The following is a 41458-nucleotide window of genomic DNA, read 5'->3' on the forward strand; positions in this document are numbered from 1 at the left end:
GTGGCGGGGTCGGCCGGGCCGGTGGTCGCGGCGATCCTAGGGACGGACCCGCCGCCCCCCCCCCCCCGCCGGGCGGGGCCCGCCCCCGCACGGCGGCCGGGTGTGCGGCAGCGGCGGGCGGACGAGCACCGGCGGCAGCAGCGCCCCGGCCGGTTCCCGCTCGTGGGCGCGGCGGCACGCGGCGCTCAGTTCGCCACCCGCGTCGAGCAGATCGCCGAGCCGGTCGGCGAGCCGGGGCGCGGTGCGGCGGCTGCCGTGCTCCAGGCGGCTGACCGCGGTGTGGTCGTAGCCGACGGCGGCGCCGAGCTGGGCCTGGGTGAGGCCGGCTGCCCGCCGCAGGCGCCGCAGACCGGCGCCGAACTCCTGCCAGGACGCCGCCGACGGGTACGCGGCGGCGGAGGTGCGGCCGTCGTCCACGGGCAGTCCTCCCCCCACGGATCCCTCGCGGGGCCGACTCCTCCCCGGCCCTCCGGACACCAGGACGGTACTGGACGGCCCGGCCGCCGTCCATGACGTGGTATCGACCAATCGGTCTCAACCACTGCGGGAAACACGCAGCTTGACGGAGTTTGCCAACTGCCGTACTCCGCAGCCGAATCCGTTGACCAGGGCATGACGGCGTGTGAGGGTTCCGGCACCCGAGCGCGGACCCCGCAGGCCGTCCCCGACAACGGCCCGTGGCGCGGCGCCGCCGGCCACCGTCGGCGACACCGCACGTACCTGTGTCCGCGGTCGAGGACCCCCACCTTCGAGGAGCCTCGATGAACCGCAGATTGCTGACGGCCGGGACGACCCTGGCCGTCCTGGCCGGCCTGCTCACCGCCACCGCGGTGGGCCCGGCCGCCGCCCGTCCCGGGCCGGCGGCCGCCCCCGCCCCGCCGAACGCCCTGGCCGCCGCCGTATCCGCCGCCGACCGCGCGGCCGCGGCCGGCCTGGACACCCTCGCCAAGGGGCCCGGCGAGAGCTACGAGCGGCACGCCGTCACCCCCTGGCTCGGCGGCCTCTACTCCGTGGCGTACGAACGCAGTTACCGCGGACTGCCGGTGGTCGGCGGCGACGCCGAGGTGCTCGCCGACGGGCAGGGCCGGATCCGCGGCCAGCAGAACGCCGCACCCGGCGCGATCGGCGTGCCCACCACCACCCCCGCGGTGAGCGCCGCCGACGCCGAACGGACCGCCCGCACCCGGCTCGCCACCGTCGACGGCGCCGAACCGGCCCGCCTGGTCGTCAAGGTCACCGATGGCCGGGCCCGGCTCGCCTGGGAGTCCGTGCTCACCGGCCGGACGGCCACCGCCCCCAGCCGGCTGCACGTCTTCGTCGACGCCCGCACCGGCACCGTCCTGGACAGCCGGGACGACGTCCGCGCCGGCACTGCCAACAGCCGCTGGAACGGCCCCGCGCCCGTCACCATCAGCACCACCAACTCCGGTGGCTCGTACGCGCTGCGCGACCCGAACCGGCCCGGCCTCAGCTGCGCCGACTACGGCACCGGCCAGGTGTTCACCAAGTCCACCGACTCCTGGGGCACCGGCAGCCCGACCAGCAAGGAGACCGGCTGCGCCGACGTGATGTTCGCGGCGCAGAAGGAGTGGGACATGCTGCGGGACTGGCTGGGCCGCAACGGCCACAACGGCAACGGCGGCAGCTGGCCGGTCAAGGTCGGCCTGAGCGACGTCAACGCCTACTGGGACGGCTCGTCGATCTCGATCGGCCACAACCAGGCCAACGAGTGGATCGCCTCGATGGACGTGGTCGGCCACGAGTTCGGCCACGGCATTGACCAGTACACGCCCGGCGGCGCCAACAACGAGGCCGGCCTCGGCGAGGGCACCGGCGACATCATGGGCGCGCTCACCGAGGCGTACGCCAACGAACCCGCTCCGTACGACTCCCCGGACTACACCGTCGGCGAGACGATCAACCTGGTCGGCAGCGGGCCCATCCGGGTGATGTACAACCCCTCGCAGGTGGGCGGCAACCCCAACTGCTACTCGGCGTCGATCCCGAACACCGAGGAGCACGCGGCGGCCGGCCCGCTGAACCACTGGTTCTACCTGCTCGCCGAGGGGTCCAACCCCGGTGGCGGCAAGCCGTCCAGCCCGACCTGCAACAGCTCCTCCGTCACCGGCGTCGGCATCCGCGACGCCGGCCGGATCTTCTACGGCGGCATGCTGCTCAAGACCAGCGGCATGACCTACAAGCGGTACCGGACGGCGACCCTGACCGCCGCCAAGAACCTCGACCCGGGCTGCACCTTCTTCACCCGCACCAAGGCCGCCTGGGACGCCGTCAGCGTCCCGGCCCAGAGCGGCGACCCGACCTGCACGCCCTCCGGCACCAACGACTTCTCGCTCTCCGTCGGCCCGGCCTCCGGCAGCGTCCAGCCCGGCGGCTCCACCACGGCCGCGGTCGCCACCGCGGTGACCTCGGGCAGCGCGCAGACGGTGGGCCTCAGCGCCTCCGGCGCGCCGAGCGGCGTCACCGTCGGCTTCAACCCCTCCTCGGTGCAGGCGGGTTCCTCCGCCACCATGACCGTCTCGGCGGGTGCCTCCGCGCCGGCCGGGACGTACACCCTGACCGTCACCGGCACCGGCAGCGCCGTGCACACCGCGCAGTACACGCTCACCGTGGGCGGCGGCGGCAACCCCGGCGGCGGCGCACCCGACATCGACGTCGCCAAGGTGCAGGCCCACCTCGCCCAGCTGAACACCGTCGCCGACCAGAACGGCGGCAACCGCCGGGCCGGCAGCGCCGGACACGGCCAGTCCGTCGCCTACCTCAAGGGCAAGCTGCAGGCGGCGGGCTACACCGTCACCGAGCAGACCTGCACCAGCTGCAGCTACACCTCCAACAACCTGATCGCCGACTGGCCGGGCGGCCCCGCCGACCAGGTCACCATGTTCGGCGCCCACCTGGACAGCGTCGCCGCCGGGCCCGGCATCAACGACAACGGCTCCGGCTCCGCCGTCCTGCTGGAGAACGCCCTGGTGCTCGCCCAGCAGAACCCGACCCTCACCCGGCACGTCCGGTTCGCCTGGTGGACGGGCGAGGAGCAGGGCCTGCAGGGCTCCAACCACTACGTCTCCCAGCTGAGTTCGACCCAGCGTGCGGCGATCAAGGCGTACTACAACTTCGACATGGTCGGCTCGCCCAACGCCGGCTACTTCGTCAACAACCTCACCTCGGCCGCCGCCGCCCCACTGAAGGCGTACTGGGACTCGCTGGGGCTGCAGCCCGAGGAGAACACCGAGGGCCAGGGCCGCTCCGACGACTACTCCTTCCAGCAGGCCGGCATCCCCACCTCCGGCTACGCGGCCGGCGCCAGTGCGGTCAAGACGGCCGCCCAGGCGGCCAAGTGGGGCGGCACCGCGAACCGGGCGTACGACTCCTGCTACCACCAGTCCTGCGACACCACCGGCAACATCGGCGCCACCGCGCTCGACCGCAGCGCCGACGGCGTCGCCTCCGCACTGTGGAAGACCTCGGTCGGCGGGACGGTGCCCGGCGACGACTTCTCGCTCGCGGTGAACCCGGCGAGCGGCAGCGTGGAGGCCGGCGGCTCGACCACCGCGACCGTCGCCACCGCCGTCACCTCCGGCAGCGCCCGCACGGTCGCACTGACCGCCACCGGCCTGCCGAGCGGTGTCACGGTGAGCTTCAGCCCCTCGTCCGTGCAGTCCGGCGCCTCGGCGGTGATGACCGTCTCGGCGGCCGCCGGCACCGCGTCCGGAACGTACTCGATCACCGTCACCGGCAGCGGCCCGGCCACCCACAGCACCACCTACTCCCTGGTGGTCGGCAGCGGGCCCGGCACCGGCACCTGGGCGGCCGGCACCGTCTACCGGGCCGGCGACACCGTCACCTACGCCGGACTGAGCTACGTCTGCCTGCAGGGCCACCAGGCCCAGACCGGCTGGGAGCCGCCGATCGTCCCGGCGCTCTGGCAGCGCGTCTGAGAACCGGGACCGTGCCGCGGGACGCCGCCCGGCGCCCCGCGGCACGGCCGTCCACCGGGCGCCGGGGCGGGGGCCCCCCCCCCCCCCCCCGCCGCGCCCCCCGTCCACCGGGCGCCGCCCGGCACAGGCCTCCGGCGGGACACCGGAGCCGGGCGGTACGGCCCGGCGGACGGCCAGGGGGGGAGGGCGGCAGGGGACCCGGGGGTGCAGGGGCCCCTGCCGCCCGCACCTGTCACCGGCACCGCCACCACGCGGGGAACGCGCTGCGGGCGGCGGCCGTTGGACCGCCGGAGAGGGGTGTGGGTGAGGACACGTCAGAAGGACCGCGACGTCCCGGGGCCGCAGACGCCGTGGGACGAGATCGTGCCCGGCCTGTGGATGGGCGGGCACTACTGGACGGACACTGCGGGCGAATTGCAACTCGCCGTCGCCGGAGACGAGTTCGACCTGGTGGTGAGCCTGTACGCCGCGCCGGGCCACGGGCCGGCACCCGGCGTCGAGCACCTGGTGGCCGAGATCCCCGACGCCCCGCTGACCGCCGGTCAGCTCGCGGACGTCCAGCAGCTCGCCCGGGCCACCGCGTCGGCCGTCCGCGACGGCCGCACCGTCCTCGTCCGGTGCCACTCGGGCTACAACCGCTCCGGCCTCGTGGTCGCGCAGGCCCTCGTCGAGCTCGGGACGGAGCCCGCGGCGGCCGTCGAACTCGTCCGGCGGCAGCGCTCCCTGTGGGCCCTGCACAACCGCGTCTTCGAGGACTACCTCGCCGTGGGCCTGGACGTCGCCGCGCTGCTCACCGGCCTGGACACGCCGGCCTGACCGGCCCGGTCGGCCCGGCCGACGTGCTCCCGGCTCAGGCCGGGGCGTGCAGGGCCAGCGTCCAGGTGTGCACGGTGTGCCGCCGGTGGTCGGCGGGGTCGCGTTCGGCGACGATCGCGGTGAGGCGCTCGCCCTCGCGGCGCAGGGCGCTGATGTACCGGTGCCGGTCGTCCGCGGGGACGGCCGTCAGCTCGGCCAGCACCGTGTGCTCCAGCCCGCGGCCGACGGCCCGCACCACCCCGTCGTCGATCACCAGCACGGTGCCGTCCTCCAGCACCACCGGCCGCGGCACCGTCGGGTCGGTGAGCGCCGGGCCCGCCTCCACGACCCCGCCCGGGAGCAGCCGGACGACCCGGCTGCGGGTCGGGATGCGGCGGTCCTGCTCCACCACCCGGATCCCGCTTCCGGTGACGAAGTGCCCGTAGCTGCGCCAGGCGTCGACCTCGGTGCCGTCCCGGTCGTACTCCCAGGTGTCGAAGTGGCCGTAGCCCTCCAGGCCCAGGAAGAACCGGCCGCCGCGCAGCACCGCCCCGCGCTCGCCGCGGAGTTCGGCCACCGGCCGGCCGTCCGCCAGGTCGAGCAGCAGGGCCGGGCCGAGCATGCCCCACACGGTGTAGGCGAGCGAGTCCGTGGTGACGAGCACCCGCCCCTGCGAGACGTACGCCGCGTTGGGGCGGGCCTCGCAGCGGTGCACCCAGCGGGTCCGGCCGGTGTCGTCGGTGCAACGCACCTCGCCCTGCGTACCGTGGATGCTCAGCCCGTCCCGCCGGGCCAGCGGCCCGTCCGCGCGCGGCCCCGGGTCGTACGGCGGCCGGCCGACCGCCGCGACGTGGTCGAGGACGGTGGCGCGCCAAACTGCGGACTGTGCCTGCCCGCCGGCGCCGTTCTGCTCGGGTGTCGGCATGGCGGTGATGATAGGGCCTGTCCGGTCGAGGGGGCGGACCGTCGTCCGCCGTCGCGCTCAGGGCGCGGTGGGCGGGTGGCCGTGGTGCGCCGCGAGGCGGGACAGGGTCTCGCCGAGCGGTGCCGCCACCCGGACGGCCGCGAACTCGTCGCCCCGGGTGGGGCCCTGGTTGACGATGGCGACCGGCTTGCCGGTGCGGGCCGCGTGGCGGACGAACCGCAGCCCGGACAGGACGGTCAGCGAGGAGCCGAGGACGAGCAGCGCCCGCGCCGCGTCGACCAGGTCGTAGCACTGCTGGACGCGCGGCTTGGGGACGCCCTCGCCGAAGAAGACCACGTCCGGCTTGAGCACGCCGCCGCAGGCCGCGCACGGGGCGACGCGGAAGGCGTGCACCAGCTCGTCGGGCAGCTCGACGTCGCCGTCCGGGTTGATCCGTGAGCCGGTGTCCCGGAAGCCGGTGTTCAGCTCGGTCAGGCGGCGGTCCAGCTCCCGGCGGGTGCTCGTCCGGCGGCAGTCCAGGCAGACCACGCGGTCGAGGGCGCCGTGCAGTTCGACGGCGTCGACCGTGCCCGCCGCCCGGTGCAGCCCGTCTACGTTCTGCGTGATCACGCCCGTGACGTGGCCCGAGCGGCGCAGCTCCTCGACCGCGCGGTGGCCCGCATTGGGCAGCGCACCGGCGATGGTCCGCCAGCCGACGTGGCTGCGCGCCCAGTACCGCCGCCGGCCGTCCTCGCTCGCGGTGAACTCCTGGTACGTCATGGGCGTGCGCGGCCGGGCCCGCCCGGTCTCCCCGCGGTAGTCGGGGATGCCCGACTCGGTGGACAGCCCGGCGCCGCTGAGCACGGCCACCCCGCCGCCGGCGAGCAGCCGCCCGACCTCGCGCAGGCCGTCGGCCGTCGCCGGCCCACCGGCCGGCTGCGGCCCGTCCGCGGGCGGCTCGGACCCGCCGGCCGCCGTGTCCCCGGTCATCGGTCGGATGCGCATGCCCCCGAGGATAGATCGCCCGCCCGCGGACCGCGGCGGACCGGCCCGGGAGGGCCGCGGGCGGCGCGCCGGTGCGACGCTGGGGAGGTCGAGCTCCGGGTGGCCCGTGCCCTTCAGGAAGCGGACCCGGTCGACGCCCTGGTGGAGGTGGACGGTCAGACCGGCGAGGCGCTCCGGCCGGTCCTGCGCGGGCGTGCCGAGCCAGGAGCCGGTCGGTGGGTGGGAGACGTCGCCGCGGGCCGCGCCGTCGACCGTGACGTGGTGGGTGGCGGTGCCCGCGGTGCCGGCCCGGGCGGCGGGCATCAGCAGGGCGGGCGTGAGCGCGGCGGCGAGTGCGCAGAGGGGAGCGGGACGCCTCGGCGGCCTCCGGGCCGGGGGTGTGAGGGGGCATGCCGCACCTCGGGCGGGTCGCGTGGGGACGGGGGAGCGGCACCCGGCGGAACGGGAGGGCCTCCCGGGAAGACTGGGGGTGTGGAGGTGTCCGCGTCAATGCCATCAACGGCCCAATCTGGGAGCGCTCCCACGAAACTTTCGAAGTCACCCCACATGACCAGCACTGTTGGGAGCGCTCCCGAGAATCTCCCGTTGAACGTCTTCCCGGGCCCGGCCCGGTTCTCCTACCGTCGGGGGAGGCCCGCCGGCAGCCGCCCACCCCACCCCACCGCTCGGAGGACACCCATGACCTCGTTACTCCGCCGCCTGCGAACCGCGATCGGCGCCCTCGCGCTGCTGACCGCCGCGGCCGCGCTGCCGGTCGCCGCCGCACCGCCCGCCGGTGCCGCCACCCGGCTCTGCGACACCTTCGGCTCCGTCCGGATCGCGGGCGGCCGGTACATCGTCCAGAACAACAACTGGGGCGACAGCACCCAGCAGTGCCTGTCCGTCACCGACACCGGCTTCGGCATCTCGTCGGAGAGCCACAACAAGCCCACCAACGGCGCCCCGGCCTCCTACCCGTCGGTCTACGCCGGCTGCCACTACACCAACTGCACCACCGGCAGCGGACTCCCGCTCCAGGTCAGCGCCTTCGGCAACCCGCAGACCAGCGTCGGCTACCGGACGATCGGCAGCGGCGAGTGGGACGCCGCCTACGACATCTGGTTCGACTCCTCGCCGAACCCGTCCGGCCAGAACAACGGCGCCGAGCTGATGATCTGGGGCAACCACCGCGGCGCCCCGCAGCCCGCAGGCCAGAAGGTCGGCACCGCCAACCTCGCCGGCGCCGCCTGGGACGTCTGGGAGGGCCGGCTCATCAACGGCGGCATCGGCTGGAACGTCGTCTCCTACGTCCGCCAGCAGGGCACCGGCTCACTCTCGGTCAACATCAAGGACTTCACCGAGGACTCCGCCAACCGCGGCTACCTCAACCGCGCCTGGTACATGACCAGCGTCCAGTTCGGCTTCGAGCCGTGGGTCGGCGGCACCGGCCTCGCCGTGGACTCCTTCTCCTTCACCGCCAACGGCACCGGAGGCGGCGGGGGCACCGGAAGCACCCTGGTCGGCCAGGGCAGCGGCCGCTGCCTCGACGTCCAGGCCGCCGGGACGGCCGACGGCACGGCCGTCCAGCTCTACGACTGCAACGGCACCGGCGCCCAGGTCTGGCAGCGGGTCGGCAGCACCTTCGTGAACCCCAACTCCGGCAAGTGCCTGGACGTCGCCGGACAGGGCACCGCCAACGGCACCCAGGTCCGGCTGTGGACCTGCCTCGACAACGGCGCCCAGCAGTGGCAGGTCAACGCCAACGGCACCGTCGTGAACCCCAACTCCGGCAAGTGCCTCGACGCGGTCGGCCAGGGCGCCGCCAACGGCACCCGGATCCAGATCTGGGACTGCTACGCCGGCGGGACCCAGCCCAACCAGGTGTGGTCGCTGCGCTGACCGGCCGCGCGCCGTGCGACCGGGGCACCGGCCCGCCGCCCCCGCCCGGTGGCCCGGGCCGGGAACGCGTGGCCGAATCCGCCAGAGACCCGTCATTGCGGACACCGCCCGCACCCGGCGAGGATCGGGGCATGTCCCCACCGCACCGCGTGCTGGTCACCGCGTTCCCCGGCATCGAGATCCTCGACGCCGCAGGGCCGGCCGAGGTGTTCTCCGTCGCCACCCGCCTCCTCGGCGGCACCCGGCCCGGCTACCGGGTGGAGATCGCCGCAGCCGAACCCGGGCCGGTCACGACCTCCAGCGGCGTCCGCCTGCACGCCGACCTGACGCTCGACCGGGTCGGCGGCGGCATCGACACCCTGCTGGCCGCGCCGCCGTCGACACCGCCGACGGCCCGGCCGTCGCCCGGGTCGACGCCGCCGTCACCGACTGGCTGCGCGCCACCGCCGGCCGGGCCGCCCGGATCGGCGGCATCTGCGCCGGCGCACTGCTGCTCGCCGCGGCCGGCCTGCTGGCGGGCCGGCCGGCCACCACGCACTGGAACCTCGCCGCCGAACTCGCCGCCGAACACCCGGAGACCGAGGTCGACGCCGACCCGATCTTCGTCCGCTCCGGCCGCCTCTGGACCTGCGCCGGCATCACCGCCGGCATGGACCTCGCCCTCGCCATGGTCGCCGAGGACCACGGCCAGGCCCTCGCCCTCGCCACCGCCCGCACCATGGTGATGTACGTCAAACGCCCCGGCGGGCAGAGCCAGTTCAGCGTTCCGCTGTCCGCCCCGCCGCCGCCCGACGACCGGTTCGGCCCGCTGCTGCGGGTGATCGCCGAACAGCCCGCCGCCGACCTCTCCACCGAGGCGCTGGCCGCGCGGGCCGGGCTCAGCGTGCGGCACTTCTCCCGGCTGTTCGCCCGGCACACCGGCCGCACCCCCGCCGCCTACGTCGAGGGCACCCGGCTGGAACGGGCCCGCCGACTGCTGGAGGAGAGCGACCGCGCCCTCGCCGACGTCGCCCGGGCCAGCGGCCTGGGCTCCGTCGAGACCCTGCACCGGGCCTTCCGCCGCGGCCTCAACACCACCCCCGCGGACTACCGCCGCCGCTTCCGCTGACCGACTCCCCTCCTGCCCCCCGCGACCTCGTGTGGGGTCTCCTCGGCCTGCCCGCGCACGGCGCCGGCCGCCGCACCCTCCCCCTGGAGAACACCCGTGTCCCGTACCACCGTCACGCCGATCCCCGTGCTCGGCCGGCACGCCGTCAACGCCTACCTGCTCACCGGGCGGCGCCCGGTGCTCGTCGACGCCGGGATCCCCGGCAGCGGGGAACAGATCCGCCGGCACCTGGAGCGGCTCGGCGTCGACCCGGGCGACCTCGCAATGATCGTCATCACCCACGGCCACATCGACCACTTCGGCTCCGCGGCCGAACTCCACCGCCTCACCGGCGCGCCGATCGCCGCCCACGCGGCCGATCTCGGGCCCTACCGCACCGGGCGGGTCCGCGAACCCTACCTGCCCACCGGACCGATGGGCCGCCTGATGAGCCGCGGCCGCCGACTCCACGTCCGCGCCGAGCCCTTCGAGCCGCAGGTCCTGCTGCGCGGCGAGACCCCGCTGGACGAATTCGGCATCGCCGCGCGGGCGGTGCCCACCCCCGGCCACACCGCCGGCTCGGTCTCCGTGCTCACCGACCACGGCGACCTGGTGGCGGGCGACCTGGTCGCCAACTCCTTCATGGGGCTGATACCCGGCCGGCCGGCCAACCCGCCGTTCCACGACGACCCGCTCGGCAACCTCGACAGCCTGGACGCGATGCTCGCCCGCGACCCGGCCCGGCTGCACGTCGGCCACGGCACCCCGCTGGACCCGGACCGCGTCCGCCGCTGGGCCGCCCGCGAGCGCACCCGGCTGCTCCGCAGGGCCGCCACCGGACGGCTCACCACCCGCGCCGACCTGCCGGACGGCGCCGACGCGGTGGCCGTCGACGAGGCGCCCGCCGACTACTCGGACCTCTCCCGTCCGGGCGCCTCCGACGGGTGACGGAGCCGCGGCCGGACGGTGCTCCGGTAGGTCCGCGGACTCATCCCGGTGCTCCGCTTGAACCGGTCCCGGAAGGCGGTGGCCGAGCCGAAGCCGACCTGGGCGCCGATCCGCTCGACCGGGTGCGGGGTGGTCTCCAGCAGGTGCTGCGCCCGGCGGATCCGGGCCACGTGCAGCCACTGCAGCGGGGTGGTGCCGGTCTGCTCCCGGAACCGGCGGATCAGCGTACGGGTGCTGACACCCGCGCGGGCGGCGATCCCGTCGAGCGTGAGGTCGCGGTCGAGGTTCTGCCGCAGCCAGCCGAGCAGCGGCTCCAGCGCGGCCCCGCCCGGCGCCGGATCGTGGTCGAGCGGGATGAACTGGGCCTGCCCGCCCTCCCGTTCGAGCGGGACGACGGAGAGCCGCGCGGCCTCCGCCGCCACCGCGGAGCCGTGGTCGCGCCGGACCATGTGCAGGCACAGGTCCAGCCCGGCGGCCGCGCCCGCGCTGGTCAGGATCTGCCCGTTGTCCACGTAGAGCACGTCCGGGTCGACCGTGACCGCCGGATGGTCGGCGGCCAGCCGTCCCGCCGCGGCCCAGTGCGTGGTCGCGCGCAGTCCGTCCAGCAGCCCGGCGTCCGCCAGCACGAAGGCCCCCGAGCAGATCGACGCGATCCGGGTGCCACGCGCCGCCGCCGCCCGCAGCGCCGCCAGGACGGCGGGTGTCGGCGCCGGGTGCGGGCCGTCGGTGCCCGGCACCACCACCGTGTCCGCCGAGCCGAGCTCCGCCAACCCCCACGGCGCCCGCAGCGCGAAGGATCCGGCATCCGTCTCCGGCTCCTCCGCGCAGACCAGCACGCGGTAGCCGGGGCCGCCGCCGGGCAGCCGGGCCCGGCCGAAGACCTCCACCGGGGTCGCCAGGTCGAAGGGGACCACCCGGGGGAGCGCGAGGACGGCGACGGTGTGCACGGTCGGCAATCTACCCGCCCGCCGCCGGGCGACCGCCACCCCGTTCCCGCAGGTCCGCGCGGTGGCACGGCGGTGTCGCTATCCCGTTGAAAGCTGTCGCCGGAGCCCCTGTGGCCCTCCGCCGCCCGTGGATAGCGTCGGGGTGTCGCCGGCCGCGCCACCACCCCTCCCACCTGCTGAAGGACGCCCATGCATGCCCAGATCGTGCTCTTCGACGGCTTCGACCCGCTCGACGTCGTCGCCCCCTACGAGGTGCTGCACGCCGGCGGGACCGCCTCCGCCGGGGCGGTGACCGTCGAACTCGTCTCCGCCGAGGGCCCCCGCGAGGTGGTCAGCGGGACGGGCGGGCTCGCGCTGCGCGCCACCGCCGCGCTCGACCCGGACCGCCCCGGCCTGGTCCTCGTCCCCGGCGCCTCCGGCCGGATCGGCGAGGCCGACGAGCCCGAGCACACCGCCGACCCCGGCACAGCCGATGCGCCCGTCCCCGTGCTGCTCGGCCGCACCCTGAACACCGCCCTGCCCGGCCTGCTGGCCCGGGCCGTCGACAACCCGCGGACGACCGTCGCCACGGTGTGCGGCGGCTCGCTCGTCCTCGCCATGGCCGGACTGCTGGAGGGCCGCCGCGCCACCACCCACCACCTGGGCCTCGACCTGCTGGACGCCACCGGTGTGCACGCCGTCCGTGCCCGGGTCGTCGACGACGGCGACCTGGTCAGCGGCGCCGGGGTCACCTCCGGCCTCGACCTGGCGCTGTACCTGCTGGAACGCGAGGTCGGACCGCAGATCGCGCACGCCGTCGAGGAGTTGTTCGCCCACGAGCGCCGCGGCACGGTCTGGCGGAGCGACGGCCCCGCCCCGGCCGCCTTCTGACCGAACCCGCCACAACCCGCTGAACGAGGAGCACACCACCATGTCCGTCACGCCCGTCGAAGGCACCTGGGACCTCGCCATCGCCACGCCCGTCGGCCGGATCGCCGCGGTGATCGAACTCCACCGGCGGGACGGCCGCCTGGCCGGTACCGCCCGCGGCGCCGAGGAGGAGGTCCCGCTCGACGCCGTCACCCTGGACGGCGACCGGCTCAGCTGGCGGCAGTCGGTCACCCGGCCGTTCCGCCTCAACCTGACGTTCGACGTCGCGGTGGACGGCGACGCCCTGGCCGGCACCTCCCGCGCCGGCCGGCTGCCCGCCTCCAAGGTCACCGGTCGCAGGCGGACCGGGTCCGCCGACACCGACGCGGACCGGGGCTGAACCGCCGCCCGGTATTCTCCTGGCGCGTCGGGTCGGGCGGGCGCGATCATGGCCGGATGGATGTTCGTTTCCTCGGCATCGCCGAGTTGGCCGAAGTCCCGTCCGTGGCGGTCGTGGTCGACGTCATGCGGGCCTACACGGTGGCAGGCTGGGTCTTCGCCCGGGGGGCCGAGAAGATCGTGCTCGCCGAGTCGCTGGACGAGGCCCTGGCGCTGAAGGAGCGTCACCCGGACTGGGTGGCACTCAAGGACGGTCCGCCGATGCCCGGGTTCGAGCTGGTGAATTCGCCGGGTCGGCTGCGGTCCGCCGACCTCGGTGGGCGGACGGTCGTGCAGAAGACCACCGCGGGGACGGTCGGCGCCCTTGCGGTGAAGGAGGCCTCGCTGGTGCTGTGCGCCGGCTTCGTGGTGGCGGAGGCGACGGCCCGGCTGCTGCGGGCACGCGGGTGCGACAGCGTCACGTTCGTGGTCACGGGCGAGGACGGGCAGGCCGACGAGGACCTGGCGTGCGCCCAGTACATCGCCCGGAGGGCCGCCGGGGACGACACGGATGTAGCCGAGTTCCTCCGCCGCGCCGGATCCTCGCGCGCCGCCGCCGAGTTGGCGGAGGGGGTGCGGGAGGGATCCCATGCCGACGACGTCGCGCTCTGCCTGGAACTCGACCGCTTCCCCTTCGCCATGGTGGCGACCCCGGAGGACTCGCTCATGGTCCTGCGGCCGTGGGGTGCACCACGAGGGGCGCGTGAGGGCACCTCCAGGCCGAAGGCTGGGGGAGAACCGCACGATCCGGATGCGGGCCACCGGACAGACGGGGCTCGGCCCGTGCTGCCGTGACACCCACCCCCGGATCGCGCAGTTCCTCCGTCGAGGCCGGGCGCGGCCGCGATCGCGCCCCGGAAGGCGGTCGACCGCTCGTCCGTCAGCCGCAGCAGGTCGTCGAAGTCGAGAGCGTTGTACACGCCGGTCGTCCATCACTCCGTTCCGTATCCGGACGGCGGTTTTCGCGGCCGACCCGGCAGCCGACCCGGCGGCCGGCACGGCATCCGGCAGGGGCCGGTGAACGGGCGTCAGCGCGCGATCGGCGAGGGCCGTCCGTCCGAGGCCGGGTCGGGCAGGCCGGCGGCCTCGCGTGCGGCCTGCTCGACGCGGTCCCGGTGGCCCTTCCACCAGGCGTCGTCGCCCTCCGGGAGGTTGCCGTCCTGCGCCCGCAGCCCGCGGCCGCCGTCGACGAGTTCGCGGACGATGTCGGCGTGCCCGGCGTGGCGGTCGGTCTCGGCGATGGCGTGGACGAGGATGCGGTGCAGGGTCACTTCGGCGCGGCGGCCCCAGCCGACCCGGCCGGTCGCGTCGAGCGGCAGGGAGCGGATGGTCTCGTCGGAGTGCGCCCACACCCGGCGGTAGAGCCCGACGATCTCCTCGCGGGACTCCTGCGCGGTGGCCCACAGGTCGGCGTTCGGCTCGGCCCGGCCGGCGATCCACAGCGGCGCGGCCTCGAAGGGGCGCCCGAAGGTCTCACCGAAGTACACCGCCTCCGCGGCGGTCACGTGCTTGACCAGTCCGAGCAGGTTGGTGCCGGAGGGCGTGAGCGGGCGCCGGACGTCGTACTCCGACAGTCCGTCGAGCTTCCACAGCAGCGCGTCGCGCGCGTCCTGCAGGTAGAGGTGCAGGTCGGCCTTGGCATCGAATGCGGTCATGTCGACCAGTCTGCGAACGGCGTCCGCGACGTCCACGGAATTTCCGGCCGAGGCCCCCCTCAGGGGCGTGCCGGGAGCTGGGCGTGCCGGAAGCTTTGGGGGAGCCGGGGGCGCCGGGGGCGGCAAACCATTTTACGGGTGTAATACCTGTTACCCTTAACGGGTGGGTTCTGCAACTGTCACTCCTGGTCTCCGCCTCCGCAGCCTTCCGGTGCGGGAGGCGCTGCGGCTCGGGCGCCCGTCCGACCGGTGGTTCAAACCGGCGCTGAGCGTCGCCGCGGCCTCCGCCCTGCCCAACCTCGTGCTCTGCGCGCTGGGCCGCCTCGACCTGGTCGCCTACACCATGGCCGGATCGCTGTGCGCGCTCTACGGCCACGACCTGCCGTACGCGCGCCGCGCCACCACCCTCGCCCGGGTGGTGCTCGGCATGTTCGCGGGCGTCGCGGTCGCCCTGACGGCCGCCTCGCTCACCCACTCCGCGGTGGTGCTGATCGCCGTCGGAGCCGTCCTCGCCGCCGTGCAGAAGGCGGTGGCCGATGCGAGCGGGATCGGCCCGCCCGGCAACGTGATCTTCACCTTCGTCATGGCCGGTGCGCTGTTCGCCCCGCAGGAGATCGGCCGGGTTCCCGGCCACCTCGCCCTCACCCTGGCGGCCGGAGCCTTCGCCTGGCTGGTGGCGATGGCACCCGCCCTGCGCCGCGCCGACGGCCCCGAACGCCGCGCCACCGCCCGCGCCCTCGCCGCCGCCGCGGCCCACGCGGCCGCCCCGGGCCCGCAGACCCGCCACGCCGCCACCACCGCGCTCCGCGCCGCCCGACACTGCCTCCGCCTCGCCGGCGCCCCGACCGCGGACCGCCGGACCCTCCACCGGCTGCTCCGCCTGGCCGAGGCCACCCTTGCCGGTTCCGGTTCCAGTTCCGGGCCCGGTCCCGGCCACGGTTCAGGCCCCGGTTCCGGCCCCGGCGGGGGCTCCGCGAGCGAGCAGCTCCACGCCTGGGCCGCCGCCGTCCGCGCACACGGCCCGCTCCCCGTCCCGCCCGCCGTCCACGGCCTGCCGGAGACGGACCTGCCCGGCGCGGACCTGCCGGAGACGGACCTGCCCGATACGGACCTCCGCGACGCGGCACCGCAGGCCCGCGTGCCCCGCCCCCGCCTGCTGCGCAGCCTCGCCCCCGGTGCCGCGCACGCCCCCGCCGCACTGCGCACCCTGCTCGGCTGTGCCCTGGCCGGGTACGCCACGCTCCTGCTGGGCGTCGACCGGCCGTACTGGGCGATCGTCACCGCCGCCTCCATCCACCAGGCCAACATCGCGCTGACCTGGAACCGCACCCTGCAGCGCACCCTCGGCAACCTGCTCGGCGTCGCGGTCTTCGCCGCCGCCGTCCCGCTGATCCGGACCGGTCCCGTCGCCCTGGTGCTGTGCCTGCTCGTCCTCAACTTCGCCGCCGAAGCGCTGATCAGTCGCAACTACTGGCTCGGCACGGTCGCGGTCACCCCCATGGCGCTGCTGCTGGTGGAGTTCACCGGCGACCACCCGGCCGGCCGGCTGATCGGCGACCGCGTCCTCGACACCCTGATCGGCGCCGCCGTCGGCATCGCCGCCGCGCTCGCCGTCACCAACCACCGCACGACCGACCGGGTCCGGCACGCCCTGCACGCCACCGGCCGCGCCCGCGCCCACGCCGAACGGACCCTCGCCGACCCGGCCGCCGAGCCCGCGGCCGTGCACGCCGCCTCCCGCCGGCTCGCCCACAGCCTCGCCGACCTGCGCGACGCCCGGGACACCGCCGCCGGCGAATGGCGCCGCCGCACCCTGCCCGAGCAGGCGCTGCGCGCCGCCGAGGAGGCCGGACACCGTACCCTCGCGGGGACGGCCCAACGGCGGGGCGGCCTCCACCCCGCCCCGGAGAGCGGAGCGGCGTGAACCAGGACAGCGGTGCGAACGACGTCGTCGCGGCGGTGCGGCGGCAGTGGCGGGCCGTCCACCCGGACCTCGACACCGAGCCGATGGAACTCGTCGGCCGGATCAACCGCTGCGCCGCCCTGCTCCAGCAGGCCGAGGACGCCCCGCTGCGCTCCGCCGGGCTGACTCGCGGCGAGTTCGACCTGCTCGGCGCCGTCCGGCGCACCGACCGCGAACTCACCCCCGGCGAACTCGCCCGGGAGACCTTCGCCTCCGGTGCCGCCGTCACCAAACGGCTGCGCGCCCTCCAGGACCGCGGGCTGGTCGACCGCCGCACCGACACCCGGGACCGCCGGATCGGCTACATCCGGCTCACCGACGAGGGCCGTGCGCTCGTCGACCGGCTGCTGCCCCGGCAACTCGCCTACGAGCGGGCGCTCCTCGCCGGTCTGGACGAACCCACCCGCCGCCTCCTCGGCGCCGGCCTCGCCGACCTCCTCCTCCAACTCGAGGGCCGCCTCGGCACCTTGCGGGGCTGATCCGGGCGGCGCACCCCCGGGGACGGGCGGCGCACCCCGGGGACGGGCCGCGCCCGTGCCACGTCCCGCCGGCCGGCTCGGCAGAACCGGCCACCGGTGTCGGCCCCCTCCGCCATGCTGGAGCGCAGCAGCAGTAGGTGCCGCACACCACCGGGGGGACACATGCCTTTTCTCGAGGAACGGGAGCCCGGCCGTGCCGGGCACGCCTGGCTGGCGATCGCCGCCGCGACGCTCACGCTGGTCGGCCTCTACCTCTGGCCGTGGTGGTCGGACGGCACCACCTTCCTGGAGTACCGGGACGACCTCGGGCGGCGGGGTACCCACGGCGCGTGGTGGAACGCGGTCTGGCTCGGCTGGTTCCGGTTCGGCTTCGCACTGCAGACCGTCGCGGTGCTCGTGCTGCCGTTCGCCGTGGTCCGCCGGGACGGCTGGCACTGGCTCTCCGCCGCGGCGGTGCTCGGCGCCGGCTGGCAGCTCGTCGGGGTGCTCGGCAGCACGGTCTTCCACACCAGCCCGGCCCCGTTCCTCGGCCCGCTCGCGGGCCTCCTCGCCGCCGTCGCCTGGCTCGCCGGCCGTGCCCCGCGCCGCCGGACGAGCAGCGCGTGAGACCCGTCCGTGGGCGGCGACCGGCGGTGGGCGACGGTCAGCCCGACTCCCACCTGACCTCGCCGTCCTGTACATGGCCGGTGGGCGCGAGCCCGACGGCGGCGGCGACCGCGGCCGACGCCCGGTGCCCGGGGTGGACGTGGGCGACGAACCGCTCCACCCCGGCGGCCGTGAGCGCGGCGACCATGCCCCGCGCCGCCTCGGTCGCGATGCCGCGGCGCTGCCACCCGGTGCCGACCACCCAGGCGATCTCCGCGGTGCACCGGCCGTCGCCGTTGCCGTGGGTGGTCACTGTTGCCTGGACCGTCCCGGTGAGGCGGTCGGCCGCGTCCAGCCGGACCACCCAGTTCGCCCAGATCTGACCGGGATCGGGGGAGCCGGCGACCAGCCGCTCGTACCGGCTGCGGAGTTCGTCGGGGCGCAGCGGACGGCCGCCGGTGAAGGCGTGCAGCGCGGGGTCGTCCAGCACCTCCGCCATCTCCTCGGCGTGGGCGGCCTCCAGCGGCAGGAGGGTCAGCCGGGGCGTCCGGACGGTCCCGGGAACGGTGAACACCGCAGTACCTCCTGAACGTCCGTCAGAGATCGCCCGCGACCAGCGCGTGCAGGTGCTGGTCGTGCCAGCCGTCGGCATGGCGGAGGGCGCTGCGCATGGTGCCCTCGACGGTGTAGCCGGCCCTGTCGGCGACCCGGCAGGACGCCGGGTTGGCGGTGGAGTGGCACAGGGTCAGCCGGTGCAGGCCGAGTTCGTCCAGGGCCCACCGGCCGGCCCGGCGCACCGCCTCGACGACCAGACCGCCGCCGCGGGCGTGCGGCAGCACCCAGTAGACGATCTCGGCGCTGCCCGCCGCCAGGTCGACGTCGTTCCAGCCGACCAGGCCGAGGGCCTCGCCACCGGGGCGGGCCATCGCCCAGATCGCCGCCTCCTCGGCCTGCCAGCGCTGCTGCATGCGGGCGATCCTGCGGCGGGCGTCCTCCGCCGTGGGCACGGCGAGCAGGTTCCACTGCCGGATCGCCGCGTCCCGGCCCGCCGCGACCAGGGCACCGGCGTCCTCCGGGCGCCACGGCCGCAGTTCGAGCCCGGCGGAGACGGCCAGCACCGGCTGCGCCGCGGCGGCCATCCGGCCCTCGGGCACCACGGCGGGCACCATGGCGGGCACCACCGCGGGCACGGCGGGCAGGGGCGGGTCGGTGATCACCGACGCATCCTGCCACACCCGGTGCCGCGGCGCGGTGGGCTCAGGCCGGCACCAGGTCCTCGGGCGCGGCCTCCCACTCGATCCCGCCGCCCATCGGACGGACGAAGATCCGGCGGCGCAGCAGCCGCCCGGTCTCGGTGTCCCGCTCGACCAACTGGCCGGATATGGTGCCGCAGCGGCCGTCCCGCCGGTCGCGGACCGCCCGGCCCAGATGCGGGTGGGGCGGACTGCTCACCGAGACACCCATCGCCACGCGCACACCTCCGTCCGCCGCCGGCGCGACGCTGCGCCGGCGTTCGCGGCCGATCATCCCGGCCGCTCCGCGGACCGGCGCGGGCCTTCACGCGATGTCCGCAAGCCCTGCCGATCTCCCGCTCGGACCCCGACATGACGGAGCGTCACCGTGCCGGGTGAGGCCGCTGAACGGGACGGCACCCGCTCCGGCGGCCCGCGTGCCATGCTGGGGCGGCCGCGCAGCCGGCGGCGGGGAGCACGGCGGGGGGAGGACCCGGGTATGGTGCGCAAGACACGGAACGGATCGGCCGAGGCGGTGGCCGGACCGGCCGGCCGGCCGTGGTTCACGGCCAACGAACTGCTGGCGTTCCTACTGGAGTTGGCGGCCCTGGTACTGCTGGCGTGGTGGGGGTTCGCGGAGGGCGGAGGCACGGCGGGGCGGGTGCTGCTGGGCCTCGGGCTGCCCGCGGCGGCCGTGGTCCTGTGGGGCCTGTTCGCGGCACCCCGGGCCCGCTACCGGCCGGCCCTGCCCTGGGTGCTGCTGGTGAAGGCGCTGGTCCTCGGCGGCGGCGCGGCCGCCCTGTACGGCCTGGGCCACCCCACGGCGGCGTACGTCCTCGCGGGCGTGATCGTGCTGAACACCACCCTCGCCGAGACGTCCCGCCGCCGCTCCACCGGGACGCCGGAATGAGGTCCGTGAGGTCCGTCAGGAGGTGCTTCCGGTCGCCCAGTCGCGGAACAGCGTGAGGGCCTCGGCGAGGTTGGCGGGGCCGCACCTGACGTGGAAGGCCTTCTCGGAGGTCCAGGCCCACAGCCAGTCGTGCGTGCTGCGGTTGACGTCCTGACGGGCGAATTCGCAGTCCTCCAGGTCGGTCTCCTCCAGGTCGATGGTGACGGTCCAGCCGGGATTGTCGAGAGTGGCGATCTTCACGCCCCACTCGTGCTCCCAGTCCTCGTCGCACTGGTCGGCGTACCAGTTCTGCAGCCAGTCGAGGACCTGCGTCGAATCGCTCATGCTCGCAGATGCCAGTGCGACGGCTGCAGGGGTCCGTCCGCCTGCTCGACCGCGCGGTGCCGCGCGGGGGCGGCGCGCAGAGCGGGGTGGCGACGTGCCCGGCGGTGAACCGGGCACCCGCGGCCGGCGAGCCACCCGACGGGCTTCTGGCGGGCCCCGTCGGTGGCATCACGCGGAGCTCACGGGACGGTTCAGGACGCCGTGCGGCGTTGGCCGGAGCCCGCTCCGGGGGCTGTCCCCACCCCGCGTCCGGGGGTGTACGGGATGTCATGAGGCTGTCGTGCGGGAGAGTCTGAGGGAACGGCAGGTGTACGACCTACCGTTCCGATCCGACGGGAGCCCTCAGCCATGCCCCTGAGCACCTCGACCACCCGCTCGTCCGCCGCCCGGACGGCCACTGCGGCCCGCCGCCGTCTGCGCGGCGCCACCGCGCTCGCCGTGCTGCTCGCGGCCGCCGCAGCGGCGGCCCTCGCCCCGGCCGCTGCGGTCGGTGCTCCGGCGGCGGACGGCCTGCCCCGGGCGCGGCTGGTGCTGCCCGCGCCGAGCGGCCCGTACCCGGTCGGCACCGTGTCGCTGCACCTGGTGGACCCGGCCAGGCCCGAGCCGTGGACCGGGTCCGGCCCGCGCGAGGTGATGGTGACCGTCCGCTACCCGGCCCGGGACGCCGGGCACTACCCCACCGCCCCGCAGATGCCGGCCGCGGCGGCGGCCGTCTTCGAGACGATGTACCGCAACGGCGGCGGCCTGCCGATGGACCGGGTGGCCTGGGCACAGACCCGCACCCATGCGCACGAGGGCGCCCCCGCGGACCTCCGCGGCGGGCCGCGCCCGGTGGTGCTGTACTCGCCCGGCGGCGGTGACCCGGCCGCGTTCGGCACCACCCTGGGCGACGACCTCGCCTCCCGCGGGTACGTCGTGGTGACGGTCGACCACACCTACGAGGCGCCGGCCGTGGAGTTCCCCGGCGGCCGGGTGGCGGCGAGCCGGATGGACGCCGAGGTCGCCGCCGTCCAGGACCCGGACCCGGTGAAGGCGGAGGCGAAGCTCACCGCGCTGCTGCGCAAGCTCGTCGACGTCCGGGTCGCGGACACCCGTTTCGTGCTGGACCAGGTCGGCGCGCTCGCGGCCGGCCGCAACCCGGACGCCGAGCACCGGCGGTTGCCGCAGGGCCTCGGTGCGGTGCTCGACCCGGGCCGCATCGGCATGTTCGGCCAGTCGGCCGGCGGCTTCACCGCCCTGCAGACGATGCACGACGACCCGCGGATCGCGGCCGGCGAGAACCTGGACGGCGTGATCGGCTACGTCGGCGACGACCACGACCCGGCGCACCCGTCGACCGTCGCCACCGACGGCCTCGACCGGCCCTTCCTGCTGATGGGCAGCGAGGGCAACGACCACCGCACCAACCCGTCCTGGGGCGCGCTCTGGCAGCACAGCACCGGCTGGCACCGCGACCTCACCCTGACCGGCGCGGCGCACGGCAGCTACACCGACCTGGAGTCGATCGTGCCGCAGCTCGCCCGGCAGCTGGACCTGCCGCCCGGCACCGCCGCCGACCTGATCGGCACGGTCGACCCGGAGCGGGCCGTCGCCGCCGAGCGGGCCTGCACCGCGGCCTTCTTCGACCGGACCCTGCGCCACCGGGACGGCGGGCTGCTCGACCGCCCCACCGACCGGTTCCCCGAGCTGCGCCCGGTGGACTGACCCGCGCCCGGAGAAAACGCCCGCCGCCCGCTTCCTCGGGGTGCTAGCTTAAAACCTAGAGACCCTAGGAAAGGCGGTCGGGCGATGGTGCGTGCCGGACTCACGGCGGCGAAGCTCACCGAGGCGGCCGCGGAGATGGCCGACGAGGTCGGACTCGACCGCGTCACCGTCTCCGCGCTCGCCCGGCACTTCGGCGTCAAGGACGCCAGCCTCTACTCCCACATCAAGAACCTCCGGGAGCTGCGCGTCCGGATCGCCCTGCTCGGCGGCGCGGAGATGACCGACCGCATCGCCGCCGCCGTGGCCGGCCGGGCCGGCAAGGACGCCCTGGTCGCCTTCGCCGACGCCTACCGGCAGTACGCCCTCGCCCACCCCGGCCGCTACGCCGCCACCCAACTGCAGTTCACCCCCGAGGAGATCGCCGACTCGGCCGTCGTCCGCCGCAGCGCCGGCCTCACCTACGGCATGCTCCGCGCCTACGGCCTCGCCGAGCCCGACCTCACCGACGCCGGCCGGCTGCTGCGCGCCGCCTTCCACGGCTACATCCACCTCGAACTCAGCGGCGGCTTCGGCCACCCCCGCACCGTCCAGGAATCCTGGGACCGCTCGCTCGACGCACTCCACGTCCTGCTCGAGAACTGGCCCGCCCGACCCGACCGGAGCCCCCGATGACCACCGCCACCACCATCACCCGGACGGGCACCCTCGCCGTCCCCGGCGCCACCCTCCACCACGAAGTCCGCGGCAGCGGCCCCGTCCTGCTGCTCCTCCCGGGCGGCGCCGGCGACGCCGGAATGTACGCGGGCATGTACGCCGAACTCGCCGCCCGGTACACCGTCGTCACCTACGACCCGCGCGGCCTCTCCCGCAGCCCCCTCGACGGGCCGCTCACCGACCAGCGGGTGGACGTCTGGAGCGACGACGCCCGCCGCCTGATCGAGCACCTCTCGCCCGACGGCACGGCCGACGTACTCGGCTGCAGCTCGGGCGCGATCGTCGCCGTCGACCTGCTCGCCCGGCACCCCGGGCGGGTGCGCCGCGTCGTCGCCCACGAGCCGCCCCTGCTGGAGCTCCTCGACGACCCGGCCCCGCACAAGGCCCTCTTCGCCGAAGTCCGCGACACCTACCGGACGGAGGGCATCGCCGCCGCCATGGCCCGGTTCAGCGAGGGCCTGGGGGACGGGCAGCCCGACGCCGACTCCGACGCGGATCCCGACGCCGACGCCGACCGGGACTCCGGCCGGACACCGGAGGCCGTCGCCGAGCAGGCCACCGAACTGCCGCCCGAGATCCAGGAGATGGCGCCGCGGATGCACGCCAACCTGCCCGTCTTCCTCGACCGGATGCTCTACCCCTTCGCCACCACCCCGCCCGACCTGGCCGCCCTGCGCCCCGTCGCCGACAGGCTCGTCCCCGCCGCCGGACGCGACTCTCGCCACCAACTCCCGCTCCACGGCCCGGCCTCCCGCCTCGCCGCCCTCCTCCACCGCGACCTCGCCGAATTCCCCGGCGGCCACCTCGGCGCCGTCGAACACCCCGCCGCCTTCGCCCACCGGCTCCTCGGCCTCCTCGCCCCGGCAACCTGAGCCACGGCACCGCAAACCGCTGGCCGAGGTCGGCCCGCCCGAGGAAGGATGCCGGCATGCGCCGCACCCACGACGACCCCGAATCGGGAGCATCGGGTCGACTGTTGGGGGATATCGTCGGCGTCGGCGAGGGACGGCGATCACCGCGTCCGGCAAGAACGTGTCGACCGGCCGGGCCGTCCATCCTCATCTGTCCGGCCCACCGGCCGATCCGGATCCGCTCCGCTCGAAAGGTTCCACTTCATGCGCATGAAGAAACTGCTCACCGCCGGCGCGGCGGCGCTCGCCGTCACCGCCGGAACCCTTGTCGTGGCCTCCCCCGCGCAGGCCGTCGACTGCGACCACGTCTGGTACACCGACGAGTCGGACTCGATAGGCTCGGTCGACCAGGGCGGACGCCTGTGCTTCGCCGAGCACGGCGACTACGTCTTCCTGACCGACTACGACGCCGACGGCTACAGCGTCGTCCTCGACGTCTACATGGACGGCACCGGTCAGCTCCTGTACACGCTGAAGGCGTCGGGCGCCGGTGACGTACAGACCGCCAACGCCGGCGACGGCATTGCCTTCCACAACCTGCCCGAGGTGAACATCAGGTTCCGGATGTACCTGACCAAGTCCGGTTCGGGCCCGGTCGGCGAGGTCACGCACGTCGTGAACAACGACCACTGAACGGCGGGGGCGGCCGCCGTCAAGCCGGCCGCCCCGCATCGGCGCAGCCACAACGATCGGAGACCGGCGAGGGCGGCTCCGAGCACGGCGGCTTAGAACTCCTAACGAAATGTGGTGCGTGACCCTTCGATGGGTTGGCTCCGCTGCAGCGATGCCGGGGCGGCGTGGTCAGTTGAGGGTGGAAGGATCGGCCTGTGACGTGTGACGTGTGCGGGCATGAAATGCGACGAGTGCCGACGGCGGACTCGCGGGTGAAGGAGGCGTGGGTCTGCCCCTGGTGCTACGCGTGGACCGAGCTGGGTGCTCATCCGGGTTTGGTCGGCCGGTCGTGGTACGAGCCCGTGCACATGCGGTGGGAGCGCGCCGATGCCGCAGAACTTCCCACCGGCGTCTCCCATGCGTACGGCTACTTCGGCGCAACCTTGTGCGGCATACAGCAGGAGGGCGTGGTCACCTCGCCCTACCCGTGGTTCCCTGACTCGGACGACGCCTGCCCAGGCTGCAGGGAGGCAGCCATCGTGATCGACGGCCGCTGGCCTGTTGACGTGCGAGGCGAGAAGCGTGAGCGGCTACGTCCTACGCCTCCGGCTGGTGCCGACTGGCCGCCCTTCTAGGATGTCCGGTCGGCAGAGGTGAGCCGCCTCCAGCAGATCAGTGCGCATCCCAGGCTCAAGAACGCCTCGTGGATGTCGTCGCGGACCTCCCAACGGATCCGCAGCCGTCGGAAGTGGTGCAGGAGGGCGAACGCCCGCTCGACGACCCACCTCTGGGTGCCCAGGCCGGAGCCGTGCTCCGTGTTCCGGCGGGCGATCAACAGCCGGACACCGAGGCCCCACACCAGGCGGCGGTACTTGTCGTGGTCGTAGCCGCGGTCCGCGAGGACGACATCGGGGCGACGCCGCGGCCGGCCCTGCTTGCCGCGCACCGGCGGGACTGCCTCCAGCAGCGGGATCAGCTGGGTCACGTCGTTTCGGTTGCCGCCGGTCAGCGTGAAGGCAAGCGGGATGCCGTTCGCGTCGGTGATCAAGTGATGCTTGCTGCCCGACCTGCCCCGATCAACAGGGCTTCGTCCCGTCTTGGTGTCCCCTTTAGGGCTCTGACGTGCGAGGAGTCCACCGCTGCACGAGAGAAGTCCAGGACATCCGCGGCTCGGAGCTTGGCCAGCAGGGCTTCATGGAGTCCTTGCCACACACCGGCCTCCTGCCACTCGGCCAGCCGCCGCCAGCAGGTCATCCCCGAGCCGAACCCCAACTCCTGCGGCAGGTGTTCCCAGGAGATCCCGGTATGGAGAACGAACAGGATCCCCTGAAGCACTTTGCGGTCGTCCAGACGCTTCCGCCCGGGTGGCGGGAGCGACGTCGACTTTCGGAAGTAGCGGCTCGATCACCGCCCACAGCTCGTCGCCGACCTCCCACGGCTTCGGCCGCGCCACCCGGAACCCCCAGCTTGATCAATATGACGCCAAGTGAAATCCAACCACGCCGTTGATCATTTTGTTAGAGGTTCTTAGTGTTGCTCCGCATGACGCACACCGAGATAGAGATCACTGCCGCGCTGGTCCGGGAGCTGATCCGCGATCAGCACCCGGACCTCGCCGACCGCCCGGTCAGTCTCGGTGCGCGCGGCTGGGACAACCAGCTCTGGAGGCTCGGCGAGGACCTGGCCGTCCGACTGCCGTGGGCGACCGGGTCCGCGGACGGGCTGCTGCGCAAGGAGTACGCCTGGCTGCCAGGGCTCGCGCCGCAGCTGCCGCTGCCGACCCCCGTCCCGCAGCGATGGGGCGAGCCCTCGGAGCGGTTCCCGCGGCCGTGGCTCGTCACCACGTGGGTGCCGGGCACGCCCGCCGACCGCGCCCCCGTCACCCGGGCCGAGGACGCGGCCGATGCCCTGGCCGCCTTCCTGACGGCGCTGCACCGGCCGGCCCCCGCCGGGGCGCCCGCCGGTCGCGACCGCGGCGGTCCGCTCACCGACTACGTCGGCCACTTCGAGGGCGGCCTGGCCGAGACCGTCCGGCTCGGACTCGTCGAAGACCCCGACGCCGTTCGGGCCATCTGGGCGGACGCTCTTGCCGCACCTGCGTGGACGGGCCCGGCGCTGTGGCTCCACGGCGACCTGCACCCGGCCAACGTCCTCACCGCCGACGGCACCCTCTGCGGCGTGATCGACTTCGGTGACCTCTGCGCGGGCGACCCGGCCTGCGACCTCGCCTCGGCGTGGATCCTGTTGCCGGACGGCGCCCTCGACCGCTTCCACCGTGCCCACCGGCCGACCCCGGACGCCGCGACCCTGCGCCGCGCCCGCGGCTGGGCACTGCTGCGCGCCTTCGGCTGCCTGCTCATCGGCGAGGCGGGCCTGCGCGGCCGACCCGGCGGCAAGCCCACCTGGGGCCCGCCCGCGCACGCCGCCCTGCGCCGCCTCCTGGCCACGGCCCACCCGTGATCCCGCCGAAGGGGCCGGCCGGTGCCACGAGCACGGGCCCGTGGAACACCCACACGATCGAACTCGACGCCGGTGCCGACACCGTCACCAAGACCTTCCCGCCCGGCGACACCGTGCGGCACGTCCGTGAACGGCGGGCACTGGAACTGCTCGCCGCCCACGCGTCGGGGCTGGCTCCCACGCTGCTGCAGGCCGCCCCCGGCGCCCACGGACCGCGCATCGTGATGACCTGGCTCCCCGGCCGGCCGCTGCGCGGCGTGCCGCTGGACGGCCGGCAGACCAGGGCGCTCGCCGAAGCCGTCACCGAGCTGCACCACTGCGTGCCGGCCGGGCGGTTGGCGCAGGTGCCGCTCCGCCCCGGACGACCGCCGGAGCTGGTGGCCCGGATCCGCGCCTGGCGGCCGGGCTGCCGGTGCACGCGTCCCCCGCCGTGGCCGCGGCACTGCACGCCGGGCTGACCTGGCTCGACGCCTCGGACATCGCGGGGGAGTCGCAACCCGCCCGGGTGCCCGCGGTGTTCGGCCCCGGCGACGGCAATCTCGCGAACTACCTCTGGGACGGCACCCGGGTGCGGGTGGTCGACTTCGAGGAGTCGGGACGCAGCGACCGCGCCTACGAACTCGCCGAGATCACCGAGCACGTCTCGGCGTGGCTGGACGGCGGCCTGGACGTGCCCGCCTTCCTGGGCCACTTCGACCTCGCGCCGGCCGAGTCCGCCCGGCTCGTCGACTGCCGCCGGCTGCTCGCCCTGCTGTGGCTCTTCCTGCTGGCCATGGACCGCCCGGACCGTCCGCGCAACCCGCCCGGCACCGCCGACCACCAGGCCCGCCGCCTGCTGGCCCTGCTCGACGAGGGCTGACCGGGCCTGCCCGATTCCGACGGCGCGGGCCGACGGTGTCGCCGGGGTCCGGCGTCCGGGGACCTCAGCCGTCCGCCGACTCCCTGCGAGGACCTGCCCGATCGCGTTGCTCGCGGACCCGGCGACCTGCAGCCGTGAGTGCGCCGGGTCGACGACATCGGCGCCGCACCCGCCCCGCCGCCGCACCCGCCCCGCCGCCGCATCCGAACGTGCCCACCGCCCGCGCGGACCACCGGCCCGGAGCCGGTGTCACCCACTGGTCCGTGGACCGGCAGGTCGGACCGGTGTCAGGTGGCCGGCACCGCACGGAGCCGGGCGGCCTCCGTCCGGACCCGCCTGGGGGCGGCAGGAGCGGTGAGCGTGTCGAGGGCCGACAGGTCGGCTCGGATGCCGGAGGCGGTGGCGCATTCCGCGGCCGTGGTCAGCAGGTCCCCGGTGCGGCGGCGGGCCGGTGCGGCGGCGGGCTTCGCGATCAGTTCAGCGAGGACGGGCCACACCGCCGGGCCCGCGACGCTGCCGGCCGCGCCGGTGAGCACGGGCAGGAACCGGTTCGGTTTGGCGACCGTGAGTTCCCAGAGCCCGGCGAGCCGCTCGCCGAGGTCCCGCCCCCGCAGGGTTCCGCGCGCGGCCATGGTCAGCAGCGCGTCCAGGGCGGCCGTGCGGTGGTCCGCGCGGGCGGCCGTCAGCCCGTACGCGAGGGCGAGGTGGCAGACCGGGCCCGGGATGCCGGGGGCCTCGGCGAGGAGGGGCAGCACCGGGTTCGCCCCGCGCGGTCCGTCGCCGTCCACCGCCTGGACGGCGAGGGACGGGACGGTGTGGGCCGCCGCGGACTCCGGGTGCCAGGGCGTCTGGGCGGGCAACTGCGCGAGCCAGGCCGGGCTGCCCGCCCAGTGCCCGCCCCGGGCGAACAACGCGGACTCACCGTGATCGGGTACCCCGGACAGCAGTACGGCGGGCCGGTCGGCCGGTGCCACGGCCGCCAGGTCCGGTCCCGGACGGCCGCACGGGACGATCCGCGGAGTGACCGGCGGCTGCCAGCCGTACGGCCCCGTCCGCTCGGGCATGTCCGGGCGTTGGACGTGGAAGCCCTCCGGCACCTCCAGGGCCAGGGTGGGCAGTACGGCGCCGAGCCCGCGGGCCCGGTCGGCGGCCGTGGCCACCGCGTCAGGCGGCAGCCGCAGCAGCGCCTGGGCGAGGTCGACGGGCCACGGGACGGTTCCGGCCGCCCGGCAGGCATCCATCCGTTCCGCGAGCACGGCCGGGTCGAGCGCACCGTCGGCACCGGTCGGCGTCGCCAGCAGGAACGGCACCGGGCCGCCGGAGCCGCTCTGGTCGGCCCGCTGGGCGGCGAGGTGGGACACGGCCTCGAACACCCGCAGTGCCGAGAGCACGGGAGCGGTACGGAGGTGCGTCGGGAGGGCGCACAGTTCCGCGGCGTAACCGTCGGGGTCGTGGCCGTGATCGCCCCCGGCCAGGATGTCGAGCAGGCAACCCAGGGCCGCCTGGCTGCTGCGCAGTTCGCCCGGGCGCAGCCGGCCGCGGCCGCGTCGGGCGGCGAGCGGGGCGAGTGCCTCGGCGAGCGCCGGTGCGTCGCGGTGGTGCTCCGCGACGGCGGCGGCGAGGACCGCCTCGAACTCGACGGGCTCCGGGCTGTGATCGGCCAGCAGGGCGGCCAGCCGCTCGGCGAGCTCGTGCGGCCCGGACACGGCCGGCGGCATCGGGCGGGCCGGTGCGGGCCCGGGGGCGGCCGACGGCAGCGGTTCGGCACCGGCCCAGGGGGCGGTGTCCGCGTCGGCCGTGGCGTCGTCCGTGCCGAGCAGGCGGCGGGCGTCCACCGCCTGCACCGGCCCGAGCCCTTGGGCCGCGGTGCGGAGGGCGCGGACGGTGTCGGGCCCCGCCTGCGCGAGGTGGCGGGTTGCAAGCCGCAGGGCCTTGTCCTGGACCTCGGTGGCCGGGTGGGCGAATCCGGCGGCCACCGCCGGAAGCAGGGCGTCGATCTGCGCCGGGTGGCGTCGCAGCACGGCGCCGGCCCAGGTCAGTTGGGCGGTGGCCAGGGTCTTCTCGGGGCGGCCGAGGACGGCCTCGGTGAGCTCGGCGAAGGTGTCGGCAGGGAGCCGGTCGTCGAGGGTACGGAGGGCCGCCTGGGCGGCCCTGGCGGCGGTGGGCGCTCCGTCGGCTGCCAGCCGGAGGTAGTCGCGGGAGCGGGCGAGGACCTCGTCCGGGTCCGGTGCGAGTGCGTCGTGCAGGTGGAGGAATCCGCGCAGGTTGCCCGGCCGGTCGCCGCGGAGCAGCTTGCCGAGGCAGTGGTCGAGCAGTTCGGCGCGGTCGAGAACGCCCTCGGCGGCCAGCGCGGTGAGGGCCTCGGGCCACACGTTCCCGGGTCCGGACCGGGCGGCATGCGGATCGGCGAACTCGCCTCCGACGTCCGGGACTTCGAACAGCCGGCGGACGAACTCGGCCAGCCGGGGCTGGGCGCGCAGCCAGGAGAGCAGGGTGTCGTGGTGCGGCACCGGTTCGCGCAGGCCCTGGTCGGCGAACCACTCGGCGATCTCGCGGTGGTGGTGCCGCATCAGGCCGCCCTCGCGAAGCCACCCGGTGACGTAGCCGTCGGTGGCCGGCACCTCCGCCCCGGACCAGACGGTGAGGCCGTGCGCCACCAGCCAGCGGGGACCGTCCCCGCGCGCCGGCAGCCACTCGGCGAGGCGGACGGCGAGCTCACGCTGCCACGCGGTGCTGCGGTGGGGCTCGAGCAGGACGCGGAGCAGCGCGTGGTGGTCCGCGTTGGTGGAGCCGCCGTCGGCCAGCGGCCAGGTGGCGTCCCGCAGGCGGCGGTCCGTGAGCCAGCCGAGGGCCTCGACCGGCGTGCGGGCGGCGGACAGGCCGGCTGCCCGGAGTGCCGCCAGCTGTCCGTGAGCGGGAAAGGAGCGGTTCGCCTCGGCGGACACCGCGTCGCGGAGCAGTTCGGAACGCAGCCGCCGCAACGGCGCACGGAGATGGTCCAACCGGTCCGCGGGCACCCCGGACAGGCGCTCGATCACCGCGCCCGGCAACCGGGCCGCGATCAGGGCCCGCACCTCGTCCCATCCGATCACCGTGGCCGCGCCGTCGTTCACTGCTCCCGCCCTTCCCGCACCGCCGTGGTGCCGGCAGGAACCGTAGCGGGGGGCGGCGACAACGGACCGGCCCGCACACCTGCCCGGACGCGGCCGGGGCACGAGGCACGGGCGAAGACCGCCGGAACACAGGGGGAACCGGGTTCCGCCGCGGTCCTCGTCCGACTCCACCGACCGGCGATCGACAGCGGCCGTGATGCTCCCGCTTCCGATCAGAGGAGCACGGGTACGGCGGAACAGCCGCGAACACCTCGACCGTGAAGAGCACGGCACCTGCGTCACGACACGTGGTCGGATCGACTACCCGGCACCTTCCCGGCCGGACAGCTCGTCGAGGGCCAGGGCGGCGGCGCCGACCAGCCCCGCGTCGGTGCCGAGGTGGGCGGGCAGGACGGTGAGCCCGGCGGCGAACGGCAGGGCGGCGTAGGTGTGCAGGTGGCGGCGGAGCGGGTCGAAGAGGACGTCCCCGGCCCTCGCGACGCCGCCGCCGATCACGGCCGCCTCGATCTCCACCAGGGTGGCGGTCGCGGCGATGCCGGCGGCCAGCGCCCGGGCGGCGCGGTCGAAGGAGGCGAGCGCGATCGGGTCGCCGGCCCGGGCGGCCTCGGCGACGGCGGACGCGGAGGTGTCGGTCCCCGTCGGCCGCCAGCCGTCCCGGACGGCGCGGGCGGCGATCGCGGTGCCGCTGGCCAGGATCTCGAGGCAGCCGCGCGAGCCGCACGGGCAGGGGTCACCGTCCAGGTCGACGCTGATGTGGCCGAGGTGACCGGCGTTGCCGGTCCGCCCGTGGTGGACACTGCCGCCCAGGACGAGCCCGGCGCCGACGCCGGTGGAGACGACCAGGCAGAGCGCGTCGGCGTACGGGCGGGCGGCGCCGTAACGGTGTTCGGCCGCCGTCATCGCCACCGCGTCGCCGCCGAGCACCACCGGCAGCCCCCGGACGGCCGGGTGCGCGCCCGCCTCGGCGACGATCGGGAAGCCGCGCCAGGCGGCGATGTTGACCGGGCTGACGGTGCCCGCGGAGGTGTCGACCGGGCCGGCGCTGCCGATGCCGAGGGACCGCACCCCGCCCCACAGCGGGTGCGCGGAGAGCTCGTCGAGGACGCGGTGGACGGCGCCGAGGACGGTGCCCGCGTCCTCGCGGGCCGGGGTGGGCCGCTGAACCTGGTGCAGCAGCCGGCCGAAGGGGTCGACGAGTCCGCCGGCGATCTTCGTCCCGCCGATGTCGAGGGCGGCGACGAGGCCGGGGGCGTCGGTTCCGGGTGCGGCCTGGCCGGCCGTCCTGGCGCTGCTCATGGTGGTGCTCCGGGGCAGGTGCGGTGGTACGGGGGTCGATTCTGGCCGAGCCTGACAACGTTGTCCAGCGCCGTCGGGGTCCGTATGCTGCGTGGTCATGAACAGCCGACCTGCCGCCAGGCCCACCATGAAGGACGTCGCGGCCGCGGCGGGCGTCGGACTGAAGACCGTCTCCCGGGTCGTCAACGAGGAGTCCGGCGTCAGCCCCGCGATGGCGGCCCGGGTGCGGGCGGCGATCGCCGAACTCGGCTTCCGCCGCAACGACAGCGCCCGGCTGCTGCGCACCGGCTCCACCGCCAGCGTCGGCCTGGTGCTGGAGGACATCGGCGACCCGTTCTCCTCGACGCTCTCCCGCGGGGTGGAGGCCGTCGCACGCGAGCACGGCTGTCTGCTGTTCGCCGGTTCCAGCGCCGAGGACCCGGACCGCGAACGGGAGTTGGCCCTGGCCCTGTGCGCCCGCCGGGTGGACGGGCTGCTGGTGGTGCCCGCGGGCGGCGACCACGGCTACCTGCTGCCCGAAACCGCCTCCGGTCTCGCGGTGGTCTTCCTGGACCGACCCGGCGCCGGGATCGAGGCCGACGCGGTGCTCAGCGACAACGCCGGCGGTGCCCCCGCGGGCACCGCCCACCTGATCGCGCACGGGCACCGCCGGATCGGCTTCGTCGGGGACCTGCCGCACATCCACACCTGCGCGGAGCGGCTGCGCGGCTACCGCGAGGCGATGGGGACGGCCGGACTGCCGGTCGACGAACGGTGGATCGCGACCGGCCCGACCGACCCCGCGACGGTCGGCCGGGCCGTGCGGCGCCTGCTGACCGACGGGCCGGACGGGCGGGCCGAGCCGGTCACCGCACTCTTCACCGCGAACAACCGGGTCACCCTCGCCGCCCTCCAGGCCCTCGCCGGGCTGCCCGCCCGGCCCGCCGTGGTCGGCTTCGACGACCTCGAACTCGCCGCCCTGCTCAGCCCCGGCCTCACCGTGGTCGCGCAGGACCCGGAGACGCTCGGCCGGACGGCCGCCCGCCTGCTCTTCGACCGGCTCGGCCGGGACACCTCCCCACCGCGACGCGTCGAACTGCCCACCCGACTGATCGTCCGCGGCTCGGGCGAGCTCCCGCCCGCCTGACCGGGGGACCACCGGCCGAAGGACCACGACCCCGACCGGACCGGCCCGGCGGCCGGGTACCCGCGGACAATCCGGTGGCCCGTGGGCGGCCCGGCCTGCTTGGATGCGGGCCATGAGCACCGATCTGCCCACCGGTTACGAGCTGTCCACCGACCCCGAGCGCCTGGACCGGGCGCTGGTCCACCGATGGCTGTCGGAGGACGCCTACTGGGCGCTCGGCCGTCCGCGGGAGAAGCAGGAACGGGCGATCGACGGCTCGCTCAACTTCGGTGTGTACGAGAGTGCTTCGGGTGCCCAGGTGGGCTACGCCCGGGTGGTGACGGACGGCGCCACCTTCGGCTGGCTCTGCGACGTCTACGTCGCCCCGGACGCGCGCGGCCGGGGCCTCGGCACCGCCCTGACCGCCGCCGTCCGCGACCACGTGGCCCCGTTCGGGCTGCGCCGCATCATGCTGGCCACCGCCGACGCCCACGAGGTGTACGCCAAGGTGGGTTTCGCGCCCCTCGACGACCCCGGCAAGTGGATGGCCCTCGGCGCGCAGTGAGCCCGCCGGCCCACCGCCAGAGGTCCGGGAGCTCGGCAGCTCAGCTGCCGTCGGCGTCCTCGGCGGCCAGCCGGTCCAGTTCGCCGGCGATGGCGGCGCGGAGCGGGTCGTGCTGCGGGCCGAGGGCGGCGTCCGCACCCGTCCAGCTCTCCTCGGGGTGGAGCCAGACCGGCATCCGGACGAGGTCGGCCGGCTCCCACTCGTACCGCGGCCAGACGTGGGCGTGCAGGTAGCCGTCGGTGTTGCCGAGGATCTCCAGGTTCACCCGGCGGAAGGCGGGGTCGAGGCGGCGGCAGGCCAGTTCGACGGCCTCGCCGAGCCGCTCCATGTCGGAGAGGAAGGCGATCCGCCGCCCGCGCGGCAGCTCCGACAGCCGCTGCACGCCCGGCTCGTCCGTCAGGAGCAGCGAGTACCCCGGCAGGAACTGCACGTCCCCGATCACCGCGAAGCCCGCCCCGAGGCGCCGCAGCACCGAGGGGTTCTCGCCGCGCAGGGCGCTGCCGATCCGGTCCGAACGCCAGTCCTCAGTCATCCCCCGACCCTATCTCGCCGTGATCACCGGGCGGCGGCCGGTACCGCTCAGGCCTGACGGGTCGGCAGCACCACCAGGTGGCGGAGGTTCACGTGCCGCGGGCGGCTGACGGTGAATCCGATCACGTCGGCGATCTCCTCGGCGGAGAGCGGCCCGATCGCGTCGAACATCGCGCCGAGCTGGCCGTCGAGACCCAGCGAGGGGTTGTCGATGTGCGCGCCGAGCTCGGTGTCGGTCAGGCCGGGCTCCACGGTGGAGACCCGGACGTCGCGCGGGCCGAACTCGCTGCGCAGCGAGGTCGCCAGGTGGGTGAGCGCCGCCTTGGTGGCGCTGTAGACGGCGTAGTTGGGGAAGGAGACGTGGGAGGCGATCGAGGAGACGGCCACCAGGTCCGCGGTGCGGCCCCCGGCGGCGGTGGCCACCAGGTCGCCGGTGAAGGCGCGGACCACCCGCAGCACACCGGTGACATTGGTGTCGATCATCCGGGTCCACTCGTCGATCCGGCCGTCGTCCACCGGATTGGGCAGCATCACGCCGGCGGCGGCGACCAGCAGGTCGACCCGGCCGAGTTCGGCCGCGACCCGCTCGGCGGCCCCGTCCACCGACCGCTGGTCGGTGACGTCGGCCGGCACGGCGAGCGCCCGGCCGCCGGCGGCCCCGATCTCCGCGGCCAGCTCCTTCAGCCGGTCCTCGCGGCGGGAGAGCAGCGCCACCGCGGCGCCGTTCGCGGCGAGCAGCTTCGCGGTGGCGGCGCCCATGCCGCTCGCGGCACCGGTGACGACGGCGACACGGCCGGAGAGGGAGGAGTAGGACATGGTGGGCTCCTGGGAGGGGATCAGCGGCGGTCGTCCCGCCGTCGTTTCCTTGACGTCCCCGAGCCTGCCGCTCCCGGCCGTGCCCACCCAGGGCCGTGGTTTTCCTGGGTCTGCCAGGACCACCCTCGACGGCCCCGGAAGATCCGTAGGGTCGGGGCATGAGCAACAGTGATCGCGACGGACTCGGCGCCTTCCTCCGCGCCCGCCGCGCCATGGTCCGACCGGAGTCGCTCGGCCTCCCGGAGTACGGACGGCGCCGACGGGTGCCCGGGCTGCGCCGCGAGGAGGTGGCGCAGCTGGCCGGGGTCAGCGTGGACTACTACGTGCGGCTGGAGCAGGGCCGCGGCGGCGGCACCTCCACCGAGGTGCTGGACGCGGTGGCCCGGGTGCTGCAGTTGGACGCCACCGAGCGGGCCCATCTGCACCGGCTGGCCCGGCCGCCCCGGGAGGACGCCGTCGCGGCGGCCCCGGCGGAGGTCCGCGACGGGGTGCGGCTCGTCCTCGACATGCTGGCCGGCCCGGCCTTCGTGCTCGGCCGGTGCATGGACGTGCTGGCGTGGAACGCCCCGGCGGAGGCGCTGCTCGGGCTGTCGGACCTCCCGGAGGGCGAGCGCAACATGGCCCGGCACGCCTTCCTCGACCCGCGGGCCCGCGCCTTCTACCCGGCCTGGGAGCAGGTCGCCGCGGAGACCGTCGCCCACCTGCGGCTGGACGCGGCCCGCCACCCCGCCGACCGGCGGGCGGCCGCGTTCGTCGGCGAGTTGTCGGCACGCAGCCCGGAGTTCCGGCGGCTCTGGGACGGACACGCGGTGGCCGAGAAGACCCACGGGCGGAAACTGCTGCGGCACCCGACGGCCGGTCTGCTGGACCTCGGCTACGAGACGCTGGCCCTGCCGGGCGACCCCGCCCTGCTGCTGGTCGTCTACACGGCCGAGCCGGGCTCGCCGGAGGCCGAACGGCTCGCCGCCCTCTCGGCCGCCGTCCCGGTCTGACCCGCCCGGACCGACACGGCCCGGTACAGCAGGCCCCGCACAGCACAGCGCGCCCCGCCGTGCTCGGGGGTTCACGGCGGGACGCTCGACCTTCAGCATGGCCCCGTCCGCGCCCCGCGGCCACCGAGCACCGCCGAACAGGCGTCACCGTGATCGTGGCCGACCCCGGGGCCGCGGCCTCACCGCCGGTCCGGCTCCGGCGGGAGCGTCGCCGTGCCCGGCGCGGCACCGGGCCAGACCAGCAGGACGGGGCAGGGCGCGTGGTCCACCACGAACCGGGCGGCCGGTCCGAGGCTGCGCGGCCCGAGGCCGGTGCGGTCGCCGTCCCGGGCCAGCACCAGCAGGTCCGCGCCCTCCGCGGCGGCCACCACCTCCCGCTCGGTCCGCCCGGCCCGTTCGACCCGGCGGCAGGGACGCCCCAGGTGCTCCGCCGCGACGTCCAGCAGCCGGTGCCCGGCCGCGTCCGCGAGCTCCTCCATCCGGCTGCCGGGGTCGCTGCCCCAGCCGTCGGCGTGGTCCCCGCGCGGGTGCCGACGGCCCATCAGCCCGGCGAAGGCGCCGTGCGCGGCGCCGGGCACGGCGCGGTCGCTCACGTGCAGCAGCACGACCTCCGCGTCCGGCGGGGCGTGCACCCGGGCCGCATCGACGCAGGCACGCCACGTGCCCTCGGCCACCCACACCACGACCGCCACGGCCTCATCCTCCGACGACCTGCAGGGAGCCCCACAGTGCCACGACCGACAGGAGCAGGGAAGCCGGCACCGTGAGCAGTCCGAGCCGGGTGAACTCGCCGAGGTCCACCTCCCCTTCGTGGGCGTGCACGATGCGCCGCCACAGCAGGGTCGCGAGCGAGCCCGCGTAGGTCAGGTTGGGCCCGATGTTGACGCCCAGCAGGACGGCCAGCACCGCCCCGGCCCCGGACGGGGCGGTGAGCGGCAGCAGCACCAGTACCGCCGGCAGGTTGTTGATCACGTTCGCCAGGACGGCCGCCAGCGCGGCGATCCCCAGCAGGGCCGCGAACCCCTGGCCGGTGGGCACCAGGTGGCCGAGCGCGTCCGCCAGTCCGTTGTCCACCACGGCGCGCACCACCAGGCCGAGCGCCAGGACGAAGGCCAGGAACGGCACGCTGGTCGCCTGCACCACGGTGAGCACGGTGGTCCGCCGCCGGGCCAGCGCATGCGCGGCGAGGACCAGCGCTCCGGCGCAGGCCACCCACGCCGGGTCCACCCCGAGCGCCGAGGCGGGCACGAAGCCGGCCAGCGTGCAGGCGACGGTGACCAGTGCGAACCGCGGCATCCGGGGCACCTCGTCGGCCGCCGCGGCATCCGCCCCGGCGTCGAGGTCGGCGGCGAAGAAGCGCCGCAGCACCACGTACTCGACAGCGATCGCCACCAGCCAGGGCAGCAGCATCAGCGCACCGAAGCGGACGAAGCCGAGGCCGCTCGCGGCGAACGCGAGCAGGTTGGTCAGGTTGGAGACCGGCAGCAGCAGCGAGGCGGTGTTCGACAGGTGGGTGCAGGCGTAGACGTGCGGCTTGGGCCGGGCGCCGAGCCGGGCCGCGGTGGCGAACACCACCGGCGTCAGCAGGACGACGGTCGCGTCCAGGCTGAGCACCGCCGTGATCGCCGAGGCGACCGCGAACACCTGGACCAGCAGGTGGCGGGGCCGGCCGGCGGCCGTCCGCGCCATCCAGGCCCCGCACACCCGGAACAGCCCCTCGTCGGCGCAGAGCCGGGCGAGCACCAGCACCGCGGCGAGGAACCCGATCACCGGGCCGAGGCGCGCCGCCTCCTCGCGGGCGTGGTCCAGGGAGAGCGCACCGGTGCCGACCGCGATCGCGGCCGCGGGCACCGCCACCACCGCCTCCGGCCAGCCGAACGGCCGGACCACCGCGCAGACCAGCACCACCACCAGCAGGCCGACCGACAACACCTCGGACGACGACATGTTCCGCTTCCGCTCCTCACCGACACCGCGCCGCACACCGGGCGGCCGCACCGGCGCACCCTGCGGCACCCCGGGCCGGACCGGGGCGGACCACCGACGACTCCGGTCCCGATCGAACCAGAGCCGTGCGGCGGTCCGCACACCGGCTCCGGCAGGTCCTCGCCGACCGGTCGGGCAAGCCGAGCAGGCCGGGCAGGCCGGGCAGGCCGGCGCGGGCGCGGCCGACGCCGGGTCAGCCGAGCGACTTGCCGCGCTCCGTCAGGGCCGCCTGGAGCCGTTCCAGGGCCTTGGGGCCCATGCCGTGGAGCTTCTTCAGCTCGGCGACCGGCACCCCGGCCAGGTCGTCGAGGCGGGTGTAGCCGGCGCCGGTCAGCGCGCGGGTGGCGGGGGCGCCGATGTTCCGGGGGAGGTCGCCCTGCGGCTGGTCGGTCATGCCGCCGATCCTGCCGCATCCCGCACCGGCGTCGGGCCCGGTGCCGGAACCCGGCGTGTCGTCGGTTCCCGACCGCCGGGCGGACGGGTACCACGAGGGGGGAGGGCGGCCGGTCGGGGCCGTCCCGAACCGGAGGGAGACGGCATGGACAGCGCCCTGGCAGGGATCGTCGATGCGCTGAAGGCGGTCGAGAAGCAGGCCCGGGACACCGCGCTCGCCAAGGCCCGCGCCCACCGCGAGCCGGTGCCGCTCGCCGACCAGCCGCACCTGCTGGGCGCGCTGGCCGCAGCCGTCGAGGCGCTCCGGGACGTGGCGGGCACCTTCCCCGACCGGATGCACACCCCGGACGGCAGAACCACGCTCCGCACCGCCACCGAGCGGCTGGGCGTTGCGGCGGACGCCCTGCGGGACGCCGAGCGGCACGCCGCCGCGGGCGGCATCTGACACTCCGTCGGCGGGCGCCGTCCGCGATCCGGAGAGAACGCCACCGTCCCGGCCGTCCTGCCGCCCGCCCACCGGGCCGTCCACAAGCCGCTGCTGGACGTCCGGCCGGAGTACCTCGCCGCGGGCTTCGGCGAGGTGCAGCAGGAGTATGGCACCTTCGACACCTACCTGCGCCAGGGCCTCGGCCTCTCCCGCCAGGACCTCCGCGACCTGCACGGCCGACTCCTGACGTACTGACCGCGGGACGGGTACGGCCCGAGGAGCGCCGGGAGCCGTGCGATCCGGACGTGGAGTGCGGACGGATCCCGCCGTCCACAGCGCGGTGCCGCGCCGTTCCCCGTAGCCCTGTGCGGCTATCCGTCCGTACGGTCGCGCAGGGCTCCCAGCGCCCCCAGCGCCGCCGCCACCGCTTCCTCCGGGGTGCCCGCCGGGACGGGGGAGGCGGTGGCGGGTGCGTTCGGGAGGTCCCATCCCGCGAGGGAGACGACCGGTTTGCCGAGGCGCATGCCGAGGGCGACCTCGCTGAGCGTGCCCCAGCTGCCGCCGACCGCGATCAGGGCGTCGCAGGCCCGCACGAGCAGCCCGTTCCGCAGCTCGCCGAGACCGGTGGCCAGGGCCACCGTCAGATGGGGGTTCCCCCGGGCGCGGTCGGTGCCCGGCAGCAGCCCGACCGTGAGTCCGCCGCGGCTGCGCGCCCCGGCCGCGGCCGCCTCCATCACCCCGCCGAGCCCGCCGCAGAGCAGCACCGCGCCGTGCCCGGCCAGCAGTTCGCCGACCCTGCGGGCCAGGGCGCACTCCTGCGGGCCCGCCCCGCCCGGGCCGATCACCCCCACGTACGGTGGTCCGGCCGCGGGTGGGTCCTGCGACGTCATGGCGACCTCCGGGCCGGATGCGGGTACTGGGCGACACCGGCAGTATCGGGCGCCGGCCGGGAGGCCGGGCCGGTACCGGCGCCGTCGGAGTGACCCTCCGGTGCGCCGCGGTGCGGCCGACCCCCGCTCGGGGCCAGCCGCACCGGGGCGTCGCCGGGTCAGCCCTCCAGGGCGATGTAGAGGCGGCGGCCCTGCGGGCGGAAGCCGACCCGCTCGTACACGCGGCGGGAGCCCTCGCCGGAGTACTCCAGCCAGACGGACGAGGCGCCGCGGCCGAACATCGTCGCGGCCAGTTCGGCGGTGACCGCCGCCGCGATGCCGCGACCGCGGTAGTCGGGCCGGGTGCCGACGCCGGCCAGTTCCGAGGTGCCGACGGCCGGGGCCGAGCAGATCGCCCCGCCGACGCAGCCGCCGTCGGGGGAGCGGACGAAGCGGTCGGCGCCGCCGCCGTCCTCGGTCCGGCGCAGGCGGGCCGCCCCCTCCGGGGAGGAGGTGAACTCGCCGGCGAACGCCTCGGACAGGGCCGCGTCGATCGCCGCGTAGTCCGTGTCCCCGCCGGGTGCCTCGACCGTCGGCACGGGCGCGTCGCCGTACCGGGGCGGGGTCAGGGTGGCGGGGGTGCAGACCAGGTACTCGTGCACGGCCTCCACGGTGAAGCCGGCCGCGAGCAGGGCCCGCTCGACGAGGGGAGCCGAGTCGGGCGCGAACTCCAGCCGCGGCTTGAGGCCGCGGTCGCGGAACGCCGCGACCAGGCCGGCGACGTCCGCCGCGGTCGGCTCGGCGCCGGGCAGCGGGGTCGCGTAGTTGATGTAGGGGCTGGTGGTGTCGGGGTCGAAGCCCGCCACGAACCCGCCGGTCTCGACGACCAGGGGACGGCGGCGCAGGTTGGCAACGGCGAAGCTCTGGACAGGGGTGTCCACGGTGATGATGACCTCACGTCAAGACAAGGGTGGGTGCACACCCGCACCGGTGGCGGGCAGCACTGGATGTCGGGCCGGTACGAGCCGGCGCCACCGCCGCGGAGGGCGATGGCAGGCGGTGCGGAGCACCGCGCGTGGGGCCGCCGTGAGACGGGCGTGGTACGTGAGGCTGCGCAGCAGGCAGGCGCTCAGTACCGACGGCGGCCGCTGAGGGACGCCGGGACCATGGACTTCATTCCCTTGGGGGTGAGTGCGCGCCCCCGTGCGGAGCGCGGCTCACACCCTGCCACGCACACGCACCGCCTGGCAACCGTTGCCGGTTGAGCGGTCGTCAGGGCGTCAGGGCGTCCGGGCGTCCGGGCGTCCGGGCGTCCGGGCATCCGGTGGTCCCGGCCCGGCGGTCGCCGGAACGTCACCGGTCGCCGTCCGCGCCGTCCGTACCGCTCGTGCCGTCCGCCGTGTCCGTGCCGCCCGTCCCGTTCGCGGGGCCCGTCCCGCCGGTGCCCGTTCCGCCGGGGCCCGGTGCGGTCGGGAGTCCGGTGCGGGCCCGGCGACGGCGGCGCCAGAGCACGGCCGCGCCGCCCACCAGCAGGACGAGGCCGACGGCGGCGAGGACGCCCATCCAGGTCTGGTCGAAGAGAGCGCCGCCGAGGGCGCCGATCAGGGTGTACGTGGCGGCCCACAGCAGGGCGGCCGGGGCCTCGCCGACGGCGAAGCGGCGGACGGGCCAGCCGGAGAGCAGACAGGCCGCGATCATGAAGATCCGCCCGCCCGGGACGAGCCGGGACGGCACCAGGACGGTCCGGCCGTGCTCGTCGAGCCTGCGTTCGGCCTCCTGGACCCGCGGATGGTCGAACTTCGGCCGGATCCGGGCCTCCAACCGTCCGCCGGCCTGCCCGGCGAGGCGGTAGAGGGTGACGTCCCCGCACCATGCGCCGAGGCCCGCGCAGACGACCACCAGCGCCACGTCGCGGGGCACCGCCGAGGAGTGCACGGCCGCCGCGGCCGTCGCGCTGACCAGGATGCTGGTGGGGAAGACCGGGACGACGGATCCGAGCGCCACCAGCAGGAACAGGGCCGGGAAGCCCACCGACTCGGCGGTGCCCGAGTCCGCGGCCAGTGCCGCCAGGGCCGCGCCGGTCACCGGGCGCACCCCCCCCGCCGCCCGGCGGCGGGTGGCGGGTGCCCCGCGCGGGGGGTGTCGGGTGG

Annotated in this window: 42 protein-coding genes and 2 pseudogenes; 24 read left to right on the forward strand and 20 right to left on the reverse strand. The window is 75.6% G+C overall.

The window, feature by feature from the left end; all coding sequences use genetic code 11:
• Nucleotides 1–36: 36 nt before the first annotated feature.
• Entirely contained in the window at nucleotides 37–417 is a 381-nt protein-coding gene (locus ABD353_RS05640; RefSeq protein WP_344622353.1) for a helix-turn-helix domain-containing protein, read from the reverse strand.
• A gap of 344 nt (nucleotides 418–761) precedes the next feature.
• On the opposite strand from ABD353_RS05640, the gene ABD353_RS05645 reads away from it, so the two are divergent.
• Together ABD353_RS05645 and ABD353_RS05650 are read left to right on the forward strand one after the other, a co-directional pair.
• Entirely contained in the window at nucleotides 762–3956 is a 3195-nt protein-coding gene (locus ABD353_RS05645; RefSeq protein ID WP_344622354.1) for a M28 family peptidase, read from the forward strand.
• A gap of 303 nt (nucleotides 3957–4259) precedes the next feature.
• Nucleotides 4260–4772, forward strand: a complete 513-nt coding sequence (locus ABD353_RS05650) for a protein-tyrosine phosphatase family protein (protein WP_344622355.1) — start codon at nucleotides 4260–4262, stop codon at nucleotides 4770–4772.
• Nucleotides 4773–4806: 34 nt separating this feature from the next.
• Here the strand turns inward: ABD353_RS05650 and ABD353_RS05655 are convergent, their stop codons facing one another.
• Nucleotides 4807–5676, reverse strand: a complete 870-nt coding sequence (locus tag ABD353_RS05655) for a hypothetical protein (protein ID WP_344622356.1) — start codon at nucleotides 5674–5676, stop codon at nucleotides 4807–4809.
• Nucleotides 5677–5733: 57 nt separating this feature from the next.
• Nucleotides 5734–6660 (reverse strand): NAD-dependent protein deacetylase, encoded by a 927-nt coding sequence (locus ABD353_RS05660; RefSeq protein WP_344622477.1) that lies wholly within the window; start codon nucleotides 6658–6660, stop codon nucleotides 5734–5736.
• Between the two features lie 678 nt (nucleotides 6661–7338).
• Here ABD353_RS05660 and ABD353_RS05665 point away from each other — a divergent pair.
• From ABD353_RS05665 to ABD353_RS05675, 3 genes and pseudogenes are all read left to right on the forward strand, one after another.
• Nucleotides 7339–8538 carry an RICIN domain-containing protein gene (locus tag ABD353_RS05665; protein WP_344622357.1) on the forward strand — a complete coding sequence of 400 codons (1200 nt, stop codon included), beginning with the start codon at nucleotides 7339–7341 and terminating at the stop codon, nucleotides 8536–8538.
• A 131-nt stretch (nucleotides 8539–8669) separates the two neighbouring features.
• Nucleotides 8670–9646, forward strand: a pseudogene (locus ABD353_RS05670) (GlxA family transcriptional regulator).
• Between the two features lie 96 nt (nucleotides 9647–9742).
• Nucleotides 9743–10573, forward strand: a complete 831-nt coding sequence (locus tag ABD353_RS05675) for an MBL fold metallo-hydrolase (protein WP_344622358.1) — start codon at nucleotides 9743–9745, stop codon at nucleotides 10571–10573.
• Here ABD353_RS05675 and ABD353_RS05680 read toward each other — a convergent pair.
• Entirely contained in the window at nucleotides 10534–11520 is a 987-nt protein-coding gene (locus tag ABD353_RS05680) for a GlxA family transcriptional regulator (protein ID WP_344622359.1), read from the reverse strand. The genes ABD353_RS05675 and ABD353_RS05680 overlap by 40 nt on opposite strands.
• Before the next feature lie 189 nt (nucleotides 11521–11709).
• Here ABD353_RS05680 and ABD353_RS05685 point away from each other — a divergent pair, with 189 nt between their 5' ends.
• Genes ABD353_RS05685 through ABD353_RS05695 form a run of 3 tightly spaced genes read left to right on the forward strand, consistent with a single transcriptional unit; the run spans nucleotide 11710 to nucleotide 13602 of the window.
• Complete coding sequence (locus tag ABD353_RS05685; protein ID WP_344622360.1) at nucleotides 11710–12390, forward strand: DJ-1/PfpI family protein; 681 nt, start codon at nucleotides 11710–11712, stop codon at nucleotides 12388–12390.
• Between the two features lie 40 nt (nucleotides 12391–12430).
• Entirely contained in the window at nucleotides 12431–12769 is a 339-nt protein-coding gene (locus tag ABD353_RS05690) for a hypothetical protein (RefSeq protein ID WP_344622361.1), read from the forward strand.
• A 56-nt stretch (nucleotides 12770–12825) separates the two neighbouring features.
• Nucleotides 12826–13602, forward strand: coding sequence for a 2-phosphosulfolactate phosphatase (locus ABD353_RS05695; protein ID WP_344622362.1), 777 nt, complete (start codon nucleotides 12826–12828; stop codon nucleotides 13600–13602).
• A 233-nt stretch (nucleotides 13603–13835) separates the two neighbouring features.
• Here the strand turns inward: ABD353_RS05695 and ABD353_RS05700 are convergent, their stop codons facing one another.
• Nucleotides 13836–14462, reverse strand: a complete 627-nt coding sequence (locus ABD353_RS05700) for a DinB family protein (RefSeq protein ID WP_344622363.1) — start codon at nucleotides 14460–14462, stop codon at nucleotides 13836–13838.
• Nucleotides 14463–14625: 163 nt separating this feature from the next.
• On the opposite strand from ABD353_RS05700, the gene ABD353_RS05705 reads away from it, so the two are divergent.
• From ABD353_RS05705 to ABD353_RS05715, 3 genes are all read left to right on the forward strand, one after another.
• The gene (locus tag ABD353_RS05705; RefSeq protein ID WP_344622364.1) at nucleotides 14626–16386 is read left to right on the forward strand and encodes an FUSC family protein; all 1761 of its coding nucleotides are present in this window, start codon (nucleotides 14626–14628) and stop codon (nucleotides 16384–16386) included.
• Nucleotides 16383–16904 carry a MarR family winged helix-turn-helix transcriptional regulator gene (locus tag ABD353_RS05710; protein WP_344622365.1) on the forward strand — a complete coding sequence of 174 codons (522 nt, stop codon included), beginning with the start codon at nucleotides 16383–16385 and terminating at the stop codon, nucleotides 16902–16904. Before ABD353_RS05705 ends, ABD353_RS05710 begins: the two co-directional genes overlap by 4 nt.
• Before the next feature lie 162 nt (nucleotides 16905–17066).
• The gene (locus ABD353_RS05715; protein ID WP_344622366.1) at nucleotides 17067–17510 is read left to right on the forward strand and encodes a hypothetical protein; all 444 of its coding nucleotides are present in this window, start codon (nucleotides 17067–17069) and stop codon (nucleotides 17508–17510) included.
• A gap of 37 nt (nucleotides 17511–17547) precedes the next feature.
• Here ABD353_RS05715 and ABD353_RS05720 read toward each other — a convergent pair whose 3' ends face one another.
• From ABD353_RS05720 to ABD353_RS05730, 3 genes are all read right to left on the reverse strand, one after another.
• The gene (locus tag ABD353_RS05720; protein ID WP_344622367.1) at nucleotides 17548–18063 is read right to left on the reverse strand and encodes a GNAT family N-acetyltransferase; all 516 of its coding nucleotides are present in this window, start codon (nucleotides 18061–18063) and stop codon (nucleotides 17548–17550) included.
• A 22-nt stretch (nucleotides 18064–18085) separates the two neighbouring features.
• On the reverse strand, nucleotides 18086–18628 hold the full coding sequence (locus tag ABD353_RS05725; protein WP_425555084.1) for a GNAT family N-acetyltransferase: 543 nt from the start codon (nucleotides 18626–18628) through the stop codon (nucleotides 18086–18088).
• 118 nt (nucleotides 18629–18746) lie between these two features.
• Nucleotides 18747–18941: a hypothetical protein gene (locus tag ABD353_RS05730; RefSeq protein ID WP_344622368.1), complete on the reverse strand. Its 195-nt coding sequence runs from the start codon at nucleotides 18939–18941 to the stop codon at nucleotides 18747–18749.
• A gap of 279 nt (nucleotides 18942–19220) precedes the next feature.
• Here ABD353_RS05730 and ABD353_RS05735 point away from each other — a divergent pair, with 279 nt between their 5' ends.
• On the forward strand, nucleotides 19221–19631 hold the full coding sequence (locus ABD353_RS05735) for a YrdB family protein (protein ID WP_344622369.1): 411 nt from the start codon (nucleotides 19221–19223) through the stop codon (nucleotides 19629–19631).
• Nucleotides 19632–19646: 15 nt separating this feature from the next.
• Here the strand turns inward: ABD353_RS05735 and ABD353_RS05740 are convergent, their stop codons facing one another.
• A complete protein-coding gene (locus tag ABD353_RS05740; RefSeq protein ID WP_344622370.1) occupies nucleotides 19647–19955 on the reverse strand; it encodes an immunity 53 family protein in 309 nt (102 codons plus the stop codon).
• A gap of 348 nt (nucleotides 19956–20303) precedes the next feature.
• On the opposite strand from ABD353_RS05740, the gene ABD353_RS05745 reads away from it, so the two are divergent.
• The 4 genes from ABD353_RS05745 to ABD353_RS05760 all read left to right on the forward strand — a co-directional run bounded on the left by ABD353_RS05745 (nucleotide 20304) and on the right by ABD353_RS05760 (nucleotide 23917).
• A complete protein-coding gene (locus ABD353_RS05745) occupies nucleotides 20304–21659 on the forward strand; it encodes an alpha/beta hydrolase family protein (protein ID WP_344622371.1) in 1356 nt (451 codons plus the stop codon).
• Nucleotides 21660–21743: 84 nt separating this feature from the next.
• A complete protein-coding gene (locus ABD353_RS05750; protein ID WP_344622372.1) occupies nucleotides 21744–22331 on the forward strand; it encodes a TetR/AcrR family transcriptional regulator in 588 nt (195 codons plus the stop codon).
• Complete coding sequence (locus tag ABD353_RS05755) at nucleotides 22328–23245, forward strand: alpha/beta fold hydrolase (RefSeq protein ID WP_344622373.1); 918 nt, start codon at nucleotides 22328–22330, stop codon at nucleotides 23243–23245. Before ABD353_RS05750 ends, ABD353_RS05755 begins: the two co-directional genes overlap by 4 nt.
• 243 nt (nucleotides 23246–23488) lie before the next feature.
• Entirely contained in the window at nucleotides 23489–23917 is a 429-nt protein-coding gene (locus ABD353_RS05760; RefSeq protein WP_344622374.1) for a hypothetical protein, read from the forward strand.
• A 610-nt stretch (nucleotides 23918–24527) separates the two neighbouring features.
• On the opposite strand, the pseudogene ABD353_RS05765 reads toward ABD353_RS05760, so the two are convergent.
• Nucleotides 24528–25349, reverse strand: a pseudogene (locus tag ABD353_RS05765) (IS5 family transposase).
• Between the two features lie 89 nt (nucleotides 25350–25438).
• Between ABD353_RS05765 and ABD353_RS05770 the strand changes: the two are divergent.
• From ABD353_RS05770 to ABD353_RS05780, 3 genes are read left to right on the forward strand one after another with little or no spacing between them, the layout of a single operon-like run.
• Nucleotides 25439–26356 (forward strand): aminoglycoside phosphotransferase family protein, encoded by a 918-nt coding sequence (locus tag ABD353_RS05770; RefSeq protein WP_344622375.1) that lies wholly within the window; start codon nucleotides 25439–25441, stop codon nucleotides 26354–26356.
• Complete coding sequence (locus tag ABD353_RS05775; RefSeq protein ID WP_344622376.1) at nucleotides 26353–26814, forward strand: phosphotransferase; 462 nt, start codon at nucleotides 26353–26355, stop codon at nucleotides 26812–26814. Before ABD353_RS05770 ends, ABD353_RS05775 begins: the two co-directional genes overlap by 4 nt.
• Nucleotides 26787–27215: a phosphotransferase gene (locus ABD353_RS05780; RefSeq protein ID WP_344622377.1), complete on the forward strand. Its 429-nt coding sequence runs from the start codon at nucleotides 26787–26789 to the stop codon at nucleotides 27213–27215. Before ABD353_RS05775 ends, ABD353_RS05780 begins: the two co-directional genes overlap by 28 nt.
• A 287-nt stretch (nucleotides 27216–27502) precedes the next feature.
• Here the strand turns inward: ABD353_RS05780 and ABD353_RS05785 are convergent, their stop codons facing one another.
• Both ABD353_RS05785 and ABD353_RS05790 read right to left on the reverse strand, forming a co-directional pair.
• The gene (locus tag ABD353_RS05785) at nucleotides 27503–30328 is read right to left on the reverse strand and encodes a hypothetical protein (RefSeq protein ID WP_344622378.1); all 2826 of its coding nucleotides are present in this window, start codon (nucleotides 30326–30328) and stop codon (nucleotides 27503–27505) included.
• 300 nt (nucleotides 30329–30628) lie between these two features.
• The gene (locus ABD353_RS05790) at nucleotides 30629–31624 is read right to left on the reverse strand and encodes an ROK family protein (RefSeq protein WP_344622379.1); all 996 of its coding nucleotides are present in this window, start codon (nucleotides 31622–31624) and stop codon (nucleotides 30629–30631) included.
• A gap of 97 nt (nucleotides 31625–31721) precedes the next feature.
• Between ABD353_RS05790 and ABD353_RS05795 the strand changes: the two genes are divergently transcribed.
• Both ABD353_RS05795 and ABD353_RS05800 read left to right on the forward strand, forming a co-directional pair.
• Entirely contained in the window at nucleotides 31722–32750 is a 1029-nt protein-coding gene (locus ABD353_RS05795) for a LacI family DNA-binding transcriptional regulator (protein ID WP_344622380.1), read from the forward strand.
• Nucleotides 32751–32862: 112 nt separating this feature from the next.
• Entirely contained in the window at nucleotides 32863–33294 is a 432-nt protein-coding gene (locus tag ABD353_RS05800) for a GNAT family N-acetyltransferase (protein ID WP_344622381.1), read from the forward strand.
• Nucleotides 33295–33334: 40 nt separating this feature from the next.
• On the opposite strand, the gene ABD353_RS05805 is transcribed toward ABD353_RS05800, so the two are convergent.
• Both ABD353_RS05805 and ABD353_RS05810 read right to left on the reverse strand, forming a co-directional pair.
• Nucleotides 33335–33826, reverse strand: a complete 492-nt coding sequence (locus tag ABD353_RS05805) for an HIT family protein (protein WP_344622382.1) — start codon at nucleotides 33824–33826, stop codon at nucleotides 33335–33337.
• A gap of 47 nt (nucleotides 33827–33873) precedes the next feature.
• Entirely contained in the window at nucleotides 33874–34641 is a 768-nt protein-coding gene (locus ABD353_RS05810) for an SDR family oxidoreductase (RefSeq protein ID WP_344622383.1), read from the reverse strand.
• Nucleotides 34642–34799: 158 nt separating this feature from the next.
• Between ABD353_RS05810 and ABD353_RS05815 the strand changes: the two genes are divergently transcribed.
• A complete protein-coding gene (locus ABD353_RS05815; protein WP_344622384.1) occupies nucleotides 34800–35633 on the forward strand; it encodes a helix-turn-helix transcriptional regulator in 834 nt (277 codons plus the stop codon).
• Between the two features lie 179 nt (nucleotides 35634–35812).
• Here ABD353_RS05815 and ABD353_RS05820 read toward each other — a convergent pair whose 3' ends face one another.
• From ABD353_RS05820 to ABD353_RS05830, 3 genes are all read right to left on the reverse strand, one after another.
• Nucleotides 35813–36325 carry a universal stress protein gene (locus ABD353_RS05820; RefSeq protein ID WP_344622385.1) on the reverse strand — a complete coding sequence of 171 codons (513 nt, stop codon included), beginning with the start codon at nucleotides 36323–36325 and terminating at the stop codon, nucleotides 35813–35815.
• Nucleotides 36326–36329: 4 nt separating this feature from the next.
• Nucleotides 36330–37580: an SLC13 family permease gene (locus ABD353_RS05825; protein ID WP_344622386.1), complete on the reverse strand. Its 1251-nt coding sequence runs from the start codon at nucleotides 37578–37580 to the stop codon at nucleotides 36330–36332.
• 232 nt (nucleotides 37581–37812) lie between these two features.
• The gene (locus ABD353_RS05830) at nucleotides 37813–38013 is read right to left on the reverse strand and encodes a helix-hairpin-helix domain-containing protein (RefSeq protein WP_344622387.1); all 201 of its coding nucleotides are present in this window, start codon (nucleotides 38011–38013) and stop codon (nucleotides 37813–37815) included.
• Between the two features lie 144 nt (nucleotides 38014–38157).
• Between ABD353_RS05830 and ABD353_RS05835 the strand changes: the two genes are divergently transcribed.
• On the forward strand, nucleotides 38158–38457 hold the full coding sequence (locus ABD353_RS05835; protein WP_344622388.1) for a hypothetical protein: 300 nt from the start codon (nucleotides 38158–38160) through the stop codon (nucleotides 38455–38457).
• A 93-nt stretch (nucleotides 38458–38550) separates the two neighbouring features.
• Entirely contained in the window at nucleotides 38551–38694 is a 144-nt protein-coding gene (locus tag ABD353_RS05840) for a tyrosine-protein phosphatase (protein WP_425555085.1), read from the forward strand.
• A gap of 116 nt (nucleotides 38695–38810) precedes the next feature.
• Here the strand turns inward: ABD353_RS05840 and ABD353_RS05845 are convergent, their stop codons facing one another.
• The 3 genes from ABD353_RS05845 to ABD353_RS05855 all read right to left on the reverse strand — a co-directional run.
• Entirely contained in the window at nucleotides 38811–39329 is a 519-nt protein-coding gene (locus tag ABD353_RS05845; protein WP_344622389.1) for a TIGR00725 family protein, read from the reverse strand.
• A gap of 158 nt (nucleotides 39330–39487) precedes the next feature.
• Nucleotides 39488–40249, reverse strand: a complete 762-nt coding sequence (locus ABD353_RS05850) for a GNAT family N-acetyltransferase (protein ID WP_344622390.1) — start codon at nucleotides 40247–40249, stop codon at nucleotides 39488–39490.
• A gap of 412 nt (nucleotides 40250–40661) precedes the next feature.
• Nucleotides 40662–41458: DedA family protein (locus ABD353_RS05855; RefSeq protein WP_344622391.1), on the reverse strand; the 797-nt coding region annotated here is incomplete at its 5' end.

This window comes from Kitasatospora arboriphila (genome assembly GCF_039528095.1).
Lineage (GTDB): Bacteria > Actinomycetota > Actinomycetes > Streptomycetales > Streptomycetaceae > Kitasatospora > Kitasatospora arboriphila.

Coding starts and splice junctions, on each gene's coding strand:
- ABD353_RS05830 (WP_344622387.1), bottom strand. CDS start 38,013: ATGACCGACCAGCCGCAGGGCGACCTCCCCCGGAACATCGGCGCCCCC.
- ABD353_RS05665 (WP_344622357.1), top strand. CDS start 7,339: ATGACCTCGTTACTCCGCCGCCTGCGAACCGCGATCGGCGCCCTCGCG.
- ABD353_RS05800 (WP_344622381.1), top strand. CDS start 32,863: ATGAGCACCGATCTGCCCACCGGTTACGAGCTGTCCACCGACCCCGAG.
- ABD353_RS05770 (WP_344622375.1), top strand. CDS start 25,439: ATGACGCACACCGAGATAGAGATCACTGCCGCGCTGGTCCGGGAGCTG.
- ABD353_RS05740 (WP_344622370.1), bottom strand. CDS start 19,955: ATGAGCGATTCGACGCAGGTCCTCGACTGGCTGCAGAACTGGTACGCC.
- ABD353_RS05725 (WP_425555084.1), bottom strand. CDS start 18,628: ATGGCCGCCGCGGCGCAGCCGGTGCTGGCCGTCTCCGCCGGGCTCGAA.
- ABD353_RS05805 (WP_344622382.1), bottom strand. CDS start 33,826: ATGACTGAGGACTGGCGTTCGGACCGGATCGGCAGCGCCCTGCGCGGC.
- ABD353_RS05745 (WP_344622371.1), top strand. CDS start 20,304: ATGCCCCTGAGCACCTCGACCACCCGCTCGTCCGCCGCCCGGACGGCC.
- ABD353_RS05715 (WP_344622366.1), top strand. CDS start 17,067: ATGCCTTTTCTCGAGGAACGGGAGCCCGGCCGTGCCGGGCACGCCTGG.
- ABD353_RS05835 (WP_344622388.1), top strand. CDS start 38,158: ATGGACAGCGCCCTGGCAGGGATCGTCGATGCGCTGAAGGCGGTCGAG.
- ABD353_RS05845 (WP_344622389.1), bottom strand. CDS start 39,329: ATGACGTCGCAGGACCCACCCGCGGCCGGACCACCGTACGTGGGGGTG.
- ABD353_RS05795 (WP_344622380.1), top strand. CDS start 31,722: ATGAACAGCCGACCTGCCGCCAGGCCCACCATGAAGGACGTCGCGGCC.
- ABD353_RS05690 (WP_344622361.1), top strand. CDS start 12,431: ATGTCCGTCACGCCCGTCGAAGGCACCTGGGACCTCGCCATCGCCACG.
- ABD353_RS05735 (WP_344622369.1), top strand. CDS start 19,221: ATGGTGCGCAAGACACGGAACGGATCGGCCGAGGCGGTGGCCGGACCG.
- ABD353_RS05815 (WP_344622384.1), top strand. CDS start 34,800: ATGAGCAACAGTGATCGCGACGGACTCGGCGCCTTCCTCCGCGCCCGC.
- ABD353_RS05790 (WP_344622379.1), bottom strand. CDS start 31,624: ATGAGCAGCGCCAGGACGGCCGGCCAGGCCGCACCCGGAACCGACGCC.
- ABD353_RS05750 (WP_344622372.1), top strand. CDS start 21,744: ATGGTGCGTGCCGGACTCACGGCGGCGAAGCTCACCGAGGCGGCCGCG.
- ABD353_RS05760 (WP_344622374.1), top strand. CDS start 23,489: ATGCGCATGAAGAAACTGCTCACCGCCGGCGCGGCGGCGCTCGCCGTC.
- ABD353_RS05645 (WP_344622354.1), top strand. CDS start 762: ATGAACCGCAGATTGCTGACGGCCGGGACGACCCTGGCCGTCCTGGCC.
- ABD353_RS05685 (WP_344622360.1), top strand. CDS start 11,710: ATGCATGCCCAGATCGTGCTCTTCGACGGCTTCGACCCGCTCGACGTC.
- ABD353_RS05755 (WP_344622373.1), top strand. CDS start 22,328: ATGACCACCGCCACCACCATCACCCGGACGGGCACCCTCGCCGTCCCC.
- ABD353_RS05695 (WP_344622362.1), top strand. CDS start 12,826: ATGGATGTTCGTTTCCTCGGCATCGCCGAGTTGGCCGAAGTCCCGTCC.
- ABD353_RS05700 (WP_344622363.1), bottom strand. CDS start 14,462: ATGACCGCATTCGATGCCAAGGCCGACCTGCACCTCTACCTGCAGGAC.
- ABD353_RS05810 (WP_344622383.1), bottom strand. CDS start 34,641: ATGTCCTACTCCTCCCTCTCCGGCCGTGTCGCCGTCGTCACCGGTGCC.
- ABD353_RS05660 (WP_344622477.1), bottom strand. CDS start 6,660: ATGCGCATCCGACCGATGACCGGGGACACGGCGGCCGGCGGGTCCGAG.
- ABD353_RS05655 (WP_344622356.1), bottom strand. CDS start 5,676: ATGCCGACACCCGAGCAGAACGGCGCCGGCGGGCAGGCACAGTCCGCA.
- ABD353_RS05825 (WP_344622386.1), bottom strand. CDS start 37,580: ATGTCGTCGTCCGAGGTGTTGTCGGTCGGCCTGCTGGTGGTGGTGCTG.